Origin of the sequence: Photobacterium aquae, from assembly GCF_001029445.1 — a bacterium.
GTDB lineage: Bacteria > Pseudomonadota > Gammaproteobacteria > Enterobacterales > Vibrionaceae > Photobacterium > Photobacterium aquae.
In genome coordinates, this window is record NZ_LDOT01000047.1 from 1 (window position 1) to 57671 (window position 57671).

The following is a 57671-nucleotide window of genomic DNA, read 5'->3' on the forward strand; positions in this document are numbered from 1 at the left end:
CGGACCATATAATTAAGCCCGGGCAACCCCGGGCTTGTCGCTGGATGATGAATACGCTCGTTTCTATGCTTTCAGCGCCCGCTCACCGCGGGCTATCCCGACCACCCCACTGCGGGCGACCTCGATAATCTCTGTTGCCTCGCCGACAGCGGCAATAAATGCATCGAGCTTATCACCGGTGCCCGCCAGTTGAATGGTATAGATCTGGCTAGTGACATCGACAATCTGACCACGAAAAATATCAGCCGTCCGCTTGACCTCCGCCCGGGCAAAACCACTGGCCTTGACCTTAACCAGCATCAATTCACGTTCAACATGCTCACTTTCAGTCACATTGCACACCTTAAGAATATCAATCAGCTTATGCAGCTGTTTTTCTATTTGTTCCAAGGCGGCGTCATCCTCAACATTGGTTGTGATATTGAGACGGGACAATGTCTGGTCATCGGTCGGTGCCACAGTCAACGACTCGATGTTGTAGCCTCGCTGGGAGAACAACCCAACAACCCGGGATAACGCCCCCGGTTCATTTTCCAGCAATACCGATACGATCCTACGCATTATGTTCTCTCCGTTTTGCTGAGCCACATTTCGCTCATTGACCCGCCCCGAACCAGCATCGGGTAAACATGCTCTGTCTCATCGACACTAATATCGATAAATACCAGGCGGTCTTTCATCGCCAAGGCTTTTTCAAGCTGCCCTTCCAGCTCTGCTGGATTGTCGATCCGCATCCCGACATGGCCGTAGGCCTCAGCAATCGCAGCAAAATCAGGCACCGAATCCATATAGGAATGGGAATGGCGTCCCTGATAGATCATGTCCTGCCACTGCTTCACCATCCCGAGAAAACGGTTGTTGAGGTTAATAATCTTGACCGGGATATCATATTGCAGCGCAGTGGAGAGCTCCTGGATATTCATCTGGATACTGCCATCTCCCGTGACACAAACAACTTCAGCATCCGGCAACGCGAATTTAACGCCCATTGCGGCAGGCAGGCCAAAACCCATCGTGCCAAGCCCGCCGGAATTGATCCAGCGGCGCGGCTTGTCGAATGGGTAGTAGAGTGCGGCAAACATCTGGTGCTGGCCAACGTCCGACGTCACGTAGGCATCCCCACCCGTCAGCTTATGCAGTACTTCAATAACCTGCTGTGGCTTGATCCGCTCACTGTCAGCCTGATACCCGAGGCATTGCCGAGCACGCCAGCTCTCTATTTCCTCCCACCAAGAGGCAATCGCCTCGTTATCATTGCCCCCGTCCATCTCGCCGAGCATCTTGAGCATGTTGCCGAGCACGGTGTCCGCCGAGCCGACAATAGGAATATCGACGGCAATAGTCTTGGAAATGGAGGACGGGTCGATATCAATGTGCATGACCGTGGCATTAGGGCAATATTTAGCCACATTATTGGTGGTACGGTCATCAAAACGAACGCCGATCCCAAAGATCAAATCCGAATTATGCATGGCCATATTGGCCTCATAAGTACCGTGCATCCCCAGCATACCCAAATTCTTTTCATGGCTCCCCGGAAAAGCCCCCAACCCCATCAAGGTATTGACCACCGGCAAATCAAGCTGCTCAGCCAAGGCCAGAAGCTGCTCGCTACAATCAGCCATGATGGCACCGCCGCCGACATACAAAACAGGCTTCTTGGCAGCAAGCAAGGCCTTGAGCGCGCGTTTAATCTGCCCCTTGTGGCCGTTAGTCGTGGGGTTATAAGAGCGCATCGCAATGGACGCTGGGTACTGATAAGGATATTTATCTGCGGGGTTGAGCATGTCTTTCGGGATGTCAATGACCACCGGGCCGGGGCGGCCGCTGGATGCGATATAGAATGCCTTCTTGATTATCTCAGGGATCTGCTCGGGATTTTTGACCAAAAAGCTATGCTTCACGACCGGACGGGAGATCCCGACCATGTCACACTCCTGGAAGGCATCGTTGCCGATGAGATTGCTCATCACCTGGCCAGAGAGCACAACCATGGGAATGGAGTCCATATACGCAGTTGCAATCCCAGTGATGGCATTGGTCGCACCCGGTCCAGAGGTAACCAAGACCACGCCCACTTCGCCCGTGGCACGTGCATAGCCGTCGGCCATGTGTACCGCTGCCTGCTCATGTCGAACCAGAACATGCTCGATGTCACTCTTCTCATGCAGGGCATCGTAGATATCCAATACCGAACCGCCGGGGTATCCGAAGATATGCTTCACGCCTTGATCGATCATCGAGCGGACGATCATCTCAGCGCCGGACAACATTTCCATATTTCTGCCTCCAGGTCGCGTCTGCCCCCGTACAGCCATTCCAACTCCGTTGCCTACTCGAACACGGAGTCAGAGCCAGATACCGACAACATCCGACGTCCGGCATCTATGCTGTGCTATACAGATCAGCAGTACATAGTTAGGGCTTATTTTTAGCCTAAGAATGAAATACACCGTACTTCACTATGTGGCTGCCTGACGTCATAACGCCAAACAGCGAATCGCAACAACTGTAACGCTTTTTTAGCAAATATGTCTATTGGTCGCCATCAGTTAACAACTTTGTCCTGAAATGAGCAAATATTCACCGGATTCGTCACACCATGCACCTCGTGAATAAGATCTTCCTCCGGTTATCCTTGAAATACGAGGATATCGCGCTAGCTGATAGTAAAATCCCCTCGCCATGATGCCGGTTCATAACCCGCAGACAAAAAGAAAGGGAGCCGAAGCTCCCTGTCATAAATCATGATTGGCACATAGCCTGAGATTAAGCCTTCTTATGGCTCTCCTCATACATGCGCTCGATTTCCTGATGATAGCGATCCTGAATTACCTTGCGGCGAAGTTTCTGAGTCGGCGTCAGCTCACCATTATCCATCGAGAACGCGCTCGGCAGCAGGGTAAACTTCTTCACCTGCTCGAAACGGGCCAGATCCTTTTGCAGCTCCACAACCCGCTTTTCGATAAGCTCGATGATCTGGTTGTGCTTAATCAGCTCCAGGCGGTCCTGATACTTGATATTCAGCTCACGGGCATGCTCTTCAAGCGTTTCGAAGCACGGTACGATCAGAGCCGACACAAACTTGCGGGTATCGGCAATCACCGCGATCTGCTCAATGAAGTGGTCCTTGCCGATGGCTCCTTCGATCACCTGTGGGGCAATGTACTTTCCGCCCGAGGTTTTCATCAGTTCCTTGATGCGATCGGTAATGAAAACATTGCCATTTTCGTCGATATGGCCAGCATCACCGGTTTTCAGGAAACCATCCTCAGTGAAGTTATTGGCCGTTTCTTCCGGCATGTTGTAATAACCGCGCATGACCATAGGGCCACGTACCAGAATCTCGTTATTTTCACCAATCTTCACCTCGGCTCCCGGCATCGGCATACCGATGGAGTCAGGGTTGAAGCAGCGATCATCCCAGCATGATACTGTCGCCGTGGTCTCGGTCATGCCGTAACCCAGCTTGACGTTGATACCAATAGCGTGGAAAAAGCGACCGATGCTCTCGTCGAGCTTAGCACCGCCACATGGCATGAACTTGATGTTGCCCCCCAACAGCGCGCGCAGCTTGGACAGCACCAGCTTGTCTGCCAAGGCATAGCTCTTCTTGAGCATGAACGATGGCTCGCGGCACTCCTGACGCGCCAACGCCATCCGCGCCCCCATATTGACCGCCCAGGTGAAAATCACCTTGCGATGGAACGGGGCCCGGGCGACTTTATCGTGTACCGCCGAATAGATTTTCTCATAAACGCGTGGCACCGCCGACATCACGTTCGGCTTCACTTCTGCCAGAGCTTCCTTGAGCAAATTGGTATCAGACAGGTAGCAGTTGATCCCGCCACGATGCAGGACGTAGAAGGTCCATGCACGCTCGAACACATGCGACAACGGCAAGAAACATAGCGATACATCGCCTTCAGCCAATGCCAGCTTCTGATCATGGCCTTCGATCTGCGAGGCTATATTGGCGTAGTCAAGCATGACCCCTTTCGGCGTACCTGTGGTACCAGAGGTGTAGATCAAGGTCAGCAGATCATCCATCGCCGTGGCATCCAGACGTGCCGCCAGCTCTGGCTCACAATCTACCGAGGCCTTGGCAACAAAATCGTCATAGCTTATTACCAACGGATGCTCAGGAAGCGTCACCCCCTCGGCCATCACGATAATACGCTCAAGACGCGGGCACTCATCCGCAATCTGAAGCGCCGCATCCAACTGACTCTTACCGCCGACGAACAGAATACGCACCTCAGCATCATTGATGATATAGGCAGACTGCTGTGGCGTGTTAGTCGGATAAATCGGTACCGTAACCGCTCGGTTGTACAACGCTGCAAAATCCGCCACTGTCCAGCGCGGCATATTGTTAGAGAAGATACCAATCTTATCTTGGATGTTCAGGCCCTGGCCCAGCATCGCCAGCGCCAACTGGTGGATTTGCTCACCAAACTCAGTCCAGCTGATATCCTGCCATGTACCTTCCACCTGATGACGCAATGCAACCCGCTCACCCAAACGTTCAATCTGGGCACGAAGGCGGTTTACGATATGAAATTCACGTTTAGCCATAACTACTCTGCCAATTTAGCTTACACCTGTAAGCCTAGTACGCACGGGAGTCTACCTACCATGCTGAAAAAGGCAACTCTGCATCATCACAATTTCATCATTATTCTGGTATGACCTCTATAAAAACCCCTGCAAATACAGGGGGAATAACATGTTCAAATAGCCACTATGCAAAATGTAAGAAAATACGTCTGACTATCTAGGCTGGCAAGCTATACAAATTATCACCAAGCCACTATCACACTGTTCTACAACAGAATATAGCCAGACATACCTAATGATCAGACAGATTCGGTATCAAAGCCTCGTGCCGCTGAACAAGATTGAAATCAGCAAGGATCACGTAGGCGGCCGGGATCATGAACAGCACCAACAAGGTAGAGGTGAAAATCCCGAACACAATCGAAATCACCAACGGCTTAATGACCTGCGCCTGCAGGCTAGTTTCGAGCATCAGCGGCAACAAGCCTGCCGCCGTCGTCAACGACGTCAAGAACACCGCCCTGAAACGCTCGCGGCTGGCCAGCACCACAGCCCGCTTGATTTCGTCGCCCTCGTCGAGGTGATAACGGATATACTGCACCAACAAGATAGAATCGTTGACGACGACACCTGCCAGCGACACAAAGCCCATCAAGCTCGGCATACTGAGCGGGTGGCCGAGTAGCACATGCCCCCACAACACTCCGATCAATGCCAACGGAATCGCCAACAACACCACGAAAGGCTCAAGGTAACTCCGGAACTGGAAACTTAGGATCACAAAGACCCCAAAGATCCCTAGCGCGAACCCAACAGCCATTGATTGCCCTGTTTTGGCGGTATCCTTGGCCGCCCCCTCAAAATCAAACCTCAGGCCCGGATAGTTAGCCAGCAAACGGGGCATCAGTTCGCTACGAAACTGGCGCAATACTTCGGTCGAGCTGATCACGCTCTCTTGCAAGTCAGCATAGACACTGAGCGTTCGCATCCCGTTGATACGCTGGATCCTGACATAATTGCGCTGGTGCTCCAGCACAGCCACCGATGCCAGTGGAATCTGGCTACCGTCAGCCAGAATCACCGGGAAACTTGCCAGTGCCTGCAAGTTAGCCGCCCGTCCTTTGTTGAGCATCACCTCAATCTCGATATTCTCAGGCCCTACCTGGATCTCGTCTGCGGTCTGGCCAAAATAAGCAGCACGCAGCTGGGAAGCGATCATCTGGCCATCAATACCAAATGATTCGGCGCCGGGACGCAGCGTAATAAGCACCTCGGGTTTCCCCATCCGCATATCGTCCAGCACCCCGGAAACACCGGCAAACTCATTGAGAAACTGACGGGTATCAATGGATGCCGCCTTGAGCATAGCCAAATCATCATGCTGCATTCGGATCTCGATAGCCCGTCCCCCCGGCCCCATCGCCGGTTGCTTGAACACCAGAGCTATCGGCATGGCCAGTTCCCCGACCTTGTCACGCCATGCCGCAATGAATTCGTCAATCAAGCTGGTGCGGATCTCGGCACTGAGCAGATCCAACCGCACTGTCGCCACATGGGGGCCACTCTCATCGGCATCGGCGTTGAAGTTGTAATGCTCGGTAATATTGCGAACCAATGGCTCGCCACCTTCATTGCGGACACTCCACTCACGATCAAGCGCTACCGCCGCCGCGACGATTTCCGCCACGACCGTCTCGGTCTGCCCCAACGTCGACCCCGGTGGCAGAATAATCCGCGCCTCGGCTATATCCCCGTCCAACTCAGGAAAACCGACAAACTTCAGCACACCGCCGGCCAGCAAGGCAAACGAGGCAAACAACAGGCCGATCACCGCGCCGACGAACAGGTAGCGCCATTCGACCACACGGCCGACCCAGCGGACCAAGGTACCGTTGCGGAAATGGTCAAACCGAGCCAGAAAGCGCTGTTTCCACTGCGGGGACCGCCGCTCCGCCGACTGGCGCTGTAACGAATGGCTGAGGTGGTTAGGCAAGATGAGAAAGGCCTCAATCAAACTCAGCGTTAACACCAGGATCAATACCTGCGGCACAACCCGCAGCACCGCCCCCATTTCCCCCTCGAGGAAAATCAGGCTGCCGAAAATACAAATCGTCGTCAGAAAAGACGACACGACGCCCGGCATCACCTTACGTACCCCGTTGTAAACGGCATCCTGAATTTTCTGGCCGCGATCCAAATGCGAGGCGATCGACTCTGAGATCACAATTGCGTCATCCATCATGATCCCAATCGCCATCAGCAAACCAACAAGCGACATAATATTGATCGACAGGGAAAACGTTGCCATCAGATACAGGCTGCCAAGAAAAGCCACCGGCAAGCCCGCGGCAATCCAGAACGAGTAGCGGAACGAGAAGAACAACCACATCACGGCGAAGACCAAGCCCACCCCCTGCCAGCCATTCTTAACCATCATGGTCAGGCGGTCCCACAGCAGCGAGGAGAGATCATTGGTCAACGTCAACGTGACGCCCGTCGGAGCCCGTTGATTTTCGGCCTCGACAAACTCAACCACCCGCTCCTTGATCCGCAGGGCATCATCAGCTTTGTTTTTGCTGATCCGCAGCATCGCCGCCGCCTCACCGTCGAACAGTACCTTTTGCTCATCGAGAGCAAACCGATCGGTGATCGTCGCGACATCCCCCAGCCGAATCACCCCACCCTGACTATCTGCCCCGATCACGGTCAGGGCCAGAGTTTGGGGCGTTACCTTCTGCTCGTCGAACCGTAACAGGAAGTTACGGTCGGCCAACTCCAGATTGCCACTCGGCAGTTTGACGTTCTGCCGGCTCAACTTGCTGGCAATATCATTGATACTCAGGCCAAGCTGGCGCAGGGCCACCTCATCGATTTCAACCCGGATCTGGTGATCTGAGAACCCACTGACCTCCACCAGCGACACGCCGTAATCCAACTTCAACGTTCGCTTCAACTGCTCGGCATAAGCCTTAAGGTGCGGCAGGCTAGTCTCAGCCTTGATCGCCACATCCACCACCGGCTCGTTCCAATCCAGCTCACGAACAATCGGGGACTCAATTTCGGCAGGGAAATCATTAATCGCATTGATCTGGGTCTGAACATCCACCAGCATCCGCGATACCACCTCGCTGCTATCTAGCTTGAGGATCAGCGATGCGGCCCCTTCAACAGCTTCACAGCGGGTTTCGACAATATTGGCCAATCCATCCACCGCATCTTCGAGCCGCATGCAGATGCTCTCTTCAACCTCCTGCGGCGTCGCCCCGGGGTAGGCGACCGAAGCGATAATGTAAGGGGGGGCAAACTCGGGGAAGGTTTCGCGCTTGATCTTGGGCAAGGAGACAATACCAAACAGGATCAACGCCATCATCAGCAAATTGGCGGCGGTAGGATGGCGAGAAAAATAACGGATCATGATTCCGGCTCCCCGCTATCATCCACCGAATGCCCGTCACGGGTAACGACATGCAGTGCCATTCCGGCCACTGCCGGCAATAAATCATTGGCCACCAGTAACTGGCCTGCCGCTAGATCACCGTCAATGACAACGAGACCATCACGGCGAAACAGCACGGTGACAGGCAGGATCTCCAACCGGTCGCCCTCTCCTAGCCGGTACACGCTACCACCGTGGACAACCCGCTCCGGCACCACCCAATGCGAATTAGCCTGACCAACAATCCGAGCCTCGACAAACATCCCGTTGACCAGCGGCGGAGCCGACTCCGGTGACAGCTGACTGTAATCCTGATCGACCTCGAGGATTACCCCGACGGTGGCCTGATTGGCGCTGACCGTGTCGCTGATCCGTGCCACTCGTGCCGGCCAACGCTGACGAAAACTACCACTCGACAACTCAATACTGGCGACGAGATCCAACTGGTCGGCACGGGGCCTACCGTCGGTATGGGCGGTGTATTGGGTCAGGCTCGATGCCAGTACCTGCATATCATGGAGGGCAACCTGAGCATCAATCTCGACCGTATCAATACCGTGGGCCGTCACCATCACCTGCTGGGTATTCACGACCTGATCCTGCTCAATCTCAACACTCGAGATCCGCGCATCAACCGGCAGGGTGATCACCGTTTTATCCAAAGACCGCTTAGCCTCGGCCAGCCGAGACTGGTTTACATCCAACTGGGCTTGGGCGACCTTGATTTCATTGGGCAGGACAACCAACTGATTTTCAATATCCTGCACCACTTTCTGGTTGGCCAGCATCGCCTGCTGCTCCAGATCCACCGCTGACTGCGAAGTCAGCCCCTTTCGCCTAAGCTCTTGTTTACGGGCAAGCTCCTTTCTCCCCAGAGCCAGACGGTTTTTCTCAATCTTCAGGGTGGTCCGGAAATTATCGCCTTCCTGGGCGAGCTTGGCGAGCTGAGCCCGACTGGAGCTGATATCGGCCTCGGCCTGAGCCAAGCGCAACTCATAATCTAAGGGGTCGATTTTCAACAATATCGTTCCGGCATCCATCACCCGCCCCTTGGCCAGATCCGGGTGACGGTACACCACCTTGCCCGTCACCTCGGCGACAGCCTGCCATTCCACTTTGGGGGCAACCCTACCGAACCCTACCGCCTGCGGTGCCAGAGGCTGCTGCTGCAAGGTGATCACATCGACCGCCTTGCTCCTGCTCCCAACCGACTTCACCTCCGGTGACGGGCGAAGATTCATCGCCAGTAGTAAAACAACCACACCAGCCAACACTGCCGGGAGTATCAAACGCTTCTTAGGTTTTAGCATCCAGACCACCATCCTCTGGTATCAATATCCACGGGTTAACTGTTTTACGTTGTTCTCGGCCAATTCGGTCTTCCTTCCGGCCTCAGTGTAATTAAAACTATGATTAATTTTAGTGATCCTCTCCGTTCTTCCCAGACGCCCAACGCAAAAAAAACAACACAACCGCAACATTGCACAAGCCGCACCTGACCATACACCAAGCTCTAACGGCCTCTCTTAATGTGCATATCTCTAGCCCGTTTTGTCCGCCTATAGCCATACTCTGCTATTGAATACCCAAAAAAGAGCAATAAACATGCAATTTGAGGTTGACGGCGAAGCTGTCTATTTGGTATTCATTTGTTAATGAAGTTTGTGGATATATTTCAATTATGAAAATACGTTTCTCATCACTCCTCCTAAGCCTCCTCCTTATCGTGACCAGTTCGCGCGGGTAGCTTATGGGTGAGAAACACCACTAAGAATTCAAAAACCCGCGCAATATGCGCGGGTTTTTCATATCAAGGCCGGCGCAAGCGGATGCAGACAATGCCTAGACAGGCAGGCCAACAAAAGGATGTAGCAATGAAAGATCAGGTCATCATTTTCGACACCACCCTGCGCGACGGCGAACAGGCGCTGCCAGCCAGTCTAACCGTCAAAGAAAAGCTGCAGATCGCCTATGCCCTCGAACGTCTGGGTGTTGATGTTATCGAAGCGGGTTTCCCTGTATCGTCGCCGGGCGACTTCGAGTCCGTCCAGACCATTGCCAAACACATCAAGGACAGTCGGGTCTGCGCACTGTCGCGAGCCGTGGCCAAAGATATCGACGTGGCCGCCGAGTCGCTGAAAGTCGCTGAAGCCTTCCGGATCCACACCTTCATCTCGACCTCGACCGTCCACGTCCAAGACAAACTGCGTCGCAGCTACGATGACGTTATCGAGATGGGGGTGGCGGCAGTCAAACGCGCCCGCAACTACACCGACGATGTCGAGTTCTCCTGCGAGGATGCCGGCCGCACCCCAATTGACAACCTATGCCGGATGGTCGAAGCGGCAATCCGTGCCGGGGCCAAGACCATCAACATCCCCGATACGGTCGGCTATACCCTGCCCAGCGAATTCGGCGGGATCATCAGCCAGCTATTCGACCGGGTCCCCAACATCGACCAAGCCGTTATCTCGGTCCACTGCCACGATGATCTGGGCATGTCGGTCGCCAACTCCATGGCTGCCGTACAGGCTGGGGCACGTCAGGTCGAGGGCACCATCAATGGCATCGGCGAGCGCGCCGGCAACTGCTCGCTCGAAGAAATCGCAATGATCATCAAAACCCGGGCTGACTTCCTCGGCGTAGACACCAATATCAAACACGAGGAAATTCACCGCACCAGCAAACTGGTCAGCCAACTGTGCAATATGCCGGTTCAGGCCAACAAGGCCATCGTCGGGGCCAATGCCTTCAGCCACTCGTCGGGGATCCATCAGGACGGGATGCTCAAGAACAAGAATACCTACGAGATCATGACCCCGGAATCCATCGGGCTGAAGAACCAGGTTCTGAACCTAACCTCCCGCTCCGGCCGCGCCGCCGTCAAAAGCCATATGGATGCGATGGGCTACACAGAGCAAGAATATGATCTCGATACCCTGTACACAGACTTCCTCAAGCTGGCTGACCGCAAAGGGCAGGTCTTCGACTACGACCTCGAGGCCCTCGTCCACTTCGTCAACCTGCGCGAGGAAGACGATTACTACAAACTGAACTACCTCAGCGTCCAGTCCGGCAGCGTCATGGCCACGGCCACCATCAAGCTACAGTGCGGCGAAGAGGAAGAATGCGAGGCTGCTGTCGGCAACGGCCCGGTAGATGCCCTATACCAGTGCATCTACCGTCTGACCGGCTACGAAATCGTGCTGGACAAATTTGACCTGACCGCCAAGGGCGAAGGCGAGGACGGCCTCGGCCAAGCCGACATCATTGCCAATTACAAAGGGCGCAAGTACCACGGAACGGGCTTGGCGACCGATATCGTCGAAGCCTCAGGGCAAGCCCTGCTGCATGTGATCAACAGCATCCATCAAGCAGACCAGATTGCAGAAATCAAACAGAAATCAAAAATGGAGACAGTATAACCATGGCAGGTACATACAAGATTGCCGTTCTACCGGGTGACGGTATCGGCCCGGAAGTCATGCAGCAGGCCGAAAAGGTACTGGCTGCGGCACAGGAAAAATTCGGCTTTGCCCTGATCTGCAACGAATATGATGTCGGTGGTATCGCCATCGACAACCACGGCTGCCCGCTGCCAGAGGCGACCCTAAAAGGGTGCGAGGACGCCGATGCGATCCTGTTTGGCTCGGTCGGCGGCCCCAAGTGGGAGCACCTCCCCCCCAATGACCAGCCCGAGCGCGGTGCCCTGCTGCCGCTGCGCAAGCACTTCCAGCTTTTTTGCAACCTGCGGCCGGCGCAGATCCACAGCGGCCTTGAGGCCTTCTCGCCGCTGCGTGCCGACATCTCCGAGCGAGGATTCGATATCGTGGTGGTCCGCGAGCTGACCGGCGGGATCTACTTCGGCCAGCCCAAGGGGCGCGAGGGCGAGGGGCCGCAGGAGAAAGCCTTCGACACCGAAATCTACCACCGCTACGAAATCGAGCGGATTGCCCGTATCGCTTTTGAATCGGCGATGCTGCGAAACAAGAACGTCTATTCCATCGACAAGGCCAACGTCCTGCAGAGCTCAATCCTGTGGCGGGAGGTGGTCGAAGAGGTCGCCAAAGACTACCCGGACGTTACCCTCAACCATATGTACATCGACAACGCGACCATGCAGCTGATCAAGGATCCCGCCCAGTTCGACGTCATGCTGTGCTCCAACATCTTCGGTGACATCATCTCCGACGAATGCGCGATGATCACCGGCTCTATGGGGATGCTGCCCTCCGCCAGCCTCAATCAGGACAAGTTCGGTATGTACGAGCCGGCGGGCGGCTCGGCACCGGATATCGCTGGCAAGAACATCGCCAACCCGGTTGCCCAGATCCTCTCGGCAGCCCTGATGCTTCGCTACAGCCTTGGCGAAGAAGATGCAGCCCGAGCCATCGAACAAGCCGTCTCACAGGCACTGGAAGCCGGTGAGCTGACGGCAGATCTAGCCGGTGGCGGCAAGGCGCTGTCCACCAGCGAGATGGGTGACAGGATCGCCCAGTATATCCGCCAAATCTAACCCCGCAGCAAGGAGCAAGAGCAATGTCGAACAACAAAGCGCCCAAGACGCTATACGAAAAAGTCTATGATGCCCATGTTGCGGTGGCGGCGGAAGGCGAAACCCCTATCCTGTACATCGACCGCCATCTGGTCCACGAAGTGACCTCGCCGCAGGCCTTCGACGGCCTGCGCGAAAAGGGCCGCAAGGTACGCCAGATCGGTAAGACCTTCGCCACGATGGATCACAACGTCTCGACCCAGACCAAGGACATCAACGCCAGTGGCGACATGGCAAGGATCCAGATGGAAACACTGGCGAAGAACTGCGAGGAGTTCGGCGTGACCCTCTATGATCTGAACCACAAATACCAAGGTATCGTGCACGTCATGGGGCCTGAGCTCGGCATCACCCTGCCGGGAATGACCATCGTCTGCGGCGACTCGCATACCGCCACCCACGGGGCCTTCGGCTCACTGGCCTTCGGGATCGGCACCTCTGAGGTCGAGCACGTACTGGCAACCCAGACCCTCAAGCAGGCCCGGGCCAAGACCATGAAAATCGAGGTCCGGGGCAAGGTTGTACCGGGGATCACCGCCAAGGACATCGTGCTGGCCATTATCGGCAAGACAACAGCAGCCGGCGGCACCGGTTACGTGGTGGAATTCTGCGGCGAGGCGATCACCGACCTGACGATGGAAGGCCGAATGACGGTATGCAACATGGCCATTGAGCTGGGGGCAAAAGCCGGGATGATTGCGCCGGATCAGACCACTTACGACTACATCAAAGGCCGTAAATTCTCGCCACAAGGCGACGACTTTGATGCCGCAGTGGCGTACTGGAACACCCTGAAAACCGATGATGACGCACAGTTTGATCATGTGGTGACCCTTGATGCCAAGGACATCAAGCCACAAGTAACCTGGGGAACCAACCCGGGTCAGGTCATCGCGGTTGACCAACCCATTCCGTCACCGAGCGACTTTGCCGATCCGGTCGAGCAGGCATCGGCCGCCAAGGCGTTGGCCTACATGGGGCTGGAAGCAGGCAAAACCCTGTCCGACTTCAGTGTCGATAAAGTGTTTATCGGCTCGTGCACCAACTCGCGTATCGAAGACATGCGTGCCGCCGCCGCCATCGCCAAAGGGCGCAAGGTCGCGGCCAATGTGCAGGCGCTGGTGGTGCCGGGATCGGAGCAAGTAAAAGCACAGGCGGAAAAAGAAGGGCTGGATAAAATCTTCATTGAAGCGGGGTTTGAATGGCGCCTGCCGGGCTGCTCCATGTGCCTAGCAATGAACAATGACCGTCTGGGGCCGCACGAGCGCTGCGCCTCCACCAGCAACCGCAACTTTGAAGGACGTCAGGGCCGTGACGGCCGCACCCACCTCGTCAGCCCGGCCATGGCAGCCGCAGCGGCCTGCGCGGGACATTTTGTTGATATCCGAGAACTTGAACCCGCTGCCATTCAGGCCTAACAGAAGGAACATACCATGACAGGATTCAAACAACATACCGGCCTGGTTGTTCCGCTGGATGCCGCCAACGTCGATACCGATGCCATAATCCCCAAGCAGTTCCTGCAAAAGGTCAACCGGATCGGCTTCGGCAAGCATCTGTTCCACGACTGGCGCTTCCTCGACGATGCCGGCCAGCAACCCAACCCGGAGTTCGTGATGAATGCCCCCCGCTACCAAGGTGCCAGTATTCTGCTGACCCGGGAGAACTTCGGCTGCGGCTCATCACGCGAGCATGCCCCATGGGCGCTGGCTGACTACGGCATTCAGGTTATGATCGCACCGAGCTTTGCCGATATCTTCTACGGCAACAGCATCAACAACCAAATGGTACCAGTCCGGCTGACCGAACAGGAAGTCGATGAGCTGTTCGGGTTTGTCGATGCCAACGAAGGCGCAGAGATCACCGTGGACCTCGAGGCAATGACCGTTACGGCCAACGGCAAACAGTACCGGTTCGAGATCGACGAGTTTCGCCGCCACTGCCTGCTCAACGGGCTGGACAACATCGGCCTGACCCTGCAGCACGAGGATAAGATTGCCGCCTTCGAGCGCAATATCCCCGCGTTCTTATCCTGAACCGACCCAAGCTCCGGCCATCGGCCGGAGCTATACCCCGCAATTTTGCCCCAAAAGCCAATACCTTGAACAAAAACGAAAGCAATCTGCCGCCAGAGCGGTCTGCTAGGAAATAGCACTCTACTATTGACCAAGGATCCCACATGCGCCCGCTTCTCTTGATGCTAATCCTGCTACTCCCTGCCACCACTCTCGCCGCCCCGAAGGCCAACCTCTGGCCCTACTGGCAACAGGCCTCAGCCACCAGCCAAGTCCGGGTCGACCATAGCCGCTGGCAACGCCTGCTCGACAAATACCTTGTTGCCGCCCCGCAGCAAACTCTTTTCCGTTACGGGCAAGTCAGCGCCAGCGACAACTACGAGCTCGACCGCTACCTGCGCGATCTCGCCAAACTCGACCCGCGCCAGCTCAACCGGCGCGAGCAGTTTGCCTATTGGGTCAACCTCTACAACGCCCAGACGGTCAAGCTGATCCTCGATAACTATCCGGTCAGCTCGATCACCAAGCTCGGAGGCCTATTCAGTTTTGGGCCGTGGGATGAGCAAGTACTCACAATTACAGGCCAGCCACTGACCCTCAATGATATCGAACACCGGATCCTACGACCGATCTGGAAAGACCCCCGCATCCACTATGCGGTCAACTGCGCCAGCCTCGGTTGCCCCGACCTACTGTCAAAAGCGTTCACGGCCAATAACAGCGAACGGCTACTTGAACAGGCCGCCACCCGCTTCATCAACAGCCGCAAGGGGGTCGCCGTATCGAGCTCCTCGACCACCCTTTCATCGATCTACGACTGGTATGGCAGTGACTTCGGAGACAAGGCTGCTCTGACCAAGCACATCAACCACTACCGCGATGGTGCACCCATTTCACTGGGCAAAATCAAATACGAGTACAACTGGTCGCTCAACGATGCCAAATAGTGCCCCCAGAGCCATGCCTTGCATGCAGAACCTAGTATCTGAAACTCGCTTGGGTATACAATAAGAGCCGTTCTCATTGGGGAGCCTGGGCAAATGCACCGGGCTGAGATTGCCAACGCAAGACCCACTGAACCTGATCCAGTTAGTACTGGCGTAGGAATTGAGACCACGATAATTTGCCGTATCACCTCCAGCACGATGCTGGTGGATCTCAAACCCTGTGCCCCCTTCTTCCCTCTCTTGCCGGATGCAAGAGTACCAGGAGCGCATAGTGAACAACGTAACAAAGCTACTTCCGATTTTAACTCTGTCGTTGGCAGCGGGCTCAGCCTTCGCCGCCGATAACACCCTGACTGTCTATACCTATAGTTCGTTTGCTTCAGATTGGGGCCCAGGCCCAACCATCGAGAAGGCCTTCGAAGCCCAATGTGGCTGCAACCTCGAATTCGTCGCCCTTGATGACGGGGTCTCTATCCTCAACCGCCTCCGTCTGGAAGGAAAGCGCAGCAAAGCCGACGTCCTGCTCGGCCTTGACAACAACCTGATCAGTGAAGCGAAAAAAACCGGACTACTGGCCCAACACAACGTCGATACGAGCAAGACCACCCTGCCGGGCGGCTGGTCGGATACCACCTTCGTTCCCTATGATTACGGCTACTTTGCCTTTGTCTACGACAGCAGCAAACTGGCCAATCCACCCAGCAGCCTCAAAGATCTCGTCAACCGCGACGATCTGAATATCATCTACCAAGACCCTCGTACCTCTACACCGGGGCAAGGCCTGATGTTGTGGATGAAATCCGTCTACGGCGACAAGGCCGCCGCCGCTTGGCAACAACTGGCCAAGAAGACCGTGACCGTGACCAAAGGTTGGTCCGATGCCTACAGCATGTTCCTCAAGGGCGAATCGGATATGGTCCTGTCCTACACCACTTCGCCAGCCTACCACTTGATCGCCGAACAAGAGGACAAGTACAAAGCAGCGGATTTCAGCGAAGGGCACTATATGCAAGTAGAAGTGGCCGCCAAGCTCAAGTACAGCCAGAACAGCGCGCTGGCAGACCAGTTCCTGAGCTTTATCCTAAGCCCAGCCTTCCAGCAGGCAATCCCGACCGGCAACTGGATGTATCCGGTGACCGCGACCGAACTACCTAAAGGGTTCGAGCAGTTGAGCGTGCCGAGCAAGGCCCTCGAATTCAGTGCCGACGAGGTCGCTCAGCAGCGCCGGGGCTGGATCCGAGAATGGCAACAAGCCCTAACCAAGTAGTAGGCACTTACTTTTGACAACCACCAATGTAACAAAGCCCGGCGTACTTACCGCCGGGCTGATTGTTTGCGTCGTATTCGGCGCGCTACTGGCACTGGTCGGCGAGGCCAGCATGCTGGATATCCCGGCCATGTGGCATGATCCATATCTTCGCCATGTAACGGCCTTTACTTTCAAGCAAGCCACCCTATCCACCCTGCTCAGCCTGCTGCCAGCCATCCCGATGGCCTATGCCCTATCGCGGCGCAACTTCCCCGGCAAGCCACTGCTATTGCGGCTCTTTGCCATGACGCTGGTCCTGCCGGTACTGGTTGCCGTATTCGGCCTGCTGGCTATCTACGGCAACAACGGCTTGCTCGCCCATATTGCTGCCGCATCAGGCTCGGCAGAGATACCGTCGCTCTACGGCCTGCAGGGGATCTTGCTGGCCCATGTATTCCTCAACCTGCCGCTGGCAACACGCCTGCTCTACCAAAGCCTTGAGGGGATCCCGGCCGAACAACACCAGCTGGCAACCCAACTCGGCCTGTCGAGCTGGCAAGCCTTCCGCTTTGTGGCTTGGCCGAGAATGCGCCAGCAACTCCCCCATGCCGGCGGACTGATTTTCATGCTCTGCTTCACCAGTTTCGCCGTAGTCATGGCTTTAGGTGGCGGACCGAAAGCCACCACCATCGAGCTGGCGGTTTACCAAGCCTTGCGCTACGACTTCGATCTTGCTGGCGGAGCGCTTTTGGCCCTGTGGCAAATGCTGCTCTGCGCTTCGCTGGTGCTACTGACCCAGCGTTTTGCCAAACCCCTGGCGACAGCCAGCCACAGCACCCCACAGCCTCGCCAAGGCCAATTCGACACACCAGCCAGCCGCTGCTGGGACTGGCTTTGGATCTCCGCCGCCGTCGCGCTCGTGCTTCCCCCGCTATTGGCTGTCTTTGTGTCGGGGCTCAACCCCAAAGCCCTCGCGCTGCTCGGTGACAGCAGCCTATGGCAAGCTGTATGGCACTCTCTTCAGGTTGCCGTGCTCTCGTGCCTGCTGGCGCTGGGCGGCGGGATCGCCATCTTGCTGACCAGCCGCCAGTGGCGGCTGCAAAAAGCCCGCTGGCGGGCCGATGGCATCGAGCTTATCGGGACGATCATTCTGGTTACGCCAGGGCTGGTCCTGAGCACCGGCATATTTCTGCTGCTGCGCCAGTTTACCGATGCCTTTGCCGCCGCCTTCTGGGTAGTCGTCACCGTCAATGCCCTGATGGCTCTGCCCTATGTGCTCAAGACCTTAAGCCAGCCCATGCTCCATATTGCCCAGCAATACGACCCGCTGTGCCAGAGTCTTGGGATGCGCGGCCTTCGCCGCTTGGTGCTAGTAGAATGGCGGGCCATGCGCGGGCCGCTGGCTCAGGCTGCCGGGATCAGCACCGTGCTGTCACTAGGGGATCTCGGAGCAATAGCCCTGTTTGGCAGCCAAGATTTCCAAACACTCCCGCTCTACCTCTTTCAGCTGCTCGGCAGCTACCAAATGGACGCGGCTGCCGTTGCCGCCCTGTTACTCTTGGTACTCAGCTTCGGCCTGTTCGCTGCCATCGAGTACCTGCTAAACCGGAAACCATCATGCTGACACTGACCCAATTGAGCCACAGCTACCCACACCCGACCCAGCGCGGTCAGTCGACCGAGCTGTGTTTTGATCTCGACCTTCAACGCGGCGACATCGTCGCCCTGCTTGGCCCGAGCGGGGCCGGGAAAAGCACGCTGCTGGCGATGATTGCCGGTTTCCTCAAACCACACAGCGGCGAATTGCAGATCGACGGCAAGCGGATCGAGGCATCCCTTGCACCCGCCGAGCGGCCGCTATCCATCCTGTTTCAGGAACACAACCTGTTCCCCCATCTGAGTGTCTTCGAGAATATCGGACTCGGACTGCATCCGGGCCTGTCACTCAATGACAGTGACCGTGAGCAGGTCAAGGCCGCCGCCGCCAAGGTCGGCCTCGATACCTATCTCGACCGCCTCCCCGAGCAGCTCTCCGGCGGCCAGCGCCAGCGGGTCGCCCTTGCCCGGTGCCTGTTGCGCCAACGGCCATTGCTGCTACTGGACGAACCCTTCTCCGCCCTTGACCCGGCCCTGAGGCAAGAAATGCTGATGCTGGTGCAACAATTGGCTAGCGAGCAGAAGACGACGGTTCTCATGGTCACCCACAGCCCGGAGGACGCGCGGAAGATAGCCAACCGCTGTGCGTTTATCGAGGAGGGCAGGGTCAAGGTATTCGGGGCGACAAGCGAGCTGCTGACCCGTCCAAGCGAGCCGGCGTTGCGGCGCTATCTCGGCATGGCACAAGACAACAACGAATAAATAGCGGCAGATAATGACAAAGGGCCAAGCGGAGAGCTTGGCCCTTTGTATATTCAGGCGTTAGAGGTTTTCTTCGGCGAACTCCGCCAAGCGGCTGCGCACAACACCATTGAGGTAGACATTGGCACTGCCCTCGAAATGCTTAAAGCGTTCGACAATATAGGTTAGCCCCGATGTGACCGGAGACAGGTAGCTGGAGTCTATCTGGGCAAGGTTGCCGGAACAGACCAGTTTGGTGCCTTCTCCGCAGCGGGTAATGATGGTCTTGATTTGGGAGGCAGTCAGGTTCTGGCACTCGTCGAGCAGCACAAAGGCATTCTGGATCGAGCGCCCGCGCATGAAGTTGATCGACTTGAACTGGATATTGGCCTTCTCAAAAATATATTTCATCGAGCCATCGGTACAGACGTCATGTTTGTGCAGGGCTTCCATGGTATCGGTCACCGCCGCCAGCCACGGCATCATCTTCTCTTCTTCCGTCCCCGGCAGGAAGCCGATCGACTCGGCAATTTCCGGCGTGTTTCGGGTCACGATGATCTTGTCGTACATGCTTTTCTCGATAACCTGCTCCAGCGCCGCGGCCATCGCCAGGATCGTCTTACCACACCCTGCGGGCCCGGTCAGGATAACCAAATCGATATCCGGATCCATCAGCGCATCGAGGGCCATCCCCTGATAGATGTTCTTAGGGTGGATCCCCCATGCCTGACGGTGCATCATCCGCTCATGGCCGATATCCTTGAAGGTCAGACTATCCCCTTCCAGCGACTGGATCCGCCCGGCGAAATCACTGCCCTCGTCAATCAGATACTGGTTGATATACGGCGCCTCAAACAGCTCGACCGGCAGGGTGTGCAAGGTGGCCCGGCCCTGTTTTTCCGAATGGCACACCCCGACCCGCTCCCAGAAGCTGCCAGGGAACTGGTAGTACCCTTTGGTCAGCATCCGGATATCGTCGATCAGCTGGTCGCTGCGGTAGTCATCGACATGATAAACCCCGGCCCCCTTGGCCCGCAGGCGCATATTGATGTCCTTGGTGATCAGCACCACTTCGCGCGGGGAATAGTAGGCCTGAAGGTAGAGCACCCCGTTGAGGATCCGGTTGTCGCCCGCCTTGTCGGCGAAGGCATGGACGGTTTCGGTAATTTCGTAATCGGCAAAGATTGAGATTGAGCCACAGGCCTCGCCTGCCGCCGTGATGGGGATCCCCCCGGCAATTTGCTCGGGGGTGGCATCATGGAATATATCCTCCAGCGCACGGATGGCGACCCGGGCATCACGGGAGACATCGCGCTTGCTGTCCTTGATTCGGTCGAGCTCTTCGAGCACGGTCATAGGAATAATTACGTCATGCTCCTTGAAGGAGTAGATGGCGAGGGGTTCATGCAGCAGAATGTTCGTATCAAGTACAAAGACTTTCCTACCTGCATCATCCATAAGTACCTCCTTGGTATCAAAATAACGGTGCAACCACCGCAATCTTTCTGTGTCTGCCAGATTAGGGAAAAAGCAACTGCGTACTTCTATTTAGACCGGAGATAATGAAACAAATGTGACACTTAGATATTACGCTCCGGTTTACAGTTTGCCCGTGACCTTACTCACGGCATGCAGTAACATTACTCCCCTTTTTTACCGGTGCGGATTCTGGCTTACACTTAATACCGATTGACGCTTTGCCGACCCGCAAGGGCCGTGGCCAAGTTATGGTATTACTTTGAGTGTAGTTCAAAAACGCTAGAGCACCGACTTAGCATCTCCCTTAATTTCAAAGAATTAGAAGGTTTTAACCACTATGCCATTTGCTTTGGGTCAACGTTGGATCAGTGATACTGAAAGTGATTTGGGTTTGGGTACCGTTGTTGCCCTTGACGCCAGAACTGTCACCCTGATGTTCTCCGCCTGCGAAGAGAACCGTCTCTATGCCAGAAACGATGCCCCTGTAACACGCGTCATGTTCAACGTCGGCGACGTGATCGAAAGCCATGACGGCTGGTCGCTGAATGTTGAGCAGGTAGACGAAGACAATGGCGTGTTCACCTACATCGGGACCCGTACCGACACGGGCGAAGAAGGGGTTGTGCTCCGCGAGATCTTCCTGAGCAACCAGATTCGTTTCAACAAACCACAGGACAAGCTGTTCGCCGGTCAAATCGACCGTATGGACCGCTTTGCCCTGCGTTACCGCGCCCTGAAAAACCAGTATGAACAGCACAAGAGCGCATTGCGCGGCCTGTGCGGCATGCGGGCAGGCCTGATCCCACACCAGCTTTTCATCGCCCATGAAGTCGGCCGCCGCTATGCTCCACGCGTCCTGCTGGCCGATGAGGTGGGTCTGGGCAAAACTATCGAAGCCGGTATGATCATCCACCAGCAGGTTCTTTCAGGCCGTGCCGAGCGGATTTTGATTCTGGTTCCGGAAACCCTTCAGCACCAGTGGCTGGTCGAAATGATGCGCCGTTTCAACCTTCACTTTTCCATCTTCGACGAAGAACGCTGTGTTGAAGCCTTTGCCGATTCTGCCAACCCGTTCGATACCGCCCAGCTGGTGCTGTGCTCGCTGGATTTCCTGCGCAAGAGCCGCCGTCGCTTCGAGCAGGCATTGGATGCCGACTGGGATCTTCTGGTTGTCGATGAGGCCCACCACCTAGAGTGGAGCGAGGACAAACCAAGCCGCCAGTACCAAGTGGTAGAAGAACTGGCCGAGAAAAGCCCGGGCGTGCTGCTGCTAACAGCAACCCCAGAGCAGCTTGGCCACCAGAGCCACTTTGCCCGTCTGCGCCTGCTTGATCCTGATCGCTTCTACGACTACGAGGCATTCGTCGAAGAAGAGCGCCAGTACGCCCCTGTGGCCGAAGCCGTATCGAACCTATTGTCTGACGAGAAACTCGACGACAGCGCCAAGAACATCCTGACCGAGCTGTTGTCCGAGCAAGATATCGAGCCTGCCCTGCGGATCATCGAGGCGTCCGACGTCGACAGCGAGATCAAGGCATCAACCCGTGCCGAGCTGATCGACAACCTGATGGACCGCCACGGTACAGGCCGCGTGCTGTTCCGCAACACCCGTGCCGGTGTTAAGGGCTTCCCGCAGCGCCATCTCAACATGTACCCGCTCGCCCTGCCAACCCAGTACCAGACGGCAATGCGTGTCGCCGGCATGATGGGCGGCAGCATGAGCACCGAGCAAAAGGCGGTGAAGCTACTCTACCCTGAAGATATCTTCCAAGAATTCGAAGGTGAGTCGGCAACGTGGTGGCACTTCGACCCACGCGTCAATTGGCTGCTGGACATGCTAAAAGCCAACCGCAATGAAAAAGTGCTGGTGATCTGTGCCCGGGCCCAGACGGCCCTGACCCTTGAGCAGGCACTGCGCGAACGTGAGGGGATCCGTGCCACCGTGTTCCACGAAGGCATGTCAATTATCGAGCGCGACAAGGCCGCCGCCTACTTCGCCCAAGAAGAAGACGGCGCGCAGGTACTACTGTGTTCGGAAATTGGCTCCGAAGGCCGCAACTTCCAATTTGCCAACCAGCTGGTCATGTTCGACCTACCGAACAACCCGGATCTGCTGGAACAGCGTATCGGCCGCCTTGACCGTATCGGCCAGAAGCGTGATATCGAGATCCACGTCCCGCACCTGCAAGGCACCTCGCAAGCCCTGCTGGCACGCTGGTATAACGAGGGCCTTAATGCCTTCGAGGAAACCTGCCCGACCGGCCGTGCCATCTACGACGCCTTCAGCGACGAGCTGATCGCCCTGCTTGCCAATGACAAGCCGGAAGGCGAGCAACTAGAAAGCCTGATCGAAAAAAGTGCCGCGATGCACAACGAGCTCAAGTCCAAGCTGGAACAAGGCCGTGACCGCCTGCTGGAAATCCACTCCAACGGTGGCGACAAGGCACAGGCACTGGTCGAGGAAATCAGCGCCAAGGATGGGGATACCAACTTGGTTACGTTCGCTCTTGGCCTATTCGATACCATCGGACTGAACCAGGACGACCGCGGTGAAAACGCCATCGTGGTGACGCCTTCAGAGCACATGATGGTGGCCAGCTACCCGGGCCTGCCTTACGACGGCTGCACCATCACCTTCGATCGTGATACCGCGCTGTCTCGTGAGGACATGCACTTCATCAGTTGGGAGCACCCGATGATCCAGGGCGGCATCGATTTGCTGCTGACTGAAGGGGTCGGCACTACCGCCGTATCGCTACTGAAAAACAAGGCATTGCCAGCCGGCACCCTGTTGCTGGAACTGGTCTACGTGGTCGATGCTCAGGCTCCGAAGCAATCAGGTATCAACCGCTTCCTGCCGAAGACACCGATTCGAATCCTATCGGATGCCAAGGGCAACAACCTAGCGGCCAATGTCGAATTCGAAGGCTTCAACCGCCAGCTAAGCCCGGTCAACCGCCACCTAGGCAGCAAATTGGTCAATTCGGTGCAGAAGGATATCCATACCCTGATCGAGTTTGCCGAGAAATCGGTTATCGACGAAGTAGCAGCCATCCGCACCAATGCTCAGGCTGAGATGGAAGCGACCCTGCGCAGCGAACTTGACCGTCTGCAGGCGCTCAAGGCCGTCAACCCGAATATCCGTGATGATGAGCTTGAGTTGCTGGAAAGCCAGATCACCGAGCTGACCGGCTACATCACCAAGGCTCAGGTCCAGCTCGACTCCCTGCGCCTGATCGTCGTTAGCCACGGCTAACCATCCCGCCTCATAAAAAGCCGCCAAACTCTGGCGGCTTTTTTTCGCCTGACCACCAGCCCCGGCTGGTATCTGCTGCCGTTGGGAGACACCGGCAAGTGTGCTATCATCGCCGCCCCTTATGACGACAGCGATGACAACCAGGCACGCAATGAACAGACTGCCCGAAATCGACTACAACCCACCCAAGGATCCATGGCTGGATATCCTCTATCAGGATGACGATATTATTGCCGTCAACAAGCCCTCTGGCATGTTGTCCAATCCCGGTCGCGATCCGGCGTTCCACGACAGTATCTACGCCCGGGTTCTGGCCGATTTCCCTGATTCGCACATTATCCACCGTCTTGATATGGCAACCTCAGGGCTGATCGTTCTGGCGCTCAACAAAAATGCCGAGCGCCACCTCAAGGCTCAATTCCGCGATCGCAAGACCGAGAAAATTTACTACGCAAGGGTGTGGGGATGTGTCGAGCAAGACAGCGGCACCATCGACCTGCCGTTGATCTGCGACTGGCCGAACCGCCCCAAGCAGAAAGTCTGCTTCGAAGACGGCAAACCATCGGTCACCCACTATGACGTGATTGCCCGCAGTGCCAATAGCAGCTTGGTTCGCCTACGCCCGATCACGGGCCGCTCGCACCAGTTGCGTGTCCACCTGCAATCGCTGGGCCACCCGATCCTCGGTGATAAGTTCTATGCCGGCGAAGAAGCCATCGCGATGGCACCGCGACTCCAGCTACATGCCGCCGAGCTGAGCTTCTTCCATCCGGGCAGCAACGAGCCGATGCATCTGTTTGCCCCGTGCGAGTTCTTCCCGGAAGCCAGCCCGAAAACGTTGCCTGACCGCTACTCAAAGGCATAAGAAATTAAGAACATAAAAAAACGGACGCCAAGGCGTCCGTTTTTCATCAACTCTGAGTCTATTTAAATCCGTTGGTCTTACGAATCAAATCATAAGCAGCTTGCAACTGCTGCGTCTTCTGTTTGGCCAGCTCCATCATCTCTGGCGGCAGCCCCTTGGCAGCCAGCTTGTCAGGGTGGTGCTCGTTCATCTGCTTGCGATAGGCGCGCTTGAGCTCCTGTGCTGATGCCCCTTCCTTGATCCCCAGAACCTCGTAGGCATCGGCAAGCTGATCACGGGTCGGCGCCTGCTGGAACTGCCCCTGCTGCTGGTATTGCTGATGGAAGCCCCCTTGCTGGAAGCGGAACGCCGCCTCTTGCATATTCAGGCGTTGCTCAAGCTGCTGCGGCGAAAAGCCGAGGATACGGGCAATCACATGCAGAAGCTGGCGCTCGCTAGGATGCAGCGAACCATCAGCAAACGCCGCCTGAATTTGCAGCTCGAGGAAGAACTGCAACAAATCGGCACGACCGCCACTGCCTCGACGGATCTGCATTAAGGTCTCTTCGAGCGGGAAGTCTTCTGATTTACCGTCACGGAACGCATTTTGAGCTTGGCGACGCGCCTCGCCCTGCAGCCCCATTCTATCCATGATGGTGCTGGCGACCCGGATCTCGTCCTTGGTCACCCGACCTTTGGCCTTGGCCACATGCCCCATTACCGAGAAGCAGGCATTAAAAAATGCCGATTGCTGCTCGGCGGCATTGCTACGGGATCCGGAAAAACCGGTGTAATAAATATTTGAGCGCGCTTTATCGAACTTATGGCCTAAAAAAAGACCTAACAACAAACCAAATGGCCCACCAAGGAGGAATCCGAAAAATGCCCCTAAGATTTTGCCCCAAACCTGCATTCGCGACTCTCTGGTAATTTGCTAAATTAAAATTATTTCTTCCGCGTTGTCCCAACTTATTGAGAGAACGTGAACATATTGCCCGATACAATCACAGCCAAAGGATGCTGTCGGGTCGAATTTGCATTATCATAACTGGCATTGACCGTGAAATCATATAAAAACCCGGCCAAGACCCACAAACAAATAATAACTTCAATTACAGGAACGTTTAGTTAGATGTCATCAACCTCCCGCAGCTTATTGGCAACCATGATCAGCTTGGCCTTGTTCGGCCCATCCGTTGCCCATGCAAATCCTGCGACTCCCGAAGAAATCCATGATAACTCTGCGGCCAGTGATGAGACTGATGAACTGGCAATGGTCCGGGGTGTCTGTATTGCGCCCAAGGATATGCCAGCAGATCCTAATAATGAACCTGTCAAAGTCACGGCAGACCACGCCGAGGCGATGAACGACAAATCGGTGACCTATTCGGGCGACGTCGTTGTCCGTCAGGGCAACCGTACAGTCGCAGCCGATACCGCCACCTTGCGCCAGCCTGAGAATATCGTCACCGCCGAGGGTAATGTCTACTTCCACGACGGTACCATCGAGATCCTCTCAGACCGCATCCAGAGCAACCTCGATACCGAGGACTCCGAATTGGACAACGCCGTCTACAACATGACCTGTGAAGCAGGCCGTGGTGAGGCAGAGCGCGTCATCAAGAACGGTATCGCCTACTACCGGCTGAAAAACGGTACCTATACCACTTGTCCGAAAGGCGACCAGAGCTGGCGCTTCTCGGCAACCAGCATCGAGCGCGAGAACGACTCGCCGTTTGCCGACCTCTACAATGCCCGTTTCGAAGTGGCCGACGTACCGGTGTTCTACATGCCTTACCTTCGGGTTCCCGTTGGCAAAGAGCGCCTGACTGGTTTCTTGTACCCGTCTGTCAGCTTCGGCTCGCGTGACGGTTTCGAACTGGAAACCCCGTTCTACTGGAACATCGCCCCGAACTACGACATGACAATTACGCCGAAGTATATGAGCAATCGCGGTCTGCAGCTCAATACCGAATTCCGTTACCTGTCGACGTGGGGCGAAGGCAGCCTGAAAGGGGAATATCTGGGCAACGACCAGAAATTCGAGCAGTATGACTCGCGCTGGGGCTTCAACTGGTCGCACACCGGCCGTTACGGCCCGCACTGGCTATTTGATGTCGACTACAGCAAGGTCAGCGATGCCACCTACTTCTCCGATATCGACTCGAGCATCGGTGAGCGCGAAGACAACAACCTGCTGCAAACGGCGGCCGTCTCCTACCGCGATCTGAACTGGGATTCGACCCTGCGGGTACGTAATTTCCAGCCGCTGACGCTGGGCGTCTCCTCCAACTACCGCCTGATGCCACAGCTCGAGGTCAATTACTACCAGACCGATCTGCCGTATGACCTGGACTTCAGCCTGCTGAGCCATATCAGCCGGTTCGAGAACGATGACCCGAACAAGCCAGAGGCCGACCGAGTCCACCTCGAGCCGACCCTGACCCTGCCGTATGCGACGCCGTGGTGGTCAATCACCAGCGAAGCCAAGCTGATGTACACCTACTACAATCAGCAGTTCGACCCGACAGTTGCGGAACTGAGCAACCTCGAAGAGAACGTCTCGCGTACCGTACCGAGCATCCGGATCCACAGCGGCCTGTACCTAGAGCGTGATACCTCGCTATGGGGCGAGAGCTATACCCAGAGCCTTGAGCCGCAGATCCAGTATCTCTACGTCAAGGATGTCGACCAGAAAGGGATCTACAACGCCTATGACACCACGCTGATGCAAACCGACTTCTACGGTTTGTTCCGTGACAAGCGCTATTCCAGCGTCGATTTCATTGCGGCGGCCAACCAGTTTACCGTCGGGGCGACCTCGCGCTACTTCGACAGCGAGTTTGTCGAGCGCTTCAACGTGGCGATCGGCCAAATTTTCTACCTCAACGATGCCGGCCGTAACCAGGTCGACGGGGAGTCCTCACCGAACTACTCGGCGACCGCCCTAGAGTCCGACTTCAACTACGACGACTGGCTGTTCTTCCACGGCGGCGTGCAGTATGACGCCAACAAGAGCGATCTCCAGTTCATCAACGGTGCTATCGAGTACCGCGAAGGCTCGGTCTTCAACCAGCTGAACTACCGTTACATCTCAAAAGAATACCTTTCTGAGAACCTTAACGATGAAAACCAGCTCAACAGCTACACCGAAGACGGGATCTCGCAGCTTGGCTTCTCTACCGGCTTCCCGGTCCATGACAACGTCAGCCTGCGTGCGGACTACTACCATGACCTGACCGAGAACCAGATGCTGGAGGGGCAAATCACCCTCAACTATCGCACCGCCTGCTGGATGATCAGCCTCGGCTACAACAAGTACCTCGAGACCCGCGGCAATGTGACCACCGACCCGGCCAAGTACGAAGAGAACTTCAGTATCTCCTTCTCGCTACTCGGCCTGAGCGGCGTCGCGCCGTTTGGCTCGACGGACAACACTGCGATTGGTTACGGACGCCCGTTCTACCTTAACAACTAAAGCGCGATAGCCTGGCTATCGCGCCCTAAGTAACACAATGCGCGACAGCGCCAAATGGAAATATACGATGAAAAATTGGAAGTCTAGCCTCCTTGGCATGGTTCTGATGGGCTTGGCAGCAGGCAGCTACGCCGCCCCTCAGGAAATGGATCGGGTTGTCACGATTGTGAACGACAGCGTGATCCTGCAAAGCGATGTCGATGCCATGTTGAAAACTGTCCGTATGAATGCAGCTGGACAAAACCAAGGCTTACCGCCGGATGAGGTGCTGTCAAAACAGATCATGGATCAGCTGATCATCGAACAGCTCCAGCTCCAGCAAGCGGCACAGTTCGGCATTCGTATCGACGACAACCGTCTTGACCAAGCAATTAACCAGCTTGCCACCGAGCGCAAAATGACCCTAGCCCAGTTGCAGCAGCAGTTGGCCAGCTACGGGATCAGCTACCCGATGTTCCGCGAGCAGATGCGCCGCGAAATGACCGCCAGCGAAGCCCGCAACATTCAGGTTCGCCGCCGGATCAACATCCTGCCTCAGGAAGTGGACAACCTTGCCAAACAGCTAAGCCAACAAGAGCAGAAAGGGGTGCGCTACAATGTCAGCCACATCCAGCTACGCCTTGAAGAAGGGGCCTCAGCCCAACAGCGCGAAACGGTTGCCAAAGAAGCCCAACAGTTGGTTAACCAACTGAAAGAAGGGGCTGATTTCGCCAATATGGCCTATAGTTATTCCAACGGTCCTAAAGCCCTGCAGGGCGGTGAATGGGGTTGGATGCGCAAGGAAGAGATGCCGACCATCTTTGCCGATCAAATCACGACGCAAGGTAACGGTGCCATTATCGGCCCATTCCGCAGCGGCAGCGGCTACCATATCCTGAAGATCAACAAGGTTGAAGGGTTGGAAACCGTATCGGTCACCGAAGTCAATGCGCGCCATATACTGGTTAAGACCTCGTTGATCCTCAGTGATGACGCGGCCCGCAAGGAGCTGATGGAAGCCCGCCGTCAAATCATGGCTGGCGAACGCACATTTGCGGATGTTGCACAGTCTTTGAGTGCCGATCCCGGCTCAGCAGTCAATGGTGGTGATCTCGGCTGGCAAACACCCGATATCTACGTGCCAGAGTTCAAAGACAAAATTGAGAGCCTGCCACAAGGCATGATCAGCGAACCGTTCCAGACAGTACATGGCTGGCATATCGTTGAAGTGATGGGCCGCCGTGACGTCGACCGCACCGATGCGGCTGTAAAAAATCGCGCCTATCGCATCCTGTTTAGCCGCAAGTTCAACGAAGAAGCCCAGGCCTGGCTACAGGAACTAAGAGCCGGAGCCTTCATCGAGAAACCGGAACTCGCCGATGAACAAAGTTAAACGTATTGCCATCACCCCCGGCGAACCCGCCGGGATTGGCCCAGATTTAGTCCTGGCCCTCACCCAACAAGCGTGGCCGCACCAACTGGTTGTTTGTGCTAACGCCCAGCTTATGGTAGAACGTGCAGCCTTATTGGGGATTGACGTCCGTTTGGTCAGCTATGATCCGAACGTGCCAGCACAGCCTCACCAAGCAGGGACACTGGTTGTTGACGACCACCAGCTTGGCGCCGCTGTCGCACCCGGGCAGCTTAATGAGCAAAATGGCCACTATGTTCTCGATACCCTAGCCCGCGCGGCGCAAGGGTGCATGAGCGGCGAGTTTGCCGCCGTGGTCACAGGCCCGGTACACAAAGGTGTTATCAACCGGGCTGGCGTATCGTTCAGTGGCCATACGGAGTTTTTTGCCCAGCAGTCAGATACCGCCCAGGTAGTCATGATGCTGGCCACCGAAGGATTACGGGTTGCCCTTGTGACAACCCATATTCCACTGGCCTGTGTATCCAAGGCCATCACGACCGACCGTCTGCAGCAGGTGATCCGTATTCTGCATGACGACCTGGTCAGTAAGTTCGGGATCCCTGAGCCAAAGATTTATGTCTGCGGCCTCAATCCCCATGCCGGCGAAGACGGTTGCCTAGGCCGAGAGGAGATCGACGTGATCACTCCTGCCCTTGACCAGCTTCGTCAGGAGGATGGGATGCATTTGGTTGGCCCATTGCCGGCCGACACCATCTTTCAGGAAAAATACCTTGCCGATGCCGATACGGTATTGGCCATGTATCACGATCAAGGGCTGCCAGTACTCAAGTACAAGGGGTTTGGCAAATCGGTCAACATCACGTTGGGACTGCCCTTCATCAGAACATCAGTAGATCATGGTACCGCACTGGAATTAGCCGGTACCGGACAGGCGGACACCGGTAGCCTTTGGACAGCGCTATCGCACGCCCTCGAATTGGTAGAAAAACAAACATGAGCAGCGATCAGGTCCACCTCGGTCACCGCGCCCGTAAGCGCTTTGGCCAGAACTTTTTGAATGACCCATACATCATTGACGGCATTGTGTCGGCAATCAACCCACGCCCAGGCCAAAACCTGGTTGAGATCGGCCCAGGTCTTGGCGCGATCACCGAGCCAGTCGGCAAGCAGGTAGACAAGTTCACTGTTATCGAGCTTGACCGTGATTTGGCTGAACGCTTGCGCAACCACCCAGATCTAGCTGACAAGCTGACTATCCACGAAGGCGACGCCATGCGCTTCGACTTCACCCAGCTGATCAAAGAAAACAACAAGCTGCGTATTTTCGGCAACTTGCCATACAACATCTCAACGCCACTGATGTTCCACCTGTTCACGTTCCACGAACATGTTCAGGACATGCACTTCATGCTGCAAAAAGAAGTTGTTAACCGTCTTGCAGCTGGCCCTGGTAGCAAAGCCTATGGCCGCCTAACCGTAATGGCACAGTACTACTGCCGTGTTATGCCGGTACTGGAAGTGCCGCCAACAGCATTTAAGCCAGCACCTAAGGTTGATTCGGCGGTTGTTCGCCTGACCCCTTACGAGACGCTGCCGCACCCATGTACCAACCTGAAGTGGCTGGACCGTGTCTGCCGCGAGGGCTTCAACCAGCGCCGCAAGACCGTACGCAACTGCTACAAAGGTCTACTGAACGACGAACAGCTTGAAGCTCTGGGCATCAACCCTAGCCTTCGTCCGGAGAACCTGACTCTGGAACAGTTTGTCGGCATGGCCAACTGGCTGGATGCCAACCACGGCAAATAACCGGCAGCATATCGCCAAGTTGCCGTTCTAAAGGGGGTGGCCTGCCACCCCCAGACTGAAAGGATGCTTATTATGACAACGAATGCGACGCCAACCATCAAATGCCGGGTGATCACCCACTACCTCGACGACCAATCAGAGCCTGACCAACAGCGCTATGTCTTTTCCTACACCATCACTATCGCCAACCTTGGCAATGGCTCGGCTCAGCTGATCAGTCGACGCTGGCTCATTACCGATGCCAATGGCAAGAAATTGGTGATCGAAGGCGAAGGTGTGGTCGGGGAGCAACCCGTGATCGCCGCCCATGACGAATATACCTATACCAGCGGCACCGTCATCGAAACGCCTCTCGGTGTCATGCAGGGCCATTACGTCATGACCAACGAACAGGGCGATGAGTTTATTGCCGAAGTTTCCCCGTTCCGGCTCTCCATTCCCAATATTCTCCACTAAATAAGGGCGCACATGTCGACATACCTCGTCGGTGATATTCAGGGCTGTTTCGACGATCTCTGCCAACTTCTCGAGCAAGCCGGTTTCGATGCAGAGCACGACGAACTGTGGCTGGCTGGCGACCTCGTCGCGCGCGGCCCGAAATCCCTCGAAACGCTCCGTTTTGTCAAAAGCCTTGGTCCACGGGCAGTCATCGTACTCGGCAACCACGACCTCCATTTGCTGGCCGTTGCCAACGGTATCGCCAAGAGCAAGCCTAAAGACCTGCTCCAGCCCCTGCTGGATGCGCCTGATTGCGATGAGCTGCTGGACTGGCTTCGCCACCAACCCTTGATGGCGGAGCATCCGACACACCCATTCGTGATGGCACACGCCGGGATCACACCGCAATGGAGCCTTGCTGAAGCACGCCAGCAGGCGCGTGAAATCGAAGCACAGCTACAAGGCGATAACTGGCTGTGGTTACTAGAAAATATGTATGGCAATGGCCCGGACAGCTGGGATCCCGCACTGAGCGGGATTGAGCGCTACCGCTTTTCCATCAATGCCTTTACCCGGATGCGCTTCTGCTACCCGGACGGCAGACTCGACATGGCATGCAAACTGGCTCCGGCCGACATCGATGACTCGTCACTGCGTCCTTGGTTCGAACTGCCGCGCGAGCCACTCGGAAAAACAGTGATCTTCGGCCACTGGGCAGCCTTGATGGGCCATCAAGACGAGCATACTATCGGCCTTGATACCGGTTGTGTCTGGGGCAACAGCATGACCCTGCTGCGCTGGGAGGACGGACACAGGTTTAGTCAGCCATGTCCTCTCCATGCCCAATAACCCGCAATAAAAAAGGGCTTGCCGATGGCAAGCCCTTTTTGTTTTGTATGCTCCAAGCCACTACCGCTCGAGGATCACAAACTGCATATCATGGGCATTTTTCTCGTCGGCAGTATAGGCCTCCCGGTAAGTCTCTTCCCACTCACTGCCCCATTGCGGAAACTGGGTGTCACCCTCGACCTCCAGATCGATAAAGGTCAGGTAGAGGCGATGCGCCTCGGGCAGGCAAGCCGCGTAGATACTCCCCCCGCCAATCACCATTAGCTCTTCGACATCCCCCGCAGCCACTTTGGCCTCGGCGATATCCGCCACCACAGTTACGCCTTCAGGGCGGTAGGCGGGGTTACGGCTGATAACGATATTGTGGCGCCCCGGCAAGGGCCGGCCGATAGACTCAAACGTCTTGCGCCCCATCATAATGGGCTTGCCAAGGGTGGATCGCTTAAACCAGGCAAAGTCCGCCGGCAGATGCCAAGGCATCGCATTATCCTTGCCTATCACCCGATCCTGCGCCATTGCCGCAATCATGCTGATAATCATAATTATTTACCCTGCTCGATATCTTTCCGTAGTTATACCACAGCGTTAGCCCCAGACACAGGCTCCCTCTATATGACGGGGCGACGACGATAAAACAGCAAGCCGGGCATCGCCAGCCCTATCGCCAACGAAGCGACGATGAAAATAGCCTTGATCAGGTTGTCGACCATTACCCCCCAAAGCTCGGGGCTATAGCCGACATGGTTTATTTCGACCAGTGCGATCATCGCCTTGAAGGCAAAAACCCCGGGAACCATAGGGATCAGGGCCGCCACGGTGAACACCTTGGGATGGGCAAGGAAACGGTGCGACCAATGCACGCCTATCATCCCCACCACGGTTGCGGCGCACAGACTGGCCCACTCTACCGACAGGCCATAGTGCATCAGGGCAAAGCGGCAACCATGACCCAGCGCCCCGCCTATCGCACAGTACTTCAGCGCCTTGTGCGGCACATTGAAGACCAGAGCAAAACCGACTGCCGGCACCGATGCCAACAGCATGTCCTCAAGTAGCGCCAACAGAAAATCTACCGTAGGCATCATAGCCACCCCCACACACCAAGTACGTTCATCGCTGCGACAATCCCCATGCTGGTAGACAGCGTCAACAGCGTTGCCATTGTCCAGCGGGCAATCCCCATATTGGCAAATCCCTTGACCATATCAGAGACCGCATTGATCAGTGGAAAACCGGGTACCAGCATCAGTACCGATGAGGCCATTGCCAAAAATGGCGTCTCGCCGATCTGGTAGACCTGGCCGAATCCCGAAATCAAGGTCGTCACAAATGCCGTTACCCCAAAATTGAGTAACGGGTTGAAATGGCAATGGGCAATTTCCTGACGGACAAACATCCCGACCGCAGAGGCAACAAAGGTCAGGGCAAAAACAGGCCAGTCCCCACCGGCCAAGCGGCTGAAGCAGGCACAGGATAAACCGATCATGAAAATAACCAGCCAGCGGTTGTAACGCAGCGGCTGGATCTGCTCTAGGCGCTGGTGCACCCCATCGATGTCGAGCATCCCTCGCTCGGCCAGAATACAAACGCGCTGGATTTCGGTCACGACCTGCATGTTGATCCCGCGATCCTGACAGCGGCGAGTTGTGGTAATACAACGCTCGCTGCTCAAGGTCGTGATAACCATCGAGCTGGCGGACAGGGACACCTCAACACTATCGGCGCCGAGAGCCAGCCCCAACCGGCGGGTCACATCCATCACCAAAGTACTTTCAGCCCCATGCTGGAGCAAGCGCTGCCCCGCCGATGCTGCCAAGCGTGAAATCTCCCTTTGTACGGGCTCCGTAAGTGGTGCCTCTCCTACCTGCATCAGCGCTCCTTTTTGCTGTTTTGTGATGTGGGTGATGGATTATCAGTCAAATTCGCACTTTTTGGCTTGATAAATAACAAAAAAGCCGCTCATATGAGCGGCTTTTTCTATTCAGAAAGATAACTGAAAAATTACGGCTTGTAGATAATCTCTACGTCGTAATCATCTTCGTTCCAGTCTTCCCAATCATCGTCGTCGTCTTCGTCATAGCTGCTTTGCTTGACTTGCTTCTCGTGATAATCGTCCCACTTGAACTCGACTTTCTTCTCTTCAGTCTCTTCTTCCTCGACACGGTAAAGATCAACCGGCATCGATTCAATCTGCTTCATAAGATCGTAAGTCAGCTCTTTGGTACCAGCGCGGTTCAAGGCAGAAATACAGTAGTAGTCACCTTCCCATGCCAGTGCATCGAGTACTTCGTCAATCTTCTCCTGAGCTTCTTCCTCAGGCATCAGATCAACTTTGTTGAACACGATCCAGCGTGGCTTGCTCGCCAGCTTCTCGCTGTACTTCTCAAGCTCGTTCAAAATCGTAAAGGCATTCTCGATCGGATCCGAGCCGTCAACCGGCATCAGGTCGATCATGTGCAGCAACACACGACAACGCTCAAGGTGCTTCAGGAAGCGGATACCCAAACCAGCACCGTCTGCAGCACCCTCGATCAGACCAGGGATGTCAGCAACCACGAAGCTGCGCTCGTTATCAATGCGCACAACGCCCAAGCTCGGCACCAAGGTCGTGAACGGGTAGTCAGCCACTTTAGGCTTCGCCGCAGACACTGCACGGATGAACGTCGACTTACCGGCATTCGGCAAACCTAGCATACCAACATCGGCCAGCAGCAACAGTTCAAGGCGAAGATGACGCACTTCACCTTTGGTACCCATCGTCTTCTGACGCGGCGCACGGTTAACTGATGATTTGAAACGGGTATTGCCAAGACCGTGGAAACCACCTTTGGCAACCATGATCTTCATGCCGTGATCAGTTAGATCGGCAATGATCTCACCGGTTTCTTCATCCACCGCACGAGTACCAACAGGCACTGACAATACGCAGTCTTCGCCACGCTTACCAGTACAGTTACCGGCACGGCCGTTTTCGCCACGCTGTGCAGCATGGAATCGTTCAAAGCGATAGTCGATCAGGGTATTTAGGTTTTCATCAGCCAGCAGGTATACATCACCGCCGTCACCGCCGTCACCGCCGTCAGGACCACCCTTCGGCACATATTTTTCGCGGCGGAAGCTTACTGTACCGTTGCCACCGTCACCAGCATCAACGCGAATTACCGCCTCATCTACAAACTTCATCTCTTTCTCCGCACTGTGGCGTTAAAACTCTTCATCCGGCGGCAGCGGCCACCCAGGATGCTATAAACCTATTGTACACCAAACATCGTTTGGTTCTGGCCTTTTCGCCTTTCACGCCCCTGCGGGTTCACCCTCAACGACGGCGCATAAGGCGATGGCCAATGGCACTGAACATCGCGCTACCAACCACGACGCAGGCCCCAAGATACCCCAGGCCATTGAGCTCTGCCGGTACGACATATGCCGGCCATACGAGGCTGGCCAAATCGACAAACACAATGGTGAACAACGGGGCCAATGTAATCACGGCACTGACCTGCGATGCCTGCCAGCGCGCCATTGCCTCGGCGAACGCACCGTATCCAACAAGGGTATTGATACAGCAAAACAGCAACATACCCAGCTGGCGCGTATCCATCAGCAGTATTTGCTCGGGGCTAGCTGCCGGGGTTAGCATGATCGCACAGATCATATAGATCATTAACAGGATCTGGGGTGAATTATACTGCCTTAACATGCGCTTCTGAGCCAGGGCGTAAACCACCCATACCAGTGCCGCCATCACGGCAAGCAAGACACCTGTCGTATAGCTACTCAGGCTTGTAAAAAGCTCTAGCAACCGCTCATTGAAAAACAGCAGCAAGCCCGTCAGCAAGCCGACAACACCAAGGATCTGGTGTCGCCCTAGTGATTCTTTGAATAGCCAGGCACTGGCCAACAAGAGCATAACAGGAGCCAGCTGGATGATCACCTGCACCACAGGGGGGTTAAGGTACTCCAGCGCGCTGTTAAACAGCACGAAGTTACCGGCAAGGCCGATACTGGCTATCAGTAGGATCACCGCTCCTAGGCCCCCTAGCCGCGACACAGCGGGTAGTTGGCGGCGGAACCCTAACCATAGCCCCAAACCTATCGAGGCCGTCAGAAACCGATACCAAACGATGGTAAACGGATCCATCACCTCAACAGCCTGTTTCATGGCTATTGGCAAGGCTCCCCAGAAAACCGCTGTTATCAGTGCCAGTGACATTCCCAATGCGGGATTTTGCTGTGGCATAACGGTCTCCCATAAACAAAAAGCCCCGCCAGTTGGCAGGGCTTTAGTATTCGTTACGAATCTGAATTATTCAGCTTCGATAGAAACGAATTTACGGTTCTTAGGACCTTTAACTTCGAACTTCACTTTACCGTCAGATAGAGCGAATAGAGTGTGGTCTTTACCGCAACCTACGTTGTTACCAGCGTGGAATTTAGTACCGCGCTGACGAACGATGATGTTACCTGCTAGTACAGATTCGCCACCGAAACGCTTAACACCTAGGCGTTTGCTTTCTGAGTCACGGCCGTTACGAGTAGAACCGCCAGCTTTTTTGTGTGCCATCTTTAAATTCTCCTGTTATTAAGCGCTGATGCCAGTAATCTTGACTTCAGTGAACCACTGACGGTGGCCCATTTGCTTACGAGAGTGCTTACGACGACGGAACTTAACGATTTTAACTTTATCGCCACGACCGTGAGTAACTACTTCTGCAGTTACTTTACCGCCAGCTACGAAAGGTGCGCCTACAGTTACTTCTTCGCCGTTAGCTACTAGAAGTACTGAGTCAAATTCAACGCTAGCGCCAGTTTCAGCGTCTAGTTTTTCTAAGCGAATGGTCTGGCCTTCGCTTACACGGTGTTGTTTACCACCACTTTGGAAAACAGCGTACATGTCTTACTCCGCTTGTCCGCATAGGCCATATGCCAGGTATATTTTAGGCATTGGGTATGCGCTTAATCTTGTCATCAATAGGGCGCGAATGTTACGCGAAAAGACTGCTTCTGGCAAGCTATTGTGCAAAGAAAATTGGCGAAAAGCTGCTCAGGAATAAAAGCTCCTGATTTAAACACAATCGAGGTTATGAAGATCGCTGACTTTTAGTGTAATATTCGATAATTAATTTTAGCTGCTGATTAACAACCCCCCCTAACTATGCAACCTTGTGTATTTGCGGTGTGAAGCACGCGGCAATACGCCCCAAGGGCACAGTGAGGCGGCCAAGTCATCAGCCGGCAGGCTTAAACCTCCCGCGCTACGCGGTACACTATTTTGCTGGATGTACAATGGATTTCAAAGCTATCCAAGCGCTCACGGCCCAAGACATGGCTGAGGTCGACGCGAAGATACTGGCTCAACTGAACTCAGATGTAGCCCTCATCAATCAACTAGGTTTCTACATTGTCAGCGGCGGTGGCAAACGCCTGCGTCCAATGCTGGCCGTATTGGCAGCCCGAGCCCTAGGTTACGATGGTGACAAGCACACTACCGCTGCGGCATTCATCGAATTTACCCACACAGCGACCCTCCTCCACGATGACGTGGTCGACGAGTCTGACATGCGCCGCGGGAAAGCAACTGCCAATGCGATGTTCGGCAATGCTGCCAGCGTATTGGTTGGGGATTACATCTACACACGTTCTTTCCAGATGATGACCAGCCTAAGATCCTTAAGGATCCTCGATGTAATGAGCGAGGCAGTCAACGTGATCGCCGAAGGCGAAGTGCAACAACTGATGAACTGTAATGATCCTAACACCACCGAAGAAAGCTACATGCAGGTGATCTACTCCAAGACCGCTCGTCTGTTTGAAGCCGCTACTCAGGTTGCCGCAATTCTCGTCGAAGCCCCACAGGAGATCGAGACGGCACTTCAGGATTATGGCCGTTATCTGGGCACCGCTTTCCAGCTGATCGACGACATCCTCGACTACACTGCCGATGGCGACGAAATGGGCAAAAACGTTGGTGACGATCTGGCCGAAGGTAAGCCTACCCTGCCACTGCTACACGCTATGCATCATGGTACCCCTGAGCAGGCAGCGATGATCCGCGAAGCAATCGAGCAAGGCAACGGCCTGGACAAGCTTGAGCCTATTCTGGCCTGTATGCACCACGTTGGTTCTCTGGAATACACCCAGAAACGCGCCGAAGAAGAAGCTGAGAAAGCGATAGCCTGCCTTTCTGTGCTGGCAGAGAGCCCTTACAAGGAAGCTCTTGTGGCACTGGCCCACATGGCGGTACACCGCAATAAATAATAAGCATCACAAGTGCTCCTCCCGCAAAAGCCTGTCTTCGCACAGGCTTTTTTGATCCTAGCCCTCCTCCAGCTCGTTAAGATTTAGGCAGAGCAATCCATCAGCTATATTTTAGACAATGAGGGATCTTCCAGATCCGCATGGGAGGGATATATGCAAGCAAGAGATCTCAAACGAGGTATGTGGGTAGAATACCACCATAGCGTAGCCGAGGTGGTCGACATTGATCCTGACAACAACACCGCGATCATCGAGAGCACAACAGATCACCGCAGGATCAATGTTAACTGCAACGATCTTGCCGACCAGCCCCAGCTCCACACAGGGTGCGATCATTACTACTGAATGATCACAAACAACAAAAAAGCGGCCATAAATGGCCGCTTCACAGATTATGGGGAAAACGTCACGACTTATTTAGCGAACTCTTCGCCAGTCAAGATATCACCGCGCAGCGTCTCTAGCATGCCTTCCAATGCAGCCTGCTCAAAGTCGCTCAGCGAGCCGTAATCCATCACTTCCTCAACGCCTTCCTTACCTAACAGTATTGGTTGGGCAAAGAAACGGGCATGTTTACCGTCGCCTTCAACGTAGGCGCACTCGACAAGACCGGTTTCCCCTTCAAGGGCGCGCACCAAAGACAGGCCAAAGCGACATGCTGCCTGACCCATAGACAACGTCGCCGAACCGCCACCCGCTTTCGCTTCCACCACCTCGGTGCCAGCATTCTGAATACGCGGGGTCAGCGCTTCGATTTCTTCCTGAGTAAACGTCACGCCTTCTACCTGAGAAAGCAATGGTAGGATTGTAACACCAGAGTGACCACCGATGACTGGTACACGTACCTTACCGGGATCCAGATCCTTAAGCTCAGCAACGAACGTTTCAGAGCGGATCACGTCAAGTGTCGTGACACCGAATAGTTTACGCTTATCGTACACACCGGCTTTCTTCAGTACATCCGCAGCAATAGCCACAGTGGTATTGACTGGGTTAGTAATGATACCTACGCATGCCTTTGGACAAACAACGGCAATTTTCTCGGCTAGCGATTTAACAATGCCCGCGTTCACATTGAACAGATCAGCACGGTCCATACCCGGCTTACGAGCAACACCAGCAGAAATTAATACGACGTCAGCCCCTTCCAGCGCAGGAGTTGGATCTTCACCGCTAAACCCTTTTACTGAGACAGGAGTAGGGATATGGCTGAGATCTGCCGCCACCCCAGGGGTGACAGGCGCGATATCATACAGGGCCAAATCAGACCCTGCTGGCAGACGGTTCTTCAGCAAAAGCGCCAGTGCCTGGCCGATACCACCAGCCGCACCAATTACAGCAACTTTCATCTTCGTTCTCCTTTACGATAGAAGTTATAATTTTCAGACCTAATTATATGAAATCACGACATATTGCTATACCCAAGACAACTCCCCCACAGGAAGGATGCCACACGGCGACTCCTTCATCTTGAGATAACTTGGGTATAGCCACTATTTTATATCACCGTGCAGCAATGACGTTATAGCAAGCGTACGCCAAATACAATCTCAAGCAGCTAGCTTTGGGATATTGCGCATGGGCAAGAATAAAACGTGCCACATAGATTTAACATTCGTCATATTCAGTCATTTATGGCCATTGCAAAAACTCAACATAAAATAAAATAATTATGCACTTATCTGTGATGGAAGCGAGATACAGCCATCACTTCTACTGAACACTGTTTGCCTGCAACCAAAAGGTTATGCCAGAATACAGCTCCTCGTCCCTGCATGATAAACGTTACCTATGCGAAATTCAGATAAACAAGAACGCTTAGTCAAAGCGTTCAAAGCTATTCTAAAAGAAGAAAAATTCAGCTCTCAAGGCGAGATCGTCGATGCACTGAAAGCCCAGGGCTTCGACAATATCAACCAGTCCAAAGTTTCGCGCATGCTGACCAAGTTCGGTGCGGTTCGTACTCGTAACGCGAAAATGGAAATGGTGTACTGCCTACCTGTAGAGCTAGGTGTTCCAACCACCAGCAGCCCGTTGAAAGAACTGGTTATGGAGATTGGTTTTAACAGCGCACTCGTTGTCATCCATACTGGTCCTGGCGCAGCGCAGGTTATTGCCCGCCTGCTCGATTCACTGGGCAAAGCCGAGGGTATCCTTGGTGTTGTTGCTGGCGATGATACAATTTTCATCACCCCTACCAATGCTATTTCAACCGAAGAACTTTTCGACTCCGTTTGCGAATTGTTTGATTACAGTAAGTAATCTGGCATTTCTATACCAGGCTGGCATTTCCCCTGCAGCCTGGTGTAGATGAGAAATAGATCACATTAACACGAACTTTCCCCGCCTCTTTGTTTCACTCGCAACCTATTGATTGAACTAAATAAATATTCCATCCTCTCATCCTGTCAGTATCTATTTCCACTCACCTAATAGCCAAAATAATTAACATAATTTTAAATTTATGTTCTATTTTTGCTATCATCGGGCTGATTTGAAACTATGCCTTTTCCACCGAAGGGAACTATTTCCTCTGGAAATTACAACAACTAGGAAGGGACAAACATGGCATTAAAACAACTCATTACAGTGAGTACGCTGGCTGCAGCGTTCATGGTTTCCGGGGCGGCCTCCGCCCAAAACTTCGTAACTATCGGCACCGGCTCAGTAACCGGCGTCTACTACCCCACCGGCGGCGCCATTTGCAAACTCGTCAACAAAGACCGTAAGGTTCACAATGTTCGCTGCTCGGTAGAATCAACCGGCGGCTCGATTTACAACGTCAATACCATGCGAGCCGGTGAACTGGACTTTGGTATCGTCCAGTCAGACTGGCAGTACCATGGCTACAACGGCACCAGTAAATTCAAAGAGCAAGGGCCCTATAAGAAACTGCGGGCTATTTTCTCCCTCCACACCGAGCCATTCAACGTCATCGCCCGTACCGATGCCGGCATTAAAGGCGTCGAGGATCTCAAAGGCAAGCGAGTGAATATCGGCAACCCAGGCTCAGGGGATCGCGCCACAATGGGCGTCGTCATGGATGCTCTCGGGTGGGAGCAGAGCGATTTCAAACTGGCTTCCGAGCTAAAGGGATCAGAACGCTCACAAGCGCTGTGCGACAACAAAATCGACGCCTTTGTCTATGTGGTCGGCCACCCGAACGGTTCCATCAAGGAGGCTACCACCTCATGCGACGCCAAGCTGATCCCTGTAACCGGGGCGGCTATCGACAAGATCATCGCCGACAACCCTTACTATGCCAAGAGCACCGTCCCCGGTGGCATGTACAAAGGGACGGATAGCGACGTGAATAGCTTCGGTGTTGCGGCCACTCTGGTCTCATCCACAGACGTATCCGACGAAATCGTCTATGCCGTCGTTAAATCGGTCTTCGAGAACTTCGATACATTCAAGAGGCTTCATCCGGCATTCGCTAACTTGAAGCCAGAAGACATGGTCAAAAGCGGCCTGTCCATCCCGCTTCACCCAGGGGCCGAGAAGTACTACAAGGAAGCTGGCTACCTAAAATAACCCGATGGGTTTCAATGATATTGGCTCTACAAGCGCCGCCACCGCGGCGCTTGTTCTTTCCCCCTCGAAACAACGACATCCTATACCCATTACCAACAACCACACCTCGTCCATCGAAGAAGGATAATGCATGACGAAGACAGACCAAACGTCAGCCGATGTGCAAGATATGGTAGCCAAGGCCGATACCGGGGCAAGGAGCCCGAAAGGATTAGCCAGCAAGGTGCTGTGGATCATCCCTCTGTGCTGGTCGCTATTCCAGCTCTGGTATGCCTCTCCGCTCCCTTTCATATTCAATATCGGTATCATCAACGATACCGAGGCCCGCTCGATCCATTTGGCATTTGCCGTATTTCTTGCATTCACAGCCTATCCCGCCCTCAAGAGCTCACCCCGCGATAGGATCCCTACGGTAGATTGGCTCCTTGCCCTCACCGGTAGTTTTTCGGCCGCATATCTCTATCTGTTCTATACCGAACTGGCCAGCCGCTCGGGCGCACCAACCCAGATTGACATCATCGTCGCGGCCAGCGGAATGCTGTTACTGCTTGAGGCGACCCGACGCGCGCTCGGCCCTCCTCTGATGGTGGTTGCGATGGTGTTCCTGATTTACACCTTCGGCGGCCCCTACATGCCCGATGTCATCGCCCACAAGGGGGCCAGCCTCAACAAGGCCATGTCCCACCTCTGGCTGACAACAGAAGGGGTCTTCGGGATCGCGGTCGGCGTATCGACCTCATTCGTATTCCTGTTTGTACTGTTCGGCGCCATGCTGGAACGCGCCGGGGCCGGGGCCTACTTCATCAAAGTCGCCTTCTCGCTACTTGGCCACATGCGAGGAGGCCCAGCCAAGGCTGCCGTGGTGGCTTCGGGCCTGTCGGGATTAGTCTCGGGGTCTTCCATCGCCAATGTCGTCACCACCGGTACCTTTACCATCCCCCTGATGAAAAAAGTCGGATTCCCCGGTACCAAGGCCGGAGCCGTAGAGGTCGCCGCCTCCACCAACGGCCAGTTGACCCCTCCCATTATGGGGGCAGCCGCGTTCCTGATGGTGGAATACGTTGGGATCTCCTATGTCGAAGTCATCAAGGCCGCCCTTCTCCCGGCGCTAATTTCCTATATCGCCCTGATATATATCGTCCATCTAGAAGCCTGCAAGGCAGGCATGGCTGGCCTAGAGCGTCATTACAAGCCAACTCTGACCCAAAGCCTGCTATCATTTACCACAACCATAGTCGGACTGATTGTCCTGAGCGCTATCATCTACTACGGGGTCGGCTGGACCAAAACTGTCTTCGGTGATATCGCCACCCTGATCATTGCCGGGGTCATCCTGATTGCCTATGTTGCCCTCATCCGACTGGCCGCTCGCTATCAGGACCACCTGCTCGAAGATCCAAACGCGGATATCACCGAAGTTCCGGATCCCGGCCCTACCTTAAAGTCCGGACTCTATTTTCTCCTACCGATCGTCGTGCTGGTCTGGTGCCTGACTGTCGAGCGTTTCTCTCCGGGGCTGTCAGCCTTCTGGGCAACCATGTTCATGGTCTTTATCCTACTAACTCAACGCCCCCTGCTCTCATTCTTCAACCATGAACAAAGCCTGTTTGATGCATGCCGACAAGGTGGTGTTGATTTACTGGAAAGCCTGGTGTCCGGTGCCCGTAATATGATAGGTATTGGGGTCGCAACGGCTGCCGCCGGCATCGTCGTCGGGGTAGTAACCCTAACTGGGATCGGTCTGGTCATGACTGAATTCGTCGAGTTTATCTCTGGCGGCAACATCTTCCTGATGCTGCTTTTCACCGCACTGATCAGCCTGATCCTTGGAATGGGGCTTCCAACAACGGCAAACTACATCGTAGTATCAACCTTGATGGCACCGGTCATCGTGACCCTTGGAGCCCAGCACGGTCTGATCATCCCCCTGATTGCCGTCCATCTCTTTGTGTTCTATTTTGGCATCCTTGCCGATGACACACCGCCGGTGGGGCTGGCTGCATTTGCGGCGGCGGCTATCGCCAAGAGCGATCCGATCCGAACCGGTATCCAAGGATTCACCTACGATATCCGTACCGCGATTCTGCCATTCATGTTTATTTTCAATACCCAGCTACTGATGATGAATATTGATTCCTGGTGGCATTTGCTGCTGACGGTATGCTCTGCCGTGATCGCCATGCTGACTTTCTCGGCTGCAACCCAAGGTTGGTGGTTTACCCGCACCCGGTGGTGGGAGGTTGCCCTGCTGCTGCTGATCACCTTCTCGCTATTTCGTCCCGGTTTCTGGTGGGATCATATCTATCCCCCAAAACACGATATGCCGGGGATCCTCATCGCCGATGCCGCTGACAAACTGGCGATAGGCCAACCACTGGAACTGCAGGTTAGCGGGGAGAACCTCGAAGGCAAGTTCGTCTCGAAACATGTCCGGCTCCCCTTTGCCGAAGAGGCTGTTTCCCCCGAGGAGCGCATCGCTTCAACAGGTCTTATCCTCCGTCAGGACGGTGAAAAAATGCTGGTTGATATGGTTGAGTTTTCCAGCCCGGCCGAGCAAGCCGGGATTGATTTCGACTGGGAGATCACCTCCGTCAGCTTACCCGCCGTCAGGCCGATGAAGGAATGGGTCTTCGTGCCGGTACTGCTATTGCTGGCCGTACTCGGCTGGAATCAAAAGCGCAGGGCCCGCCGTCTGGGCCATCTCTGAGCCCGGCCAACGCTATTATGAGCCCCTCCCTCCAAGGAGGGGCTTATACTTATAGCCATAAGCCCTCCTATCAACAGAGAGCGCATCATGTATAGAAAGATATTGGTTCCCGTTGATCTCAACGAACCGGGGTTTGCCGACCAAGCTGTAGAGGTTGCCGTTTGGCACGCGAGGCAATCCAAAGCCGACATCCACTTGCTCACCGTCCTACCCGGTGTCCATATGGCCATTGTCTCAAACTACTTCCCCAAAGATGCCGCGCGCCAAATGCTTCAGGATGCCCAGCTAACGCTAAAGACTTTTGCCGAAACGCACATCCCCCCGGAAATCGCTCGCTACCAGTGCGTTACAGAAGGCAAAACCTGGACGACAATCCTCGAGTACGCAGAGAAGATCAACGCAGATCTTCTCATTATTCCAAGCCACAAGCGCTCGGGGCTGGACAAAGTCATGTTGGGATCGGTGGCGGCCAAAGTCGTAGAAAACGCGCCGCTCAATGTGTTGGTGATCAAGCCACAAAGTCATCAGGACAAATAACCGATAAAACAAAGCCCGCCGAAAGGCGGGCTGGCAAACATAAGAGGCTATCGCAGGCTAATCACGGTGATCGTATCCCCAACGAGGCACCAAGCCCTGCTCGACACCGAGATGATCGAGAATTCTGGCGACCATGAAGTCAACCAAATCATCAATAGATTGGGGTTGGTGATAAAAACCGGGAGCCGCCGGCATGATCGTAACCCCCATTTGCGACAACTTGAGCATATTCTCAAGATGCAAGGTCGAGAACGGGGTCTCACGCACCACCATCAGCAGCTGGCCCCGCTCTTTAAGTACCACATCGGCTGCCCGCTCCAGCAAGTTATCGGACATCCCATGTGCAACCGATGCCAAAGTCCCCGCCGAACACGGACAAACGACCATTTGCTTTGGAGCAGCAGAGCCGGAAGCAACAGGGGAGAACCAGTCTTCCTTCCCACATACCTCTAGCTTGCTGGCATCACACCCCAAGTGTTCGACCAGCGCCTTTTTCGCCGCATCAGGTCCCGATGGCAATTTGAGGCCGTGCTCAGTTGCCAGAACCACCCGCGCCGCGGACGATACCAACAGATATACCCGGTAATCAGCCGCCAGCAGACACTCCAGCAGTCGAAGGCCATATGGCGCCCCCGATGCTCCCGTCCAAGCCAGGGTGATCCGCTTCTCGTTACTGTTCGCTACCACCCTTGGCCTCCAGCGCCGCGAGGATCTTGCCGTGGATCCCGCCAAAGCCCCCATTGCTCATCACCAGAATATTATCCCCCGGCGTGGCGGCGTCGCATATTTTTGCCACCAGCGCATCAAGGTCTGCATCTGTGGTGGCAGGTTGAGGGCACTGCTGGGCAATCTCATCCACCGACCACGGAATATTATCAGGCTGGTAGATGAACACTTCATCAGCCGCAGCCAGTGCCGGGGCGAGATCGGCCTTGTGAACCCCCAGCTTCATGGTATTTGAACGGGGCTCCAGCACCGCCAGAATCCGGGCTTCCCCGACCTTGGCGCGCAGTCCACCCAACGTCAATTCGACCGCTGTCGGGTGATGGGCGAAATCATCAAACACACGCACGCCATGCTGCTCCCCTTTGAGCTCGAGACGACGCTTAGTATTGATGAAGCCCGCCAAGGCTTCGCAGGCCAAATCAGGCGTAACGCCTACATGGCGTGCCGCGGCAATAGCCATCAGGGCATTGTTGACATTATGATCCCCGATCAATGCCCAATCCACCGTTCCCACTGCCTTGCCATCAAGGAACACCGTAAAACGGCTACCGGCCTCATCAAGTTTTTCTGCCCGCCAGTGGCCATCGTCACCGATGTACTCAAGCTCGCTCCAGCATCCCATCTCAAGAGTCTGGTCAATCGCAGTAACCCCTTTCGGAGCTAGAATCCGGCCGTTGCCCGGCACTGTCCTGACCAGATGGTGGAACTGGCGCTGAATCGCTGTCAGATCATCAAAAATATCAGCATGGTCAAACTCCAGGTTGTTCATCACCAACGTCCGCGGGCGGTAGTGGACAAACTTCGAACGCTTGTCAAAAAAAGCGCTGTCATATTCGTCAGCTTCTACCACGAAGAACATACTTTCGCCCAACCGAGCCGATACCCCGAAGTTACCAAGCACCCCGCCAACCAGGAAACCCGGTTGATAGCCACAGTCCTCGAGGATCCACGCCAGCATACTTGCGGTTGTCGTCTTGCCATGGGTACCGGCAACAGCCATCACCCAGCGATCCTGCAGCAGGAACTCTTGCAGCCACTGCGGACCCGATGTATAGCGGAGGTTGTTGTTAAGCACGTACTCAACACAAGGATTGCCGCGACTCATCGCATTACCCACCACCACCAAATCAGGGGCAGGGTTTAGCTGGGATGGGTCATAACCTTGAATAATTTCAATTCCTTGTGATTCAAGCAAGGTGCTCATTGGGGGGTAGACATTGGCATCGCAGCCCGTCACCTTATGGCCAAGTTGGCGGGCAAGGATTGCCGCACCACCCATAAATGTGCCGCAAATTCCGAGAATATGGATGTGCATAACAGTCAGCTCACTCAGTATGTTTTTTGGTCGCCTCACGCTTCTGCGTTACTTCGTTACCCTAAAAAAGATCTTTATATACAATTCGTTATAGATAAGTAGAGCACACACAATATAAAGCGTCTAACTAACTATTGGTATGAAAATTGTCCGTTAGAGACATTGTACCTAACTTAACAGCCCCAATGACAACATGATGCAAGGATTGTATATGTCCGATATTAGAACCCTTGGCGAGTTCATTGTCGAGAAACAAAACGACTTCCCCCACGCCAGCGGCGAGCTATCTTCCCTGCTCGGCTCCATCAAGCTGGCGGCCAAAATCGTCAACCGCGAAATCAACAAGGCTGGCCTTGTCGATATCACAGGAGCGGTCGGCGGCCAGAACATCCAAGGTGAAGAGCAGCAGAAACTCGATGTCTACGCCAATGACAAATTCAAAGCCGCCCTCGAAGCCCGAGATCAAGTGTGCGGGGTAGCTAGCGAGGAAGAAGACGAAGCGGTGGCCTTCAACAAGGAGCTCAACCGCAACGCCAAATATGTCGTCCTGATGGATCCGCTAGATGGCTCGTCGAATATAGACGTCAATGTCTCGGTCGGGACGATCTTCTCTATCTACCGCCGAGTATCCCCCGTCGGCACACCAGCCACCGAGGAGGACTTCCTCCAGCCGGGCCACCGCCAGGTCGCCGCTGGGTATATTATCTACGGCTCGTCCACCATGCTGGTATATACCACGGGCAACGGGGTTCATGGCTTTACCTATGACCCGTCACTCGGGGTGTTCTGCCTCTCCCACCAGGGAATGACCATCCCCGAAGATGGCCGAATCTACTCCATCAACGAAGGGAATTACATCCGCTTTCCGATGGGCGTAAAAAAATACATCAAGTATTGCCAAGAAAACGTGCCGGAGGACAACCGACCCTACACCTCGCGCTACATAGGTTCACTGGTCGCCGACTTTCACCGCAACCTGCTAAAAGGCGGGATCTACCTCTACCCGAGCACGGCCACCCATCCAAATGGCAAGCTGCGGCTGCTCTACGAGTGCAACCCAATGGCCTTCCTGATCGAGCAGGCTGGCGGCGTCGCTTCCGACGGTTGCCGACGGATCATGGATATCCAGCCGACAGAGCTCCACCAGCGAGTGCCGTTTTTTGTCGGCTCGACCAACATGGTACGAAAAGTCGAACACTTCCTCGAAACCTTCCCCGACGAGGAGGAATAACCCACTCAACAGGCTGCCCAAGGCAGCCTGTTCACTTTGATACCGATCCTTTCCCGGTCAATGTGCACCTGTCGATTAGACAATGAATTAACGATATTGCTATTATAATTTCAACATCACCAACATCTGGTTAACTTAACAAAAGGAAGAGACAATGAGCCTCAATCAGGTCCCCGCAGGAAAGGACATCCCGGAAGATATCTATGTGGTTATCGAAATCCCCGCCAATGCCGATCCCATAAAATACGAGGTCGACAAAGAATCCGGGGCTGTTTTCGTTGACCGCTTCATGTCGGCACCGATGTTCTATCCGTGTAACTATGGTTATGTGAACCATACCTTGTCCCTTGACGGCGATCCGGTTGATGTCTTGGTTCCCACCCCCTACCCGTTATTCCCAGGTTCAGTGATCCGTTGCCGTCCCGTCGGGGTTCTGAAGATGACCGATGAATCAGGGGAAGACGCCAAAGTAGTTGCTGTACCGCATAGCAAGCTCACCACGGAATACGACCATATCAAGGACGTCGAGGATCTCCCCGAACTTCTCAAGGCTCAAATCACACAGTTCTTCGAACGCTATAAAGAATTAGAAGCGGGCAAGTGGGTCAAAGTGGATGGCTGGGCAGATGCCGAGGCAGCCAAGGCTGAAATTATTGAGTCTTTCGAACGCGCCCAGAAAAAATAATTGCTGATCTCTCCCATCCCGGATATCACCTATCCGGGATGGCTCCAAGGCACACTCGCATGTTAAAACAATTTTCCATACTGACCGTCCTCGCCGTTAGCCTCGTTGCAGGCACAGCCGATGCCGAAACCGTCTCGGCCCACCAGTTCTGGCAACTACACCGTTCTGCCGAAACTGGCAATCCTATGATTGTTGACGTGAGGAGCAACGAAGAATACCTCGCAGGCCACTTACCCAATGCCGTCAATGTCCCCTATGACGAAATTAGCAAACTCATCAAAATAGCCCCGGACAAATCGCAGGCTATTTTTCTCTATTGCCATTCCGGACGCCGGGCTGTCATCGCAGAAACCGAACTGTCAAAATTAGGCTATAGCCAGTTATACAACGGGGAAAGCTACCAAAAATTGCTCTCAGCGATGCCCAGCCAACCCTATACAAAAAACTAGCGCATATAAAAAAATCCCCTTCCTAAAAGGAAGGGGATTTTCACTATCCGCTACGCTGGCACCAATCTCCGCAGGGGATCAACGGAGCGCCATCGACTGGCGGGGCATAATGATATAGCCAAGCCTCCCCAAATGGCGTCGCAATCAGGATCCTACCGTACAGGCGGGGATACTCTTCCAACTCATCGAGTAATGCCAATGTGCTGTCATCAACCTGATAGACCTCTCCCATCAATGCCCCGCCATCCGGTCCGGTTACCACTGCCGGATAACTCCCCATATGGTAAAGCAAATAGCTCCCCGGCAGGCGGCACTCTCCTAAACAGTCAGCGCCTGCCAACCAATGATGGTTTGACTCTCCCTGTCGCAAGGTGCCGTAGACAAAAACGTTGTGCACCATTTCTCCTTAGTTGAATTCGAACTGGTAAAGCAAGTCGACCGCACTATCCAATCCCGATACGACCTCAACATAGAGATCTTTCATCAGGCGGTAACGCACGGTGAACTCACCAATCGAATTAAATATTCCGACACCGTATTTGACCTGTAGCCCCGGGGCAATATAACCGCTGATCGTCACCTGCGAATCCTGCCCTGAACCCGCCGTATCCAGCGCCAAATCCTGAATACCGAACGCTTCGCCGACATCACCAACTAGCTGGCCACTTTGTGCCAAGCCCATGCTGATTAGTGCCATTGTCATGGCATCACCGCTGTCTGATTCGCTGTCCAGATCGCGCCCACGCAGAATATAAGACAGGGCATTTTGCTGCGGCATGACCGGATCCGAGAAAATATCGACCTTCGGCTCATCCGCAGGCCCCGTTACCCGGATCCCGGCAATCACATCATCTTCGATATTGTCAGGGTCGCGAATCGCCTCAATCGACAAATAAGGCTGATCCGCAGGACCATTGAACAATATCTGCCCTTTGCGGATCACCAGCTCTTGGGCAAAGGAACGATAAGTACCGTCACGCAAGTTGATCTCACCGTACACCAATGGTCCCTTGTCGTTCTGACGGACATTCAGATCCCCCACCAGCCCAGATTTAAGGCCGAAAGCGGAAAGCTTCACATCATCGCCAATCCTAACCAGCACATTGGTTTTGATCTTAAACGGCATCGTGCTTTGGGTATCAACTGGCTTCAGGTCCGGGCCGAGGATAACCTCGTCTTTTGACACCGACACGGCGGATTCCGGCAACTGATCTACCGTGATCCGCCCCCACGGAATTTCAACCTTGCCGGTGATCTCAGCTTGCTTCGGCTGGGCGGTAATCGTCAGATCCGGTGAAACCTTCACGGCAACCATCGGTGGGACATTCACTTCCAACTCTCGCCCATTGACCCGCAGCTTTGTCCGCCACGCTTTGAGATCCTGCCAGTCGCCTTCACCGCTCAGTGACAGATCGCCATCTGGCGTCACGACTTTGCCCTGTAGCCGAGCCTGATAACCTGCGAACGTCGCTGTGATATCGGCCTTGTCTACATCCAATGGCACCGTCTTACCCTGCGCCTTGACATCGGTCACCTTGAGCAAACCGTTGACTGCAGGATGCAATATCGGACCGCTAACAGACAAATTGGCATCCACCTGACCGGCAAAATCATGGTAATCCGCAAGCAGCGGCTGCAAGAAACCCAACATGAAACGATCAAGTTTCACATTACCTTCAATTTGCTTGTCACCGGTCAGTTGGGTCACCGTTGCCCGGCCGGAGAAATCACCATTGTCCCGAACAGCAACCAACCAATCGGCATTGAGGACATCATTTTGCATCAATGCATTAAGCGTCACTTTATCCCAGCCCAGACGAACCGGATCGGCCTCAGGATCCAATTGCTGGGTCAACGAACCTGGCGGCATGCTCACCTGCGCGTTGAGGTATGGCGCTGAATCCGGAGCCCACACGGCCTCGACATTGGCCCCGACCGCTCCCTTGAGGGCGACGTCGGAAGGCAGGTACGGCTTGATTAAATCAAACCCGAATCCCTTAAGGGCGACTTTGGCCCGCCCACTGGCACCGGCAGACAAATTTTCCTGCAGGCACAAGGAGGCACGGTCTTGCTGCCAGCAATGGGCAGCAACTGTCGCAAGCTGAGAATTTAGCTGATAGCCGATAGCTGTTGGTCGGTTCAATCGCCAAGGGCCAATAGGCGTCTCAATTTCGCCCTGTTGCAGTACCCCCTGCCAGCCTTGCTTGGGATCGAATACCCCCGCCAACTTCAGTACCGTACTCACAGGCTCAGCCTGCATGTCCAACACTAACTGATGACTCGCTTCGGTTCCGGAAAACTGCAGTGCCAGAGTTTTCAAGTTAAAAGTCTCGTACTGACCCTTGGCAGCCCTGACGGTAAGATCTGCATTCAGAACAGGCATCGGTGACACTTTGCCTGAAATTTCCAGCGATGCCAGAGAAGCCAAATCCTGCCAACCTAATTGCTTGCCATCCAAAACCAGATCAAGCTCCGGCTCTGCCATTTTGCCTTTGACCGATACCGTACCGGCCACTTCACCTTTCAGGCCGGGTACCGACTGGCTGAGATCGGGAGCATTGATGCTTGCCGCCATGTCCCAATCACCGTCCAGTTGCCCTTTAGCCGTCAATCCGTTAGGACCATGCTTTAGAGACAAGCCTGTAGTACTCAGGGCCAGTTTACCCTTACCGCTCAAGTCTTTGGCATCTAACTGACCGACCAAATCCAGCGGTTGCGACATCACAATCCCGTCGACCGCCAATTCGGGAAGTTGAACATACCAGCCACCTTTTCGTGTTAACCCTCCCGAAGTCTTCAGCTTACCGCTTAAATCCCCCGGTACATCCGGCCATTCTAAGCCCGGCTGAATATGGGAAAAGGCCAACTGCCCCTGCCAATTGACGAGATCCTTCCAACTGGCACTGGCTTGCCCGGTCACGGTTCCCCCCAAGGTTTCAAGCGCTAGCTTACTCAAAGAGACATCATCCAATGAGCCCTTACCCACAAGGCGGGCCTTCACCTTAGGCATAGGTACACCATCGACCGTACTGTCGAGTTTGAAACGGTACCCTTTTAGATCACCACTGGCCGTCAGAGCCGAGGCGTTCAGGGTAAATTCCGGCTTGTTGGTAAGCGGCCATTGTAAATGCTGGCTTTTCAATGACAGATCAAACGGCAGCTCAGGATCAAGCGGTGAGAGTGTCCCCTTTAACAAGGCATCGAGGGTTCCGCTCAACCGGGCATCCAGGACCAGCGTTTTAACGCTCCCCGATGCCTTTACATCAAGATGATGGCCCGACAAGGGCTCCATGGCGACATCAAGGCCAGCCTTGAGCTGCAACGGATAATCCCCCGCCAGTTGTATCTTGGCCGAAACATCCAGCTTACCTTGGGGTACATTCAGCTGAATTCGGTCCACCGTCACATCACTGCCCTCCGCCTTAGCGATAAGATCAAGCAATGCAACCTTCTGGGCGTTTTCCCCTTCCAAGCTAAAATCTGTCACGGTAAAGCGCTCAACAGAAATACCCAGCGGCAAAATAACGTCCGGCAACTCAATGGCCTGTGGATCACCCGCGGTACTGGACGATGGAGTACTCTCCGCATCACTTTTCGCCAGTGCCAACGTTATCGAATCCCATACAGTTGGTTTGAGTATCAACTGATTGCCAGATAAGGTTGCGGCGCTGGAAAAATGCTTCCAAGCAACTTTATTACCCAAGATATCCAATGAAATATCGTCCAGCACCAAGCGATCAAGGCTAATTGGGATCGGCATGGAAAACGGTGTACTCGGCTCATCAGGCGCAGGTTGCGACTCCTCGCTGCTTGGCGGCAATGTCGGCATAGCAAACGACAATCCAGCAATCTCAACCTGACGCAGGCACACTGCAGGCTGCAGCAAACATTGATCATCAATATCCAGGACGAGACGCTTGGCTGAGAGATCCATCCCTTGGTCTTGGTAAGCAATGCCTGACAGCGAGAAGCCTTGCAACAAACTACCGTCGCTCTGCTCTATGCTCAGTGCTGGCAGTGCTTTTTCTGCTCCCCATATTGCGATTTTCACCCCGGCTGGCGTGTACAGCAGCGCAGCCAATGCAATAACCAAAAACAACAGCAAGGCAAGAACAGCCAATGATATACGCTTTACCCAAATCATAACTCTGGCCCTAAAACGAAGTGGATCTGAAACTTGTCTGTCGGCTTGTCCAGCCCCCAGGCAAAATCAAGCCGGACAGGGCCTACCGGCGAAGCCCATCTCACCCCAACACCGGCACCAGCCAGCCAATCAGGGCTGTCATTCCAAGATGAGCCGTAGTCGTAAAACACAGCCCCCCACCAGTCGCCGTAAACTCGGTACTGGTACTCAAGGGTAGAGGTCACCATAAAGCGCCCGCCCTGAAGTTGACCTTCTTGGTCTTTCGGGGCGATCGACTCATAGCTGTATCCTCGCAGGCTGTTATCACCACCAGCAAAAAATCGCATGGATGGCGGAACATCTTCAATTTTGTCAGCAATCACTGCCCCGCCATCAACCCGGAAATACCCCCGATGGTTCTCCCCAAGGGTACGGATCCAGGCCGAACGTCCTCGGAATCTGGCCAATTGCGTATCAGAGCCAAGAACCGGATCGGAATACTCAATCGAGATAAGCTGCTTGTCCCCCCAGGTCGGCATAGCCCCGCCACGAATTCGGGTTTTATCGTAGCTGATCCCCGGGATCACCATCTGGAGCAAGCCCTCTTCGAGGGCACCCTGCTTGTAGTCTTCATAAAGCAAACGCAAGGAGGCGATCCGCTTCCACCCCGACTCCAAGCGCCAATGCCGCTCAAGCCCCAAGTTGTATTCGGTACTGATGGTGTCATGGCTATCGACATAGCGGATCCCCCCGATAACTTGGTAGTAGTCATTGAGGACATCATCGAGAGGAATTTTATAGGTGGCTTCTATCTTCGGCTGAGACTGTGAGATTTCGGTTTTGACGTTAAGGCTATGTCCGGCGCTATTTAGCCATGGCTTACGCCAGTTCAGCTTCAATCGTGGCCCCACATCAGTGGAATAGCCGATACCGGTTTCAACAAGATTACGGACCTGTGGTGTCACAACGACGTTTACCGGAACTTCGCCGTCTCCCAAACGATTGACATCACCACCGACAAAAATAGATGAAAACCACCCCACATTGGATAAACGCTGGTTGAACTCCCCCAACGTCGAAGCCAAGTAAGGCTCCCCCTCCTTGTAGGGGAGCAGGGACTCGAGTCGATCTTGGTCTATTTGGCTACCGGAGAATGTTGTTTCACCGAAGTTGTAACGAACACCGCCAGCAAAATCGATGATAATGAATGCTTCATTGAGGCTTGGGGCCACTTCCATCTTGCTCGTGACCAATTCAGCATCAAAGTATCCCTTACGCAAAGCCAAGCTACTTAGCGACGACTTCAACGATTCATATTTTCCATGGTTGAGGGTCTGCCCCAACCCCAATCCGCTATTTCTGACCAAAGACAAAAAATCTGGATCATCTTTTGCCATACCTGTTATTTGGATATTGCTCTTGGCAATTATCGTTTTGGGGCCAGGGGCCACCTCAACCAACAAAAGGGTATCACCGTCATCACGCTGTTCAGTTATCGTGATTGTAGGGTTATAACGTCCCAGTGCCTTAAGTGCATTGCGGATCTCACCCTCGAGCTGCTCGCGAAAACGCAGCGAGGTGTTGTAATCCCCTTTGGGGATAGCTGATATATATGCTTCAACGTTTTTTTCTAGGCTTCCCTTCAACCCCTTTACTTCTAATGAAGTCTTCGCATTTGCGGGGGAAATGGCCATAAGCGCGGCAACAATAAAACCTGAGCGCAAGACTGTCTTATTCATTCAATGGTTACTTCGTTAGTAGCAAGCTTTATTATCTTTATGAGCACTATTCATTCTGACAAACCCCTTCTCAACTGCCAACCTTTTGCCAACAAATCAGCCAAGATTGAATCTCATAACCAATTACACTACTTTGGAAGCACGACCAAAGAGAGAAGGATACGACAATGTCTGTGAGCAAACTCACTATGCCGACGGCCGAAACCGCATTGCCAGGAAGAGATAATCCAATACTTCCAAGCTGTCACCATGCCGTGAACGGCACAGACCTATTGGCACCTCCCCCTGCCAGCATGGAAACACTCATTGTTGGCATGGGATGCTTCTGGGGAGCGGAACGGCTTTTCTGGAAACAGGCTGGTGTATACAGTACATCGGTTGGATACAGTGCTGGATTTACTCCAAATCCAACTTATCAGGAAGTATGCAGCGGGCAAACTGGCCATGCCGAAGTTGTCAGAGTCATCTATGATCCCACGATCATTTCACTTGATAGGCTCTTAAGGCTCTTCTGGGAAAACCACAACCCCACCCAAGGCTTCAAACAGGGCAACGATGTAGGTAGCCAATACCGCTCCATCATATTGACTCACTCCCTCGAACAGTACCAAATCGCCCAGAGCAGTATGGAGCGCTACCAGCATGCATTGGGGCACACGTCCATCACAACTCAAATTCAACCAGCCCAAGAGTACTACTTGGCTGAAGAGTACCACCAACAATATTTGGCGAAAAACCCAAATGGCTACTGTGGATTAGGAGGAATTGGAATCTGCTTCCCGCCAAACTAGCCTCTCATTTTCAGCGCCTATACCGCCTTGGCAGCAAGTAACTGGATCTCTCGATTAACCTCCGTGAGAACATTTAGTGCTCTCTTGTCTTTTCGTTTGGGCGGCAATAGGCGCCCGCAGTCGAACTCAAATCCACCGACCCCTGTAATAAATACCCGCCCTCTAAAATAGCTTTTAACATAACGGGCAACTTGATTCGGTCTGTATTTTTTAAACACTCTTAGCATAAGCCCCTCACCAATTCCTTCTTACTATAGACCGCCTTTTCATACTTTGAGTTCGCCTAAACGGTTTCTATGACACTTTTTTGACCAACTCAATACCAAAAGACAAACATCAAAAAAATATCTAGAGATAAAAGAAGCAATAAACCTGCCATATCACTGTCACCGATAAGATCAATGATACATTCGTCATCGCAGCGAGATCTGATTCATATCCCTAAAACTGGTTAAACCAGATTGGTACATTTAATCTAAGATAATGATACCTCTACAAAATCATGGAATAACAAGAATGAACAAAAAAACACTGTTGTGCTTACTTGCAACCCTGCTTCCTTGCACAGCCTTTGCTCACAACCTCAATGTCGGCCACCCCATCCCATCTGCAACTATTGCTGATAAAGGCGAGATCCTGATCAACAATGGTGATATTGCATACCAAAACTGGAGCACCGATCAGTTAAACGGCAAGGTCCGGGTTATTCAGGCTATCGCCGGGCGCAGTGCCGCCAAAGAGATGAATGCTGAGATGATGGCGGCAATTACCGCCGCGAAATTCCCATCAGACAGCTATCAAACAACAACCATCATCAATCGGGATGATGCTATTTGGGGAACAGGCAGTTTCGTTAAATCGTCGGCCGAAGATAGCAAGCGGGATTTCTCATGGTCCTCCATGGTACTTGATGCTAACGGTACTGTTCAAAAAACCTGGGAACTTCAACCAGAGAGTTCAGCGATCATTGTGT

The 57671-nt window shown here is 54.3% G+C and carries 48 protein-coding genes and 1 riboswitch (1 of these 49 running past the window's edge); of the genes, 27 read left to right on the forward strand and 21 right to left on the reverse strand.

All coding sequences use genetic code 11. The annotated features are described in order from the left end of the window. Positions 1–63: 63 nt before the first annotated feature. The 5 genes from ilvN to ABT56_RS21240 all read right to left on the reverse strand — a co-directional run bounded on the left by ilvN (position 64) and on the right by ABT56_RS21240 (position 9306). On the reverse strand, positions 64–561 hold the full coding sequence (gene ilvN / locus ABT56_RS21220; protein ID WP_047880922.1) for an acetolactate synthase small subunit: 498 nt from the start codon (positions 559–561) through the stop codon (positions 64–66). Beyond that, positions 561–2279: an acetolactate synthase 3 large subunit gene (locus tag ABT56_RS21225; RefSeq protein WP_047880923.1), complete on the reverse strand. Its 1719-nt coding sequence runs from the start codon at positions 2277–2279 to the stop codon at positions 561–563. Before ABT56_RS21225 ends, ilvN begins: the two co-directional genes overlap by 1 nt. A gap of 490 nt (positions 2280–2769) precedes the next feature. Continuing rightward, positions 2770–4578: an AMP-dependent synthetase/ligase gene (locus tag ABT56_RS21230; protein WP_047880924.1), complete on the reverse strand. Its 1809-nt coding sequence runs from the start codon at positions 4576–4578 to the stop codon at positions 2770–2772. Positions 4579–4852: 274 nt separating this feature from the next. Continuing rightward, on the reverse strand, positions 4853–7975 hold the full coding sequence (locus ABT56_RS21235; RefSeq protein ID WP_047880925.1) for an efflux RND transporter permease subunit: 3123 nt from the start codon (positions 7973–7975) through the stop codon (positions 4853–4855). Then, on the reverse strand, positions 7972–9306 hold the full coding sequence (locus ABT56_RS21240) for an efflux RND transporter periplasmic adaptor subunit (RefSeq protein ID WP_047880972.1): 1335 nt from the start codon (positions 9304–9306) through the stop codon (positions 7972–7974). The genes ABT56_RS21235 and ABT56_RS21240 overlap by 4 nt, the downstream gene beginning before the upstream one ends. A 564-nt stretch (positions 9307–9870) precedes the next feature. Here ABT56_RS21240 and leuA point away from each other — a divergent pair. The 8 genes from leuA to thiQ all read left to right on the forward strand — a co-directional run bounded on the left by leuA (position 9871) and on the right by thiQ (position 19120). Further along, a complete protein-coding gene (gene leuA, locus ABT56_RS21245) occupies positions 9871–11421 on the forward strand; it encodes a 2-isopropylmalate synthase (protein ID WP_047880926.1) in 1551 nt (516 codons plus the stop codon). A 2-nt stretch (positions 11422–11423) separates the two neighbouring features. Then, entirely contained in the window at positions 11424–12512 is a 1089-nt protein-coding gene (gene leuB / locus ABT56_RS21250; RefSeq protein ID WP_047880927.1) for a 3-isopropylmalate dehydrogenase, read from the forward strand. A gap of 23 nt (positions 12513–12535) precedes the next feature. Continuing rightward, positions 12536–13969: a 3-isopropylmalate dehydratase large subunit gene (leuC, locus tag ABT56_RS21255; protein ID WP_047880928.1), complete on the forward strand. Its 1434-nt coding sequence runs from the start codon at positions 12536–12538 to the stop codon at positions 13967–13969. Between the two features lie 15 nt (positions 13970–13984). After that, entirely contained in the window at positions 13985–14587 is a 603-nt protein-coding gene (gene leuD, locus ABT56_RS21260) for a 3-isopropylmalate dehydratase small subunit (RefSeq protein ID WP_047880929.1), read from the forward strand. A gap of 143 nt (positions 14588–14730) precedes the next feature. Further along, positions 14731–15513 carry a DUF547 domain-containing protein gene (locus ABT56_RS21265; protein ID WP_047880930.1) on the forward strand — a complete coding sequence of 261 codons (783 nt, stop codon included), beginning with the start codon at positions 14731–14733 and terminating at the stop codon, positions 15511–15513. 67 nt (positions 15514–15580) lie between these two features. Next, positions 15581–15690, forward strand: a riboswitch (TPP riboswitch). 94 nt (positions 15691–15784) lie between these two features. Further along, complete coding sequence (gene thiB, locus ABT56_RS21270; RefSeq protein ID WP_240478375.1) at positions 15785–16780, forward strand: thiamine ABC transporter substrate binding subunit; 996 nt, start codon at positions 15785–15787, stop codon at positions 16778–16780. A gap of 13 nt (positions 16781–16793) precedes the next feature. Then, entirely contained in the window at positions 16794–18386 is a 1593-nt protein-coding gene (gene thiP, locus ABT56_RS21275) for a thiamine/thiamine pyrophosphate ABC transporter permease (protein WP_047880932.1), read from the forward strand. Continuing rightward, a complete protein-coding gene (thiQ, locus tag ABT56_RS21280; protein WP_047880933.1) occupies positions 18380–19120 on the forward strand; it encodes a thiamine ABC transporter ATP-binding protein in 741 nt (246 codons plus the stop codon). Before thiP ends, thiQ begins: the two co-directional genes overlap by 7 nt. A gap of 60 nt (positions 19121–19180) precedes the next feature. Here thiQ and ABT56_RS21285 read toward each other — a convergent pair whose 3' ends face one another. Next, positions 19181–20557 (reverse strand): PhoH family protein, encoded by a 1377-nt coding sequence (locus ABT56_RS21285; RefSeq protein WP_047880934.1) that lies wholly within the window; start codon positions 20555–20557, stop codon positions 19181–19183. 358 nt (positions 20558–20915) lie between these two features. Here ABT56_RS21285 and rapA point away from each other — a divergent pair, with 358 nt between their 5' ends. Together rapA and rluA are read left to right on the forward strand one after the other, a co-directional pair. After that, positions 20916–23834 carry an RNA polymerase-associated protein RapA gene (gene rapA, locus ABT56_RS21290; RefSeq protein ID WP_047880935.1) on the forward strand — a complete coding sequence of 973 codons (2919 nt, stop codon included), beginning with the start codon at positions 20916–20918 and terminating at the stop codon, positions 23832–23834. 151 nt (positions 23835–23985) lie between these two features. Next, positions 23986–24699 carry a bifunctional tRNA pseudouridine(32) synthase/23S rRNA pseudouridine(746) synthase RluA gene (gene rluA / locus ABT56_RS21295; protein ID WP_047880936.1) on the forward strand — a complete coding sequence of 238 codons (714 nt, stop codon included), beginning with the start codon at positions 23986–23988 and terminating at the stop codon, positions 24697–24699. Between the two features lie 58 nt (positions 24700–24757). Here the strand turns inward: rluA and djlA are convergent, their stop codons facing one another. After that, positions 24758–25591: a co-chaperone DjlA gene (djlA, locus tag ABT56_RS21300; RefSeq protein WP_047880937.1), complete on the reverse strand. Its 834-nt coding sequence runs from the start codon at positions 25589–25591 to the stop codon at positions 24758–24760. 219 nt (positions 25592–25810) lie between these two features. Between djlA and lptD the strand changes: the two genes are divergently transcribed. From lptD to ABT56_RS21330, 6 genes are all read left to right on the forward strand, one after another. Then, positions 25811–28156 carry an LPS assembly protein LptD gene (lptD, locus tag ABT56_RS21305; protein ID WP_047880938.1) on the forward strand — a complete coding sequence of 782 codons (2346 nt, stop codon included), beginning with the start codon at positions 25811–25813 and terminating at the stop codon, positions 28154–28156. A gap of 67 nt (positions 28157–28223) precedes the next feature. Beyond that, positions 28224–29528 (forward strand): peptidylprolyl isomerase SurA, encoded by a 1305-nt coding sequence (gene surA / locus ABT56_RS21310; protein ID WP_047880939.1) that lies wholly within the window; start codon positions 28224–28226, stop codon positions 29526–29528. Beyond that, a complete protein-coding gene (gene pdxA, locus ABT56_RS21315) occupies positions 29515–30507 on the forward strand; it encodes a 4-hydroxythreonine-4-phosphate dehydrogenase PdxA (RefSeq protein ID WP_047880940.1) in 993 nt (330 codons plus the stop codon). The genes surA and pdxA overlap by 14 nt, the downstream gene beginning before the upstream one ends. Then, on the forward strand, positions 30504–31316 hold the full coding sequence (rsmA, locus tag ABT56_RS21320; protein WP_047880941.1) for a 16S rRNA (adenine(1518)-N(6)/adenine(1519)-N(6))-dimethyltransferase RsmA: 813 nt from the start codon (positions 30504–30506) through the stop codon (positions 31314–31316). The genes pdxA and rsmA overlap by 4 nt, the downstream gene beginning before the upstream one ends. 72 nt (positions 31317–31388) lie before the next feature. Then, positions 31389–31772: a Co2+/Mg2+ efflux protein ApaG gene (gene apaG, locus ABT56_RS21325; protein ID WP_047880942.1), complete on the forward strand. Its 384-nt coding sequence runs from the start codon at positions 31389–31391 to the stop codon at positions 31770–31772. 12 nt (positions 31773–31784) lie between these two features. Beyond that, positions 31785–32603 (forward strand): symmetrical bis(5'-nucleosyl)-tetraphosphatase, encoded by an 819-nt coding sequence (locus ABT56_RS21330; RefSeq protein WP_047880943.1) that lies wholly within the window; start codon positions 31785–31787, stop codon positions 32601–32603. Positions 32604–32663: 60 nt separating this feature from the next. Here the strand turns inward: ABT56_RS21330 and folA are convergent, their stop codons facing one another. From folA to rplU, 7 genes are all read right to left on the reverse strand, one after another. Beyond that, positions 32664–33143, reverse strand: coding sequence for a type 3 dihydrofolate reductase (gene folA, locus ABT56_RS21335; protein WP_047880944.1), 480 nt, complete (start codon positions 33141–33143; stop codon positions 32664–32666). Positions 33144–33211: 68 nt separating this feature from the next. After that, complete coding sequence (locus ABT56_RS21340; protein WP_157037945.1) at positions 33212–33685, reverse strand: threonine/serine exporter family protein; 474 nt, start codon at positions 33683–33685, stop codon at positions 33212–33214. Beyond that, positions 33685–34473: a threonine/serine exporter family protein gene (locus ABT56_RS21345; protein ID WP_047880946.1), complete on the reverse strand. Its 789-nt coding sequence runs from the start codon at positions 34471–34473 to the stop codon at positions 33685–33687. The genes ABT56_RS21340 and ABT56_RS21345 overlap by 1 nt, the downstream gene beginning before the upstream one ends. 131 nt (positions 34474–34604) lie before the next feature. Then, a complete protein-coding gene (gene cgtA, locus ABT56_RS21350) occupies positions 34605–35786 on the reverse strand; it encodes an Obg family GTPase CgtA (protein ID WP_047880947.1) in 1182 nt (393 codons plus the stop codon). Positions 35787–35919: 133 nt separating this feature from the next. Then, positions 35920–36843 carry a DMT family transporter gene (locus ABT56_RS21355; RefSeq protein ID WP_047880948.1) on the reverse strand — a complete coding sequence of 308 codons (924 nt, stop codon included), beginning with the start codon at positions 36841–36843 and terminating at the stop codon, positions 35920–35922. Between the two features lie 66 nt (positions 36844–36909). Beyond that, a complete protein-coding gene (gene rpmA, locus ABT56_RS21360) occupies positions 36910–37167 on the reverse strand; it encodes a 50S ribosomal protein L27 (RefSeq protein ID WP_036750185.1) in 258 nt (85 codons plus the stop codon). Positions 37168–37185: 18 nt separating this feature from the next. After that, positions 37186–37497 carry a 50S ribosomal protein L21 gene (gene rplU / locus ABT56_RS21365; protein ID WP_047880949.1) on the reverse strand — a complete coding sequence of 104 codons (312 nt, stop codon included), beginning with the start codon at positions 37495–37497 and terminating at the stop codon, positions 37186–37188. Positions 37498–37889: 392 nt separating this feature from the next. On the opposite strand from rplU, the gene ispB reads away from it, so the two are divergent. Together ispB and ABT56_RS21375 are read left to right on the forward strand one after the other, a co-directional pair. Next, the gene (ispB, locus tag ABT56_RS21370) at positions 37890–38861 is read left to right on the forward strand and encodes an octaprenyl diphosphate synthase (RefSeq protein ID WP_047880950.1); all 972 of its coding nucleotides are present in this window, start codon (positions 37890–37892) and stop codon (positions 38859–38861) included. A 153-nt stretch (positions 38862–39014) separates the two neighbouring features. Then, positions 39015–39206, forward strand: a complete 192-nt coding sequence (locus tag ABT56_RS21375) for a hypothetical protein (protein ID WP_047880951.1) — start codon at positions 39015–39017, stop codon at positions 39204–39206. A 68-nt stretch (positions 39207–39274) separates the two neighbouring features. On the opposite strand, the gene mdh is transcribed toward ABT56_RS21375, so the two are convergent. Continuing rightward, complete coding sequence (gene mdh, locus ABT56_RS21380; RefSeq protein WP_047880952.1) at positions 39275–40210, reverse strand: malate dehydrogenase; 936 nt, start codon at positions 40208–40210, stop codon at positions 39275–39277. Between the two features lie 442 nt (positions 40211–40652). Between mdh and argR the strand changes: the two genes are divergently transcribed. From argR to ABT56_RS21400, 4 genes are all read left to right on the forward strand, one after another. Beyond that, positions 40653–41123, forward strand: coding sequence for a transcriptional regulator ArgR (gene argR / locus ABT56_RS21385; protein WP_047880953.1), 471 nt, complete (start codon positions 40653–40655; stop codon positions 41121–41123). A gap of 303 nt (positions 41124–41426) precedes the next feature. Further along, positions 41427–42395: a TAXI family TRAP transporter solute-binding subunit gene (locus tag ABT56_RS21390; RefSeq protein ID WP_047880954.1), complete on the forward strand. Its 969-nt coding sequence runs from the start codon at positions 41427–41429 to the stop codon at positions 42393–42395. A 130-nt stretch (positions 42396–42525) separates the two neighbouring features. Further along, on the forward strand, positions 42526–45102 hold the full coding sequence (locus tag ABT56_RS21395; RefSeq protein WP_047880955.1) for a TRAP transporter permease: 2577 nt from the start codon (positions 42526–42528) through the stop codon (positions 45100–45102). A gap of 87 nt (positions 45103–45189) precedes the next feature. Continuing rightward, the gene (locus ABT56_RS21400; RefSeq protein WP_047880956.1) at positions 45190–45639 is read left to right on the forward strand and encodes a universal stress protein; all 450 of its coding nucleotides are present in this window, start codon (positions 45190–45192) and stop codon (positions 45637–45639) included. A gap of 57 nt (positions 45640–45696) precedes the next feature. Here the strand turns inward: ABT56_RS21400 and ABT56_RS21405 are convergent, their stop codons facing one another. Continuing rightward, positions 45697–46326 carry a flavin prenyltransferase UbiX gene (locus tag ABT56_RS21405; protein WP_047880957.1) on the reverse strand — a complete coding sequence of 210 codons (630 nt, stop codon included), beginning with the start codon at positions 46324–46326 and terminating at the stop codon, positions 45697–45699. After that, positions 46310–47680, reverse strand: coding sequence for a UDP-N-acetylmuramate:L-alanyl-gamma-D-glutamyl-meso-diaminopimelate ligase (mpl, locus tag ABT56_RS21410; RefSeq protein WP_047880958.1), 1371 nt, complete (start codon positions 47678–47680; stop codon positions 46310–46312). Before mpl ends, ABT56_RS21405 begins: the two co-directional genes overlap by 17 nt. Before the next feature lie 211 nt (positions 47681–47891). Here mpl and fbp point away from each other — a divergent pair, with 211 nt between their 5' ends. The 3 genes from fbp (at position 47892) to ABT56_RS21425 (ending at position 50045) form a co-directional block, all read left to right on the forward strand. After that, positions 47892–48911, forward strand: coding sequence for a class 1 fructose-bisphosphatase (gene fbp, locus ABT56_RS21415; RefSeq protein ID WP_047880959.1), 1020 nt, complete (start codon positions 47892–47894; stop codon positions 48909–48911). Positions 48912–49065: 154 nt separating this feature from the next. Further along, complete coding sequence (gene ppa / locus ABT56_RS21420) at positions 49066–49596, forward strand: inorganic diphosphatase (protein ID WP_047880960.1); 531 nt, start codon at positions 49066–49068, stop codon at positions 49594–49596. 59 nt (positions 49597–49655) lie between these two features. Then, a complete protein-coding gene (locus ABT56_RS21425) occupies positions 49656–50045 on the forward strand; it encodes a rhodanese-like domain-containing protein (RefSeq protein ID WP_047880961.1) in 390 nt (129 codons plus the stop codon). 43 nt (positions 50046–50088) lie between these two features. Here ABT56_RS21425 and ABT56_RS21430 read toward each other — a convergent pair whose 3' ends face one another. From ABT56_RS21430 to tamA, 3 genes are read right to left on the reverse strand one after another with little or no spacing between them, the layout of a single operon-like run. Then, positions 50089–50445: a gamma-glutamylcyclotransferase family protein gene (locus ABT56_RS21430; RefSeq protein ID WP_047880962.1), complete on the reverse strand. Its 357-nt coding sequence runs from the start codon at positions 50443–50445 to the stop codon at positions 50089–50091. Between the two features lie 6 nt (positions 50446–50451). After that, positions 50452–54189 carry an autotransporter assembly complex protein TamB gene (gene tamB / locus ABT56_RS21435; protein ID WP_047880963.1) on the reverse strand — a complete coding sequence of 1246 codons (3738 nt, stop codon included), beginning with the start codon at positions 54187–54189 and terminating at the stop codon, positions 50452–50454. Further along, the gene (tamA, locus tag ABT56_RS21440; protein ID WP_047880964.1) at positions 54186–55907 is read right to left on the reverse strand and encodes an autotransporter assembly complex protein TamA; all 1722 of its coding nucleotides are present in this window, start codon (positions 55905–55907) and stop codon (positions 54186–54188) included. The genes tamB and tamA overlap by 4 nt, the downstream gene beginning before the upstream one ends. Before the next feature lie 167 nt (positions 55908–56074). On the opposite strand from tamA, the gene msrA reads away from it, so the two are divergent. Next, entirely contained in the window at positions 56075–56698 is a 624-nt protein-coding gene (gene msrA / locus ABT56_RS21445) for a peptide-methionine (S)-S-oxide reductase MsrA (protein ID WP_047880965.1), read from the forward strand. A gap of 17 nt (positions 56699–56715) precedes the next feature. Here msrA and ABT56_RS21450 read toward each other — a convergent pair whose 3' ends face one another. Further along, positions 56716–56925, reverse strand: coding sequence for a DUF1107 domain-containing protein (locus ABT56_RS21450; protein ID WP_047880966.1), 210 nt, complete (start codon positions 56923–56925; stop codon positions 56716–56718). A 289-nt stretch (positions 56926–57214) separates the two neighbouring features. Here ABT56_RS21450 and ABT56_RS21455 point away from each other — a divergent pair, with 289 nt between their 5' ends. After that, positions 57215–57671, forward strand: the 5' portion of a protein-coding gene (locus ABT56_RS21455) for a YtfJ family protein (RefSeq protein WP_047880967.1). 95 nt of this gene lie beyond the right edge of the window; only the first 457 of its 552 coding nucleotides appear in the window; it begins with the start codon at positions 57215–57217; its stop codon lies off the right edge, out of view.

What these genes read in the sequence shown, in the direction of transcription:
- ilvN (WP_047880922.1), bottom strand. Translation starts at nt 561, where the DNA reads ATGCGTAGGATCGTATCGGTATTGCTGGAAAATGAACCGGGGGCGTTA.
- ABT56_RS21225 (WP_047880923.1), bottom strand. Translation starts at nt 2,279, where the DNA reads ATGGAAATGTTGTCCGGCGCTGAGATGATCGTCCGCTCGATGATCGAT.
- ABT56_RS21230 (WP_047880924.1), bottom strand. Translation starts at nt 4,578, where the DNA reads ATGGCTAAACGTGAATTTCATATCGTAAACCGCCTTCGTGCCCAGATT.
- ABT56_RS21235 (WP_047880925.1), bottom strand. Translation starts at nt 7,975, where the DNA reads ATGATCCGTTATTTTTCTCGCCATCCTACCGCCGCCAATTTGCTGATG.
- ABT56_RS21240 (WP_047880972.1), bottom strand. Translation starts at nt 9,306, where the DNA reads ATGCTAAAACCTAAGAAGCGTTTGATACTCCCGGCAGTGTTGGCTGGT.
- leuA (WP_047880926.1), top strand. Translation starts at nt 9,871, where the DNA reads ATGAAAGATCAGGTCATCATTTTCGACACCACCCTGCGCGACGGCGAA.
- leuB (WP_047880927.1), top strand. Translation starts at nt 11,424, where the DNA reads ATGGCAGGTACATACAAGATTGCCGTTCTACCGGGTGACGGTATCGGC.
- leuC (WP_047880928.1), top strand. Translation starts at nt 12,536, where the DNA reads ATGTCGAACAACAAAGCGCCCAAGACGCTATACGAAAAAGTCTATGAT.
- leuD (WP_047880929.1), top strand. Translation starts at nt 13,985, where the DNA reads ATGACAGGATTCAAACAACATACCGGCCTGGTTGTTCCGCTGGATGCC.
- ABT56_RS21265 (WP_047880930.1), top strand. Translation starts at nt 14,731, where the DNA reads ATGCGCCCGCTTCTCTTGATGCTAATCCTGCTACTCCCTGCCACCACT.
- thiQ (WP_047880933.1), top strand. Translation starts at nt 18,380, where the DNA reads ATGCTGACACTGACCCAATTGAGCCACAGCTACCCACACCCGACCCAG.
- ABT56_RS21285 (WP_047880934.1), bottom strand. Translation starts at nt 20,557, where the DNA reads ATGGATGATGCAGGTAGGAAAGTCTTTGTACTTGATACGAACATTCTG.
- rapA (WP_047880935.1), top strand. Translation starts at nt 20,916, where the DNA reads ATGCCATTTGCTTTGGGTCAACGTTGGATCAGTGATACTGAAAGTGAT.
- rluA (WP_047880936.1), top strand. Translation starts at nt 23,986, where the DNA reads ATGAACAGACTGCCCGAAATCGACTACAACCCACCCAAGGATCCATGG.
- djlA (WP_047880937.1), bottom strand. Translation starts at nt 25,591, where the DNA reads ATGCAGGTTTGGGGCAAAATCTTAGGGGCATTTTTCGGATTCCTCCTT.
- lptD (WP_047880938.1), top strand. Translation starts at nt 25,811, where the DNA reads ATGTCATCAACCTCCCGCAGCTTATTGGCAACCATGATCAGCTTGGCC.
- surA (WP_047880939.1), top strand. Translation starts at nt 28,224, where the DNA reads ATGAAAAATTGGAAGTCTAGCCTCCTTGGCATGGTTCTGATGGGCTTG.
- pdxA (WP_047880940.1), top strand. Translation starts at nt 29,515, where the DNA reads ATGAACAAAGTTAAACGTATTGCCATCACCCCCGGCGAACCCGCCGGG.
- rsmA (WP_047880941.1), top strand. Translation starts at nt 30,504, where the DNA reads ATGAGCAGCGATCAGGTCCACCTCGGTCACCGCGCCCGTAAGCGCTTT.
- apaG (WP_047880942.1), top strand. Translation starts at nt 31,389, where the DNA reads ATGACAACGAATGCGACGCCAACCATCAAATGCCGGGTGATCACCCAC.
- ABT56_RS21330 (WP_047880943.1), top strand. Translation starts at nt 31,785, where the DNA reads ATGTCGACATACCTCGTCGGTGATATTCAGGGCTGTTTCGACGATCTC.
- folA (WP_047880944.1), bottom strand. Translation starts at nt 33,143, where the DNA reads ATGATTATCAGCATGATTGCGGCAATGGCGCAGGATCGGGTGATAGGC.
- ABT56_RS21340 (WP_157037945.1), bottom strand. Translation starts at nt 33,685, where the DNA reads ATGCCTACGGTAGATTTTCTGTTGGCGCTACTTGAGGACATGCTGTTG.
- ABT56_RS21345 (WP_047880946.1), bottom strand. Translation starts at nt 34,473, where the DNA reads ATGCAGGTAGGAGAGGCACCACTTACGGAGCCCGTACAAAGGGAGATT.
- cgtA (WP_047880947.1), bottom strand. Translation starts at nt 35,786, where the DNA reads ATGAAGTTTGTAGATGAGGCGGTAATTCGCGTTGATGCTGGTGACGGT.
- ABT56_RS21355 (WP_047880948.1), bottom strand. Translation starts at nt 36,843, where the DNA reads ATGCCACAGCAAAATCCCGCATTGGGAATGTCACTGGCACTGATAACA.
- rpmA (WP_036750185.1), bottom strand. Translation starts at nt 37,167, where the DNA reads ATGGCACACAAAAAAGCTGGCGGTTCTACTCGTAACGGCCGTGACTCA.
- rplU (WP_047880949.1), bottom strand. Translation starts at nt 37,497, where the DNA reads ATGTACGCTGTTTTCCAAAGTGGTGGTAAACAACACCGTGTAAGCGAA.
- ispB (WP_047880950.1), top strand. Translation starts at nt 37,890, where the DNA reads ATGGATTTCAAAGCTATCCAAGCGCTCACGGCCCAAGACATGGCTGAG.
- ABT56_RS21375 (WP_047880951.1), top strand. Translation starts at nt 39,015, where the DNA reads ATGCAAGCAAGAGATCTCAAACGAGGTATGTGGGTAGAATACCACCAT.
- mdh (WP_047880952.1), bottom strand. Translation starts at nt 40,210, where the DNA reads ATGAAAGTTGCTGTAATTGGTGCGGCTGGTGGTATCGGCCAGGCACTG.
- argR (WP_047880953.1), top strand. Translation starts at nt 40,653, where the DNA reads ATGCGAAATTCAGATAAACAAGAACGCTTAGTCAAAGCGTTCAAAGCT.
- ABT56_RS21390 (WP_047880954.1), top strand. Translation starts at nt 41,427, where the DNA reads ATGGCATTAAAACAACTCATTACAGTGAGTACGCTGGCTGCAGCGTTC.
- ABT56_RS21395 (WP_047880955.1), top strand. Translation starts at nt 42,526, where the DNA reads ATGACGAAGACAGACCAAACGTCAGCCGATGTGCAAGATATGGTAGCC.
- ABT56_RS21400 (WP_047880956.1), top strand. Translation starts at nt 45,190, where the DNA reads ATGTATAGAAAGATATTGGTTCCCGTTGATCTCAACGAACCGGGGTTT.
- mpl (WP_047880958.1), bottom strand. Translation starts at nt 47,680, where the DNA reads ATGCACATCCATATTCTCGGAATTTGCGGCACATTTATGGGTGGTGCG.
- fbp (WP_047880959.1), top strand. Translation starts at nt 47,892, where the DNA reads ATGTCCGATATTAGAACCCTTGGCGAGTTCATTGTCGAGAAACAAAAC.
- ppa (WP_047880960.1), top strand. Translation starts at nt 49,066, where the DNA reads ATGAGCCTCAATCAGGTCCCCGCAGGAAAGGACATCCCGGAAGATATC.
- ABT56_RS21425 (WP_047880961.1), top strand. Translation starts at nt 49,656, where the DNA reads ATGTTAAAACAATTTTCCATACTGACCGTCCTCGCCGTTAGCCTCGTT.
- ABT56_RS21430 (WP_047880962.1), bottom strand. Translation starts at nt 50,445, where the DNA reads ATGGTGCACAACGTTTTTGTCTACGGCACCTTGCGACAGGGAGAGTCA.
- tamB (WP_047880963.1), bottom strand. Translation starts at nt 54,189, where the DNA reads ATGATTTGGGTAAAGCGTATATCATTGGCTGTTCTTGCCTTGCTGTTG.
- tamA (WP_047880964.1), bottom strand. Translation starts at nt 55,907, where the DNA reads ATGAATAAGACAGTCTTGCGCTCAGGTTTTATTGTTGCCGCGCTTATG.
- msrA (WP_047880965.1), top strand. Translation starts at nt 56,075, where the DNA reads ATGTCTGTGAGCAAACTCACTATGCCGACGGCCGAAACCGCATTGCCA.
- ABT56_RS21450 (WP_047880966.1), bottom strand. Translation starts at nt 56,925, where the DNA reads ATGCTAAGAGTGTTTAAAAAATACAGACCGAATCAAGTTGCCCGTTAT.